The sequence below is a fragment of the Vibrio sp. ER1A genome (assembly GCF_000733315.1).
Taxonomy (GTDB): domain Bacteria; phylum Pseudomonadota; class Gammaproteobacteria; order Enterobacterales; family Vibrionaceae; genus Vibrio; species Vibrio mediterranei.
This window is the reverse complement of sequence record NZ_JPJA01000086.1, coordinates 274,038-331,708: the sequence shown is the minus strand read 5'-3', so window position 1 is coordinate 331,708 and position 57,671 is coordinate 274,038. Positions and strand designations below refer to the sequence as shown.

General features: G+C 42.5%; 47 protein-coding genes. 18 read left to right on the top strand and 29 right to left on the bottom strand.

Going from position 1 to position 57,671, the window contains the following annotated elements; translation table 11 throughout:
• Nucleotides 1-38: 38 nt before the first annotated feature.
• Nucleotides 39-1,514: a putative basic amino acid antiporter YfcC gene (yfcC, locus tag HW45_RS09020; protein WP_235225481.1), complete on the bottom strand. Its 1,476-nt coding sequence runs from the start codon at nucleotides 1,512-1,514 to the stop codon at nucleotides 39-41.
• 248 nt (nucleotides 1,515-1,762) lie between these two features.
• On the opposite strand from yfcC, the gene HW45_RS09015 reads away from it, so the two are divergent.
• Nucleotides 1,763-2,659 (top strand): DMT family transporter, encoded by an 897-nt coding sequence (locus tag HW45_RS09015; RefSeq protein WP_038226467.1) that lies wholly within the window; start codon nucleotides 1,763-1,765, stop codon nucleotides 2,657-2,659.
• A 54-nt stretch (nucleotides 2,660-2,713) separates the two neighbouring features.
• Nucleotides 2,714-3,331, top strand: a complete 618-nt coding sequence (locus tag HW45_RS09010; RefSeq protein WP_038226465.1) for a glutaredoxin domain-containing protein — start codon at nucleotides 2,714-2,716, stop codon at nucleotides 3,329-3,331.
• A 68-nt stretch (nucleotides 3,332-3,399) separates the two neighbouring features.
• Here the strand turns inward: HW45_RS09010 and HW45_RS30180 are convergent, their stop codons facing one another.
• Nucleotides 3,400-3,534 carry a hypothetical protein gene (locus HW45_RS30180; RefSeq protein ID WP_006069063.1) on the bottom strand — a complete coding sequence of 45 codons (135 nt, stop codon included), beginning with the start codon at nucleotides 3,532-3,534 and terminating at the stop codon, nucleotides 3,400-3,402.
• Nucleotides 3,535-4,029: 495 nt separating this feature from the next.
• On the opposite strand from HW45_RS30180, the gene HW45_RS09005 reads away from it, so the two are divergent.
• Nucleotides 4,030-4,659: a response regulator transcription factor gene (locus HW45_RS09005; protein ID WP_006069064.1), complete on the top strand. Its 630-nt coding sequence runs from the start codon at nucleotides 4,030-4,032 to the stop codon at nucleotides 4,657-4,659.
• A 21-nt stretch (nucleotides 4,660-4,680) separates the two neighbouring features.
• Here the strand turns inward: HW45_RS09005 and HW45_RS09000 are convergent, their stop codons facing one another.
• Nucleotides 4,681-5,577 carry a LysR family transcriptional regulator gene (locus tag HW45_RS09000; protein ID WP_038226462.1) on the bottom strand — a complete coding sequence of 299 codons (897 nt, stop codon included), beginning with the start codon at nucleotides 5,575-5,577 and terminating at the stop codon, nucleotides 4,681-4,683.
• A 30-nt stretch (nucleotides 5,578-5,607) separates the two neighbouring features.
• Nucleotides 5,608-6,978 carry a sensor domain-containing diguanylate cyclase gene (locus HW45_RS08995; protein ID WP_038226461.1) on the bottom strand — a complete coding sequence of 457 codons (1,371 nt, stop codon included), beginning with the start codon at nucleotides 6,976-6,978 and terminating at the stop codon, nucleotides 5,608-5,610.
• Nucleotides 6,979-7,375: 397 nt separating this feature from the next.
• Here HW45_RS08995 and HW45_RS08990 point away from each other — a divergent pair, with 397 nt between their 5' ends.
• On the top strand, nucleotides 7,376-7,984 hold the full coding sequence (locus HW45_RS08990; RefSeq protein WP_051867942.1) for an acyl-homoserine-lactone synthase: 609 nt from the start codon (nucleotides 7,376-7,378) through the stop codon (nucleotides 7,982-7,984).
• Here the strand turns inward: HW45_RS08990 and HW45_RS08985 are convergent.
• Together HW45_RS08985 and HW45_RS08980 are read right to left on the bottom strand one after the other, a co-directional pair.
• A complete protein-coding gene (locus HW45_RS08985; RefSeq protein ID WP_006069068.1) occupies nucleotides 7,925-8,704 on the bottom strand; it encodes a helix-turn-helix transcriptional regulator in 780 nt (259 codons plus the stop codon). The two genes, HW45_RS08990 and HW45_RS08985, sit on opposite strands and share 60 nt — an antisense overlap.
• An 83-nt stretch (nucleotides 8,705-8,787) precedes the next feature.
• On the bottom strand, nucleotides 8,788-9,681 hold the full coding sequence (locus tag HW45_RS08980; protein WP_038226459.1) for a LysR family transcriptional regulator: 894 nt from the start codon (nucleotides 9,679-9,681) through the stop codon (nucleotides 8,788-8,790).
• A gap of 443 nt (nucleotides 9,682-10,124) precedes the next feature.
• Between HW45_RS08980 and dcuC the strand changes: the two genes are divergently transcribed.
• Together dcuC and HW45_RS08970 are read left to right on the top strand one after the other, a co-directional pair.
• The gene (gene dcuC, locus HW45_RS08975; RefSeq protein WP_038226457.1) at nucleotides 10,125-11,492 is read left to right on the top strand and encodes an anaerobic C4-dicarboxylate transporter DcuC; all 1,368 of its coding nucleotides are present in this window, start codon (nucleotides 10,125-10,127) and stop codon (nucleotides 11,490-11,492) included.
• 167 nt (nucleotides 11,493-11,659) lie between these two features.
• Nucleotides 11,660-12,403 (top strand): dienelactone hydrolase family protein, encoded by a 744-nt coding sequence (locus HW45_RS08970; RefSeq protein ID WP_051867940.1) that lies wholly within the window; start codon nucleotides 11,660-11,662, stop codon nucleotides 12,401-12,403.
• An 85-nt stretch (nucleotides 12,404-12,488) separates the two neighbouring features.
• Here HW45_RS08970 and HW45_RS08965 read toward each other — a convergent pair whose 3' ends face one another.
• Nucleotides 12,489-15,533, bottom strand: coding sequence for an efflux RND transporter permease subunit (locus tag HW45_RS08965; RefSeq protein WP_038226455.1), 3,045 nt, complete (start codon nucleotides 15,531-15,533; stop codon nucleotides 12,489-12,491).
• Between the two features lie 27 nt (nucleotides 15,534-15,560).
• Nucleotides 15,561-16,652, bottom strand: coding sequence for an efflux RND transporter periplasmic adaptor subunit (locus HW45_RS08960; protein WP_081875782.1), 1,092 nt, complete (start codon nucleotides 16,650-16,652; stop codon nucleotides 15,561-15,563).
• Between the two features lie 297 nt (nucleotides 16,653-16,949).
• Between HW45_RS08960 and HW45_RS08955 the strand changes: the two genes are divergently transcribed.
• From HW45_RS08955 to HW45_RS08945, 3 genes are all read left to right on the top strand, one after another.
• Entirely contained in the window at nucleotides 16,950-17,987 is a 1,038-nt protein-coding gene (locus tag HW45_RS08955) for a cytochrome-c peroxidase (RefSeq protein ID WP_038226449.1), read from the top strand.
• A complete protein-coding gene (locus tag HW45_RS08950; RefSeq protein WP_038226443.1) occupies nucleotides 17,984-20,785 on the top strand; it encodes an ATP-binding protein in 2,802 nt (933 codons plus the stop codon). Before HW45_RS08955 ends, HW45_RS08950 begins: the two co-directional genes overlap by 4 nt.
• Before the next feature lie 69 nt (nucleotides 20,786-20,854).
• Nucleotides 20,855-21,439, top strand: a complete 585-nt coding sequence (locus tag HW45_RS08945; protein ID WP_038226442.1) for an HAD family hydrolase — start codon at nucleotides 20,855-20,857, stop codon at nucleotides 21,437-21,439.
• Nucleotides 21,440-21,451: 12 nt separating this feature from the next.
• Here HW45_RS08945 and HW45_RS08940 read toward each other — a convergent pair whose 3' ends face one another.
• From HW45_RS08940 to HW45_RS08905, 8 genes are all read right to left on the bottom strand, one after another.
• Nucleotides 21,452-22,405: a sensor domain-containing diguanylate cyclase gene (locus HW45_RS08940; protein ID WP_038226440.1), complete on the bottom strand. Its 954-nt coding sequence runs from the start codon at nucleotides 22,403-22,405 to the stop codon at nucleotides 21,452-21,454.
• Nucleotides 22,406-22,803: 398 nt separating this feature from the next.
• Entirely contained in the window at nucleotides 22,804-23,226 is a 423-nt protein-coding gene (locus tag HW45_RS08935) for a glycine zipper domain-containing protein (protein ID WP_038226438.1), read from the bottom strand.
• A 176-nt stretch (nucleotides 23,227-23,402) separates the two neighbouring features.
• Nucleotides 23,403-25,853, bottom strand: a complete 2,451-nt coding sequence (locus HW45_RS08930) for a family 20 glycosylhydrolase (RefSeq protein ID WP_038226435.1) — start codon at nucleotides 25,851-25,853, stop codon at nucleotides 23,403-23,405.
• Between the two features lie 341 nt (nucleotides 25,854-26,194).
• Nucleotides 26,195-26,818: a bifunctional 4-hydroxy-2-oxoglutarate aldolase/2-dehydro-3-deoxy-phosphogluconate aldolase gene (locus tag HW45_RS08925; protein WP_038226432.1), complete on the bottom strand. Its 624-nt coding sequence runs from the start codon at nucleotides 26,816-26,818 to the stop codon at nucleotides 26,195-26,197.
• A gap of 10 nt (nucleotides 26,819-26,828) precedes the next feature.
• Entirely contained in the window at nucleotides 26,829-27,749 is a 921-nt protein-coding gene (locus tag HW45_RS08920) for a sugar kinase (protein WP_038226429.1), read from the bottom strand.
• 66 nt (nucleotides 27,750-27,815) lie between these two features.
• A complete protein-coding gene (locus HW45_RS08915; protein WP_038226427.1) occupies nucleotides 27,816-29,312 on the bottom strand; it encodes a sodium:solute symporter family protein in 1,497 nt (498 codons plus the stop codon).
• 184 nt (nucleotides 29,313-29,496) lie between these two features.
• Complete coding sequence (locus HW45_RS08910) at nucleotides 29,497-29,889, bottom strand: RidA family protein (RefSeq protein WP_006069083.1); 393 nt, start codon at nucleotides 29,887-29,889, stop codon at nucleotides 29,497-29,499.
• 70 nt (nucleotides 29,890-29,959) lie between these two features.
• Nucleotides 29,960-31,399, bottom strand: coding sequence for an N-acyl-D-amino-acid deacylase family protein (locus HW45_RS08905; RefSeq protein ID WP_038226425.1), 1,440 nt, complete (start codon nucleotides 31,397-31,399; stop codon nucleotides 29,960-29,962).
• A gap of 182 nt (nucleotides 31,400-31,581) precedes the next feature.
• On the opposite strand from HW45_RS08905, the gene HW45_RS08900 reads away from it, so the two are divergent.
• The 5 genes from HW45_RS08900 to HW45_RS08880 all read left to right on the top strand — a co-directional run bounded on the left by HW45_RS08900 (nucleotide 31,582) and on the right by HW45_RS08880 (nucleotide 37,343).
• Complete coding sequence (locus tag HW45_RS08900) at nucleotides 31,582-32,850, top strand: amino acid deaminase (RefSeq protein ID WP_038226422.1); 1,269 nt, start codon at nucleotides 31,582-31,584, stop codon at nucleotides 32,848-32,850.
• A gap of 10 nt (nucleotides 32,851-32,860) precedes the next feature.
• Nucleotides 32,861-33,724, top strand: a complete 864-nt coding sequence (locus HW45_RS08895) for a MurR/RpiR family transcriptional regulator (protein ID WP_038226420.1) — start codon at nucleotides 32,861-32,863, stop codon at nucleotides 33,722-33,724.
• Between the two features lie 138 nt (nucleotides 33,725-33,862).
• Nucleotides 33,863-34,072 carry a hypothetical protein gene (locus HW45_RS08890; RefSeq protein ID WP_006069087.1) on the top strand — a complete coding sequence of 70 codons (210 nt, stop codon included), beginning with the start codon at nucleotides 33,863-33,865 and terminating at the stop codon, nucleotides 34,070-34,072.
• Nucleotides 34,050-35,273: an alpha/beta hydrolase gene (locus HW45_RS08885; protein WP_051867935.1), complete on the top strand. Its 1,224-nt coding sequence runs from the start codon at nucleotides 34,050-34,052 to the stop codon at nucleotides 35,271-35,273. Before HW45_RS08890 ends, HW45_RS08885 begins: the two co-directional genes overlap by 23 nt.
• Before the next feature lie 171 nt (nucleotides 35,274-35,444).
• A complete protein-coding gene (locus tag HW45_RS08880; protein WP_152559655.1) occupies nucleotides 35,445-37,343 on the top strand; it encodes a tetratricopeptide repeat-containing diguanylate cyclase in 1,899 nt (632 codons plus the stop codon).
• Nucleotides 37,344-37,374: 31 nt separating this feature from the next.
• On the opposite strand, the gene HW45_RS08875 is transcribed toward HW45_RS08880, so the two are convergent.
• A complete protein-coding gene (locus tag HW45_RS08875) occupies nucleotides 37,375-38,385 on the bottom strand; it encodes an AraC family transcriptional regulator (protein ID WP_038227692.1) in 1,011 nt (336 codons plus the stop codon).
• Between the two features lie 125 nt (nucleotides 38,386-38,510).
• Here HW45_RS08875 and HW45_RS08870 point away from each other — a divergent pair, with 125 nt between their 5' ends.
• The 4 genes from HW45_RS08870 to HW45_RS08855 all read left to right on the top strand — a co-directional run bounded on the left by HW45_RS08870 (nucleotide 38,511) and on the right by HW45_RS08855 (nucleotide 42,889).
• The gene (locus HW45_RS08870) at nucleotides 38,511-38,831 is read left to right on the top strand and encodes a hypothetical protein (protein ID WP_038226416.1); all 321 of its coding nucleotides are present in this window, start codon (nucleotides 38,511-38,513) and stop codon (nucleotides 38,829-38,831) included.
• On the top strand, nucleotides 38,825-40,048 hold the full coding sequence (locus HW45_RS08865) for an HlyD family secretion protein (protein ID WP_006069092.1): 1,224 nt from the start codon (nucleotides 38,825-38,827) through the stop codon (nucleotides 40,046-40,048). The genes HW45_RS08870 and HW45_RS08865 overlap by 7 nt, the downstream gene beginning before the upstream one ends.
• A 169-nt stretch (nucleotides 40,049-40,217) precedes the next feature.
• A complete protein-coding gene (gene elbB, locus HW45_RS08860) occupies nucleotides 40,218-40,868 on the top strand; it encodes an isoprenoid biosynthesis glyoxalase ElbB (protein WP_038226415.1) in 651 nt (216 codons plus the stop codon).
• 179 nt (nucleotides 40,869-41,047) lie between these two features.
• A complete protein-coding gene (locus HW45_RS08855; protein ID WP_038226414.1) occupies nucleotides 41,048-42,889 on the top strand; it encodes a DUF3413 domain-containing protein in 1,842 nt (613 codons plus the stop codon).
• Between the two features lie 39 nt (nucleotides 42,890-42,928).
• Here the strand turns inward: HW45_RS08855 and HW45_RS08850 are convergent, their stop codons facing one another.
• The 12 genes from HW45_RS08850 to HW45_RS08795 all read right to left on the bottom strand — a co-directional run bounded on the left by HW45_RS08850 (nucleotide 42,929) and on the right by HW45_RS08795 (nucleotide 57,599).
• Nucleotides 42,929-44,287, bottom strand: a complete 1,359-nt coding sequence (locus HW45_RS08850; RefSeq protein ID WP_038226413.1) for an alpha-amylase family protein — start codon at nucleotides 44,285-44,287, stop codon at nucleotides 42,929-42,931.
• 339 nt (nucleotides 44,288-44,626) lie between these two features.
• Nucleotides 44,627-46,558: an alpha-amylase family protein gene (locus HW45_RS08845; RefSeq protein WP_038226412.1), complete on the bottom strand. Its 1,932-nt coding sequence runs from the start codon at nucleotides 46,556-46,558 to the stop codon at nucleotides 44,627-44,629.
• 177 nt (nucleotides 46,559-46,735) lie between these two features.
• Nucleotides 46,736-47,092, bottom strand: a complete 357-nt coding sequence (locus HW45_RS08840) for a YibL family ribosome-associated protein (protein WP_006069097.1) — start codon at nucleotides 47,090-47,092, stop codon at nucleotides 46,736-46,738.
• 107 nt (nucleotides 47,093-47,199) lie between these two features.
• Nucleotides 47,200-47,508, bottom strand: coding sequence for a hypothetical protein (locus tag HW45_RS08835; protein WP_038226411.1), 309 nt, complete (start codon nucleotides 47,506-47,508; stop codon nucleotides 47,200-47,202).
• Entirely contained in the window at nucleotides 47,508-47,780 is a 273-nt protein-coding gene (locus HW45_RS08830; protein WP_038226410.1) for a hypothetical protein, read from the bottom strand. The genes HW45_RS08835 and HW45_RS08830 overlap by 1 nt, the downstream gene beginning before the upstream one ends.
• A 50-nt stretch (nucleotides 47,781-47,830) precedes the next feature.
• Entirely contained in the window at nucleotides 47,831-49,411 is a 1,581-nt protein-coding gene (locus tag HW45_RS08825) for a hypothetical protein (protein WP_038226407.1), read from the bottom strand.
• Nucleotides 49,411-51,003 carry a hypothetical protein gene (locus tag HW45_RS08820; protein ID WP_038226404.1) on the bottom strand — a complete coding sequence of 531 codons (1,593 nt, stop codon included), beginning with the start codon at nucleotides 51,001-51,003 and terminating at the stop codon, nucleotides 49,411-49,413. The genes HW45_RS08825 and HW45_RS08820 overlap by 1 nt, the downstream gene beginning before the upstream one ends.
• Nucleotides 51,003-54,761 (bottom strand): hypothetical protein, encoded by a 3,759-nt coding sequence (locus tag HW45_RS28350; protein WP_051867933.1) that lies wholly within the window; start codon nucleotides 54,759-54,761, stop codon nucleotides 51,003-51,005. The genes HW45_RS08820 and HW45_RS28350 overlap by 1 nt, the downstream gene beginning before the upstream one ends.
• A 2-nt stretch (nucleotides 54,762-54,763) precedes the next feature.
• Nucleotides 54,764-55,141: a hypothetical protein gene (locus HW45_RS08810; RefSeq protein WP_038226403.1), complete on the bottom strand. Its 378-nt coding sequence runs from the start codon at nucleotides 55,139-55,141 to the stop codon at nucleotides 54,764-54,766.
• Between the two features lie 49 nt (nucleotides 55,142-55,190).
• Entirely contained in the window at nucleotides 55,191-55,838 is a 648-nt protein-coding gene (locus HW45_RS08805; RefSeq protein ID WP_038226402.1) for a hypothetical protein, read from the bottom strand.
• A complete protein-coding gene (locus HW45_RS08800; protein ID WP_038226401.1) occupies nucleotides 55,831-56,343 on the bottom strand; it encodes a hypothetical protein in 513 nt (170 codons plus the stop codon). Before HW45_RS08800 ends, HW45_RS08805 begins: the two co-directional genes overlap by 8 nt.
• Nucleotides 56,340-57,599, bottom strand: coding sequence for a phage tail tip fiber protein (locus HW45_RS08795; protein ID WP_038226400.1), 1,260 nt, complete (start codon nucleotides 57,597-57,599; stop codon nucleotides 56,340-56,342). Before HW45_RS08795 ends, HW45_RS08800 begins: the two co-directional genes overlap by 4 nt.
• Nucleotides 57,600-57,671 lie beyond the last annotated feature (72 nt).

The following is a 57,671-nucleotide window of genomic DNA, read 5'->3' as shown; positions in this document are numbered from 1 at the left end:
ATGCCCGCTTAATCACTACACTAAATCAATGCTTAAGCCTAAGCAAATCCCATTAAGTGTGCTCCAACGACCACAAAGCTTGCTAAAACAAATAGCAGCAGAATAAAGCGCCAGCAGAACCTTGCCCAATCACCCCAATCAATGCGGCAGACCCCTAAGGTTGCCATCAAAGATGCAGAGGTAGGAACAATAACATTGGTAAAACCATCACCCAATTGGAAAGCAAGTACGGCAACTTGACGAGTGACACCTGCAATATCAGCCAACGGCGCTAACAGTGGCATAGTCAACGCTGCCTGACCCGAACCAGAGGTCACAAAGAAGTTAAAGATGGATTGGAACACATACATTAACCAAGCAGCAGCCACATCAGGCAGGCCGCTAATCATTCCACCAGCGCCATTAAGGATCGAATTCAATACACTAGATTCGTCCGTGGTACCGCCGCCAAGAATTAATAGTACGCCCTTGGCACAGCCTACTAGCAAAGCTGGTGCTAACATAATACCTGCACCTTCTTTAAAAGCGTCCGCCATATCGTTAAGGGTCATACCATTCAAGCGGAATACCACACCAATCAGTCCCGCAACAAAACCCATGGTGAAGAACTGAGAAGCAATTTCTGGGATATACCATGCATGTGCTACCACCCCCCATACAACCCAGACGGTTGTTGCCACAACAGTGGTCAGAATGAGAGTATCACCAAGATTCCAGCGTGACTCTTGCACGGTGTCTGTCTGTTTTCTAAAAAAGATGTCGGTACGGTGACTATATGATAATTCTGGATTTGCTTTAATCCGAGATGCATACACCATAGTGAACACAATACCTATGATGGTAAATGCAACCCACATAGCAATTCTCATCGACATACCCGAGAGAACCGGGATTCCAGCGATACCTTGAGCAACGGCCACTGAAAACGGGTTCATCCATGAGGTAGCAAAGCCAATCTGCGTAGCTACGTACGTCACCATTACAGTAGTAATACCATCATAGCCAAGACGTACCATAAGCGGAGCAATAATAATGGCGAAGGCAACGGCTTCTTCTCCCATACCGAATACCGCGCCACCTAAAGAGAACAAAGCAAAAAGAACAGGGATAAAGAGAGCTTCACTTCCTTTGGTTTTATCAATCAAACGTAGAATACCGTTATCGATCGTACCAGTACGCATCACAATTCCAAATGCACCACCAATCACGAGCATAAACATGATTACGCCGATCGCAGAACCCCACTTGGAACCAGAAACTAGTCCTTCAAAAGCAAAGTTCATTAAACCAATGCCGCCACCCGATGCGAATAACCCGACTGACTGATAGACCAAATCACCATTTTCATCAGTCGCATATTGGAATGAATGAGGATCAATAACGGTACGTGACTTCTCTGCACCATCTACCATATAGGTAACTTGCTGACTGTCGAAGTGTCCCGCAGGGATAAAGTAAGTCAAAATTGTCGCAAGAATGCCGACAATGAAAATTAAGATAAGAGTATCTGGCATCTGCCATGTTTTTGTGCCATCAGCAACATGCGCATGCTCTTTAGTATGAGTGTTCATAATTATGTATTAGCCAAGCATAAAATTTGGCATAAATATCCATTAATTGGCATAAAAAATCAATATAGCATCGAATAACATTTGAACATTCGAACCAATAATTGATCTGTAGCAGAAATAAATCCGCCGTTAACCTATTTGGCGCTTGATAAGATCCGTAGTAACATTGAGAAAAAATAAAGAAGTCAATTATGAGCTTACAACACCACCCTATTCAGGGCGCAGCATGGATGCTAGCAGCTGGCGCTTCCTTTGCTCTCGTCAATAACATTGCCCAAATCGTCAGCATTAACTACGGTATGTCCTCTACTATGGTGGCTTTGATTCAATATGCCATCGCTTTTGTAGTTATCATCCCTTATCTGCGAACACTGGGTTTTCGACAGTCGCTGCAAACCTCTCATTTTCCAGCACACCTATTTCGTGTCTTTCTCTCGGTAATCGGTATACAACTATGGATGTGGGCACTGGCTTATCCTGTTCCAATATGGCAGGGCATTGCGCTGTTGATGACGTCGCCTCTTTTTGCAACTTTAGGTTCAGGTTTAATATTAAAGGAAAATGTCGGTCCTGCGCGATGGTTTGCAACGTTGTGTGGTTTTGTTGGTGCCATGATAATCCTAGAACCCTGGTCTGATAACTTCAGTTGGGCATCCTTGCTTCCAGTTGGCGCAGCGTTTTTTTGGGCGTGTTACTCGCTTATGGTGAAAAAGCTCTCTTCCGATGATTCGCCATCAACTATGGTCGTCTACCTGCTACTATTGATAACGCCATTTAACCTTTTCCTTGCTTTACCTGATTGGTCTCTCCCTTCTTCTGGCATCGTATGGGGCTTCCTGATCGTGGCGGGATCACTAACAGCGCTTGCACAGTGGGCTATTGTAAAGGCATATTCGGTGGCAGATGCGTCATTTGTACAGCCTTTTGATCACGCTAAGTTACCGATGAATGTACTTGCTGGTTGGATTGTTTTTGGTTGGGCGCCCCCAGGCCGACTATGGTTAGGAGCAGCTATAATTATAGCGTCGGTGGCATTTATTACTCAGTGGGAAACTAGAAAACGAAAAAGTGCAGTGACTGTGAAATAAAACCCTGAGTTAGCAGTTCTAATTATTAAACGGATTATTTAAGAGGCTAACACTATGGCGGAACCTATCAAAATCACTCTTTATCGTTGGGCAGGTAGTTGGGGACCATTTAAGGTCAACATTCCATGCGGCGAATGTACGTTGACTAAAGACATCCTCAATGACACTTTCAATAACGAATTGTATGGTATCCCCATTGAGTTAGAAGTGAAAGATTGGTTATCTCATTGGTGGGAGCCCTTAAAATCCGGAGCTTGGCATGCCCCTATTTTGATGGTTGAAGGTAAGATAATCAGTCAAGGTGAAGCCCTGAACAGAGGTGTATTGGTTCAATCCGTTATTCAAGAGTGGACAAAGCGCGATACACTTTCAGGTAACATTGTCTATGGTAAAGCAACCTGCCCTTATTGCGTCAAAGCTAAGCAAATGCTTGATGATGCTGGCATTCCTTACACATACTCTGATGTTGTTAAAGATAGCGCTGCCCTTTATCGAATGATCCCCGAAGTAAAGGCACACATAGGATTAAAAACACCAGTAACTGTGCCACAAATCTGGCTAGAAGATGAGTACATTGGCGGTGCAGACAATTTGGCAAGTTGGCTTAGCAAGCGTAATCTCGATAGCAAACCTGATAACGTTCTAGAGTTTGGTGAGAAAAACGTTTCTTGACCAAAAATTAGAGCTGTAAAATAACAAAAAGCCCGCGATTAAATCGCGGGCTTTTTGCAAGAATTCCGTTACTTAGCTAGCTTTTTCATCATTCGCTTGATGAAAGATACTTTTTTAGGTTGTGGCTTGCCATATAGCATCTCGTCAATCATTTTTTTTGCAGCGATTTGACCAATGTAAGCAGCACCTAGTTCATAACCCATGTTCTTTCTCCAATAGGCATTTTGTAATTTAATTACTTTTCTACGTAATTATATACCTAACCAAAGCAAAAACAAGATGCAAATCACATTTAATTGTAATTTAATTACCATTAGTCATATCGCATAATGAGAGATAGCTAACATTATGATAAATAGGTATAAAATATAGAATCCTTCTAATTACTATACTTCTCTCACAACTTATCTCTTCGATATAATCAGTCAAGGTCAACTCAAATTATACGCCGTAACGATAAATTCTATTTATCCATCATTCGTAACTAACTGTTTTAAATAAATAACTCCAATATTCTGACATTATTCCTATATGGAATTTCCATCATTCCACACTTTCAGTGCATTGTTTTCTATACTTCCGAGCATCGTTAATTCGACACTAAAAATAATTCTTAAGATTTTAGACGTAACCGACAAGTGATCGCGCTCTTTTCCCAATCCTGTTTCGCCAATCATTTGTATAGCAAGGTAAAGTGAATGCTCTATCCAAACACGAAAGACTGCCTCATCATTGATAACTACCCGCTAGTTAGGGAAGCACTAGCTCAGATCGTGTCTAGCATCGATGATTTAGATCTAGTCCATCAAACCGGTAATATTCAGACGGCTTTAAACCTAGTAAAAAACAGTAATATCGAACTTATCATCCTAGATGTAAATCTCGCAGAAGCTGACGGTTTTGAGTTCATGCGCAGAGCCTACGCTTGTGGATACAATGGTAAAGCAATCTTCGTATCCAGTTACGGTTACCCAGTATACTCAGAAACTGCGTATAAACTGGGCGTCAACGGTTACATTAGTAAATCAGAAGACAGTCCGCTTATCCGTGATGCGATTAGTGGTGTGATGCGTGGTTACAACCTATTTAAGACTGACTATAAAGAGCGAAGCCGTAACATTGTGCTCTCTCAAAGAGAAACTGTAGTATTTAACTACCTTAAGAAAGGCTATACCAACAAACAAATCTCAGAATTTTTGTCCTTAAGTGCGAAAACAATCAGTACGTACAAGTCTCGTATTCTAGATAAGTATGAAGCGAACTCAATCGTGGAATTGATCAACTCACACGATGTTCTTGAGAGTAAGAAACCCGCCCTAGCAAGTTAGCTAATTTTGAGCAGGAGAGGTCTACTCCTCTCCTTTCTTATTTACGATACTTTTAATAATGTCATGCAGTTTTCGGTGCAATGGATTTTGTCGATTACTTTGCTTCATACACGTCACAACTGGCGTAAATGTCTGCATGTAATCCGGAAATGGCACAAATCTAAACCCGTTACTCGGCATCAAATGCTTGGATAACACCACCGAATAATTGTCTCTCTGAATCATGGATAGGGCGACACTCAGATTATCCAATTTAACCTGATAATCAAACGATAAGTCGTATTTTGCCATCTGTTTGATCAACCTGTGGTTGGTTTCGTTCCATCCGCGAATTTCAAAGAAAACACACGGATTTTCGAATACCTGCTCCCAACTTTCTACATTACTATTACTCGCTACAACCGCCCCTATTTCGACATTAATTAGACTGGCTTGATAGATAGCTTTGGAGCAATCTTCATTAAAGAACTGAATACCTATGTCTGTTTTCCCGTCAACAATAGATTGGTAAGTATCTGAACGCCAAGTTCTAAGTTCAACCCTCGAACGACAAAATACAGACTTAAGTGCAACGAGCAACTCTGTTCCAAAGCACTCGATCGATAAATTGTCTAACGCAACAACGATTGGTTTTTCATAGTTTTTCTCGTCAAACGCTTCCCCTCGCTTCAAAGCCTGTTCGACCGAACGTAAACCTGTTTCGATACCAGGGATTATTCTTTCTAAATAATGTGTAGGTTCTAGCCCATTGGACGACCTTACAAACAGCGGATCACCCAATTGTTCTCTCAATTTAGACAGATGCTTACTGATCGCACTTTCCGTTTTACCTAACACAGCAGCCACAGTGGTCAAACTGCGATATTGATATATTAAAACTAATACTTTCAATAAGTTGTAGTCATGCTCTTTATGCATTCTTCTGCCTAATTTATTTATAATGTAGGGTTAAGCTTTGTTTCGCTTGACCTGATACAGTAAAGCATCTGCTCGCTTAATGGCTGACGAGAGAGACTCTTTTTCTTGTAACACCGTGACACCAAAACTGATATCAAGCGTCAAATTATTTTCCCCAAACGTTTTCGAGCGTATAGTTCGACTCAATGTATTGGCCAAACGCTCGGCAGTTTGCAGTCCACACCCAGGTAATAAGACTAGAAACTCATCACCGCCACTACGTATAAGATAGTCACTCTCACGAAAACACTGACGCATGCATTGTGCAATATACACAATAGCCTCATCCCCAACATGGTGCCCGTAGTTATCGTTAATTAGCTTTAACTTATCGCCATCTATGACAATGACAGCCAAACCCTTCTTTTCAATCGCATACTTAATGCCACTGTCTCTAAGAATTGCACGGTTATAAAGCCCTGTCAGTTCATCTAGCTTTATTGCCAGTTCTGCCAGTTTTAACTTTTCTCTTTTGACCTTGAGCTCATCTAGCCGAATGACGACATAGAAAAACAGTGCCACCATAGAAAAGTAGATCCAAAGAGAATCTACGACAATTTTGCTGTAGGGTATTTTATAGACAATGCTAAGCCTATCGTCGACTTGAGTTCGTTCCGCGTGCGCTGATTGATGGAAAGGGTAACGAGTGTCTTCAATAATGATTTCCCGCCCTATTTCACTTCTCGTACTAAAATACTGTTTGTTATAGAGAAATGGAAACTTATTGAGATAAACATCAGCATTAACATCTCCGGTCATTCCAAATTCGTCATAGACAGGGCTTGAGATGGTGATAACGGTTTTGCTGGTTACGTTATCTCTATAGATGTCGGAAACAACAATTCGGTTATCCAAATCTTCTTGAGACGCATACTTTGAACACTTAAACGACTCCAAACATATTTTTTTAGAAAAGACTTCGTTCACATTCGTGTTGGTAAGACCAAAAGCATGACTAGCTAGTATTTTCATCCCTTCATAGGAGCGATAATACAAAAGATATTCTTGGCCTAATGCTAATTCGGGCATGCTATTAAACATACGCTGTGCCGTCATGCTAACAACCCGTTCATTATGAGTCAGTGGCTCTCCTGGATTGAGCAAGTAGACTCGCCCTTTGTCGAAAATTGGGTAGCCGACTTCTTCATCTTTATTGGCCGCAATTTGTGCCTCAAAAAGAACACCCAGTATATACAAGGTGGATTTGTAATCTTGTATGGATTTAGTGACTAGATGAAACTGCGCTACTTCGTTTTTTACCAACTTATCAAGGGATTGGAACACAGCGAAGCCGTAAATCAAAGAAGATACAAGCGCTGATTTAAACAAGAGTAGAGTGTATTTCTTCGTCAGCTTTTGCATCTAGGTTTCGCAACACATCGTTAGAATATGAATGGCATGCAATTATCAGTGATGCAGTAAGTATTATCAATACAAATAGATCAAGTCGTGGAAAGCAAAGACAAATTAAGAGATAGACGTGGGGAAATACTGACGAAAAAAGAAAGACCCTGTAAACCCAAAAGTCACCTAGCCATGGTGTAATTCTATATTCTGTTCTGAATCTATCGTTCGGACGTTGTTAGTCAGGTTCACAGGGTCTTAAGACTGTTATACGCTTGTATCGAAAATAAGATACTGCAGAAACTGACAGGTTGACTTTTCCGTAATTGCAATAATTCAAGCTGACTAAACTGTCAGTTATCCTCTCCAAAGCGTGGCGCTAACCTATGCATGAAACTGTATAGGAGGAAACCCCATGGAACCTATTGTCTATATCCGAAAATATGATGAATTGACCGAGAAGCAGAAATACGAAATGCACACGCTAAGATATGATGTTTTTGTGCGTAGACTTCGTTGGTCTTTGAATACTGAAAATCAACTAGACATTGATGAATATGATCGACCGGATGCCAAATTCATTGTTATTGAATACCAGGACAAGGTCGTCGCGTGTTGGAGGCTTATACATGCCGATACACCTTACATGTTAAAGCACACTTTTCCAGAATTACTTCAGGGAGAATCTTTTGACGACCATAATGTTATCGAGCTTTCAAGGTTTGCAGTCGATCGCGAGGTATCCAAACAAGCATCTCACATTAACTTTACTGAACTACTTTTCTATTTGGTTGTGCAATATGGTTTTGAGCAGGGCTTCACTACATTTATTACGCCAACAACCACAGGAATAGAAAGGATAATGCGCCACGTCGGTATCCCGAATCAACGCATAGGGGATGGAAAGATTAGAATGTTAGAGCATACGAAAAGTGTCGCTTTACGTGTCCCTATTAATGAAGCGTTACGAAATTGGTTTACCAACGCTTCCATAAACCAACATAGGCTCGATAGAGCCAGTTAGCAAGGCCTTAGAGACCGCTTGAGTGCGAGAGAATGCATTGAGCTTTTCACTCGCATTCTGAATATGAAAATTTACAGTGCGCTCAGAGCAACCAATAATCTGGGCCACTTCCCACGAACTTTTTCCTTCCGCTACCCAAGCTAAACATATTTGCTCTCTAAGTGTGAGGCTCGATTTAACTTGTCCGAACTGCTTTTCACATACATGGTTTCTGATATCGTTAATGTAATCAGCAACCAGACTCCCCACGTAAGTTGATAGGATCGTTGATTCGTGGTCTATCTTCCGAGTTCCTTTCCTATTAGAAAAACTGATAAGCCCCAAGCACCCATGGTTGGCGCGAAGCGGGATCGTAATACCATCTCCCAAACCAAAGTCAGACGCCAATTTGATCACATTTTTATCATCTGGAATATCATTGGCGAGAAGAGATCGCCATTGGAGAGGAAGCATGCTATTCCGACAATGAAGTACGACTTGATCGAAGTACATGACTTCATTATCTTCATAGAATTGCCGCCAAGCTAAAGGCTGGTTAGTCAACACGACATTTTCAGCTCTCATTACTGTCACCGGCACCGAAACAGCAAAGAGATAATGTTCAAAGCCAATAACTTCAGTTACCTCAGCAAGTTTGCCACTGAGGTCTTCAAAGTCAAACTCATCGTTTGATCCTATATCTCTGATCAAAGTTGCGTTTATTTTATCAACTAACTGCACAATTAGCCCTTCTCTTCAACTACGCCTATGAGACTATGCACTCTATTGAACAAGATAACGAGACTAAAACCAGATTACAAACATTAAGAACTGAAGCACGCCATTAAATGACGTACACACTCCTTAATCTTACGAGGTTGATATCTATCCCTATGATAAATTAGCGAAAGTGGTACCAACTCAATACCCCAATCATCAAATACAGGTTTTAGAACCCCTGCCGCCAATTCGTCTTCGCAATAAAGGGTCGGGACTCGAATTAGCCCTAACCCAGACTTTGCCGCATTAATTAGCACACGCCCGTTCTTGCATTTCAGGTCGCCGTTAATGGAAGTTTCGAAGACTTCTTGATTGATGTTATTTACAAAGCGCCACTTGGTTACTGAGCCTGTAATGCATTTATGCTGCTTTAGCTCTTTAGGGTGAGTTAGTTTAGGGTATCTAGCAAGGTAGTCAGGACTGGCTAGCGTTTGCATTTCAATGTTTGTGAGATGTCTAGCGATATAATTAGAATCGGGTAATACCCCCATACGTATGGCTAAATCAAACTCTTCTTCGAGTAAGTCAACTCGATGGCTCGAGAAATCAAGCTCTATATTGACCTCTGGATATTTCAATAAAAACTGAGATAAGTAGTTTGCAACAAGCTCCTCACCTATATAACCACCTACACAATTGATCTTAATACTTCCACGGACTTCTTCCACATCGTCAATTGCAGCATGTACCGCTTGATCAATCGACTGCAATGCACCATCACAAGAGCTTAAAAATGCTTTACCTGCTTCCGTTAACTTCATTGTTCGAGTGGTTCGAATAAGTAGACTCACTCCCATTTGCTTTTCTAGCGATTGAATCTGCCTCGAAACATGGGACCTCGACACGTTGAGTGCTTCAGCCGCCTTTGTAAAGTTACCTAAGTTAGCGACCAGCACAAAAGCGCGAACATCAAGAAGATTAATAGATGAATGATACATGATGAAGTTCTCAAGCAAGTGATGACATTATTCTGTCGTGCATGGCTAGAATTGCAATAAAAACCAAGAATTAATCTCCCATTGTTAGTTAGTGGCAATAGCAAAACTTAGTCACATCAATTTGGCTATAAACTATGAGAAACACCAGCAACACCTAATGTATTTGGCAAAATCATTCACACAGCAAATTCCTTTCTCAATTGGATAACTATTCTTCACTGTGAGCCAAGTAATACTTTTGTGGTAGTGATTTAATCTGAAATTAACAGCTAGTGAACAAATAAAAAACAGATAAATTACCCACTATTTTCAATTGAATTAATTGTTTGTCTTAGATCATTACATCGGCATGTAGTTGTCGTGCCACAGTGTAATATTTTGTACAGTTTCTGACATATTTTGAAATAGATACTTTAGATATTTAACAGTTTCAAGGGAGAATTATGTTAGAACTATTAATTGGTCTAGTCGTGACGATCGCCGTCGGCTACTTCATTGTAAAAGGCTACCGACCGGCTGGCGTACTACTGACTGCAGGTATTGCACTACTGCTATTAACAGGGATTTTGGGCCATACCGTACTACCGGCAAAAATCACCTCTACGGGTAACATCGTTACTGATTCACTCGAATACGTGAAGTACATGCTGCAATATCGAGGCGGCGGTCTGGGTATGCAAATCATGCTACTTTGTGGTTTTGCCTCTTATATGACTCACATTGGCGCAAACAACGTCGTAGTAAAACAGTTTTCAAAACCCCTCTCTTTCATTAAATCTCCTTACATTCTACTTGTTGCCGCTTATATTGTGGCTTGTTTGATGTCTCTAGCGGTTAGTTCGGCAACGGGCCTTGGTGTGCTACTAATGGCAACCTTGTTCCCTATGATGACGGCCATGGGTATCTCTCGCCCAGCAGCGGTAGCAGTGTGTGCCTCACCAGCAGCCATCATTCTGTCTCCAACTTCCGGTGATGTTGTGATTGCCGCAGAAAAGTCTGGTCTTGCGCTTGATGTATTCGCGGTACAAACCGTCTTACCTGTTTCAATCTGTGCCATTATTGTTATGGCTGCTGCCGCATTTTTTTGGAACAAATATCTAGATAAAAAAGAAAATACGCCAATGGAGCGCGTTGATGTGTCAGAAATGAAGGTAGACGCTCCCGCATTCTATTGCATTCTGCCTTTCTTACCGATCATCGGTGTTTTCCTTTTCAATGGCCGTACGATTCCAGGTCTTACACTTGATATCTACACTATCGTTGTAGGCTCTATCTTCCTAGGTGCCCTCATCGACTTTATTACTAAACGCTTCAACGGCCAAAAAACATTAGAAGACTTAGAATCTTGTTATCAAGGTATGGCCGATGCCTTTAAAGGCGTTGTTATGCTCTTGGTTGCTGCTGGTGTATTTGCACAAGGCTTAATGTCGATTGGCGCTATCGACAATCTTCTTCACCTTGCAGACAAAGCGGGTGCGGGCGGTGTCGCACTAATGTTAATCCTCACCGGTCTGACTGTAGCCGCGGCGATTGCAACAGGTTCAGGTAATGCGCCATTCTATGCATTCGTTGAGCTGGCACCTTCTCTAGCGGCAAAAATGGGATTAAATCCAGCATTCCTAATCATCCCAATGCTACAAGCCTCAAACCTAGGTCGTACAATTTCACCAGTTTCTGGTGTTATCGTCGCCACATCAGGTATGGGTAATATTTCTCCATTTGAGGTTGTGAAGCGTACCTCGGTTCCTGTGCTTGCTGGCCTGATTACCGTAATCATAGGCACCATGGTATTAGTACCGATGAGTGCATAGTCCAATAATCGAATATCCAAGGGAAGCAACTGCTTCCCTTTTTTACGTTCAAATCAAAACCTCGCCTTTCACGCAATAAAAAATTCAATTGGTTACACCTCTATCTGGAATGTACGTACTAAGCTTTGTAGTGCGAGGACAATAAAGCCAGTAAAGAGGAAACAATAATGAATAAGAGACTCATTGGAATGCTTCTTGGTACAGCGTTAGTCAGTAGTTACTCTGTAGCGGGTGAACATGTTATCTATGAGGTAGATGGGCAGCCTTATGAAGGCTACTGGGCCAAAGTGAATAATACAGCGCCACTAGTGTTGTTAGTTCATGACTGGGACGGTCTCACTGAATACGAAGAAGACCGAGCAGAAATGCTCAATGAAATGGGCTATAACGTATTCGCAGTGGATTTATTCGGGCAAGACGTTCGTCCAACAAAAGTTGAAGACAAGAAGCAGCACACAGGTGAGCTCTATAAAGACAGAGCCAAGCTTCAAGCTCTGATGAATGCTGGATTACAAGAAGCCGGCAAACTTGGTGGAAACTTAGATGATACCGTGGTCATGGGATACTGCTTCGGTGGTGCTGCTGTATTAGAATCCGCGCGAGCAGGTATGAATGCGCGAGGCTTCGTAAGCTTCCATGGTGGCCTAACAACGCCCGATGGACAAAACTACGCACAAACTAAAGCACCGATCCTAGTGCTTCACGGCACTGCTGATACTGCAATCCCCATGTCTCAATTTGCGCAACTTGCGGTGGAATTAGAAAAGAACGGTGTAGAGCACGAGATGATCACCTACAGTGGTGCACCACATGCCTTTACTGTGTTTGGTTCTAAAAACTACCGTGAAGACGCCGACAAAAAGTCTTGGAAAGCCTTCTCTGAGTTTTTAGTCGCTAAGACAGGTAAGTAAACCATTGGTTTGGCTTAGATTAGATAACCGGAAAACAAAAAAGGTCAGACGATATGTCTGACCTTCTTGATCATTTCAATGTGATTTAAGCTGGATTCTTAGCTTTGAACAAAATCGCGTACATTACTGGGATGAAGACCAAGGTTAAAATGGTCGCAAATCCTAATCCGAACATGACCGTAATAGACATGTTAACGAAGAATACGTCTCCCAGTAGTGGGATCATACCTAATATCGTTGTACATGCCGCAAGCATTACTGGTCGCATACGAGAGATCGAAGAATCAATAATCGCATCATAAAGCGGTTTTTCTTCCGCTTGCATATCGATTTCTTCCAATAACACTATCGCATTCTTAATCAATAGACCGATTAAACTCAACGCACCCAGCAACGCCATAAAGTCAAAGGCCCCATCAAGCAGCAGAAGACCAGCTGTAATACCAATGATTGCCAGTGGTACAGTAATCCAGATGATCAGTGGCTGACGTACTTTACCAAACAGCAACACAACCACGATAATCATCATGATGAATGAAACCGGAATAGCACTGAACAAGGCTCCTTGCGCTTCAGCTGAATCTTCGTACTCACCACCCCAGTCCATCGAATAACCTGGTGGCAGTTCGATAGCCTCTATCTGTGGCTTTAAGCGTTCAAACAGTGGTGCTGCCAGTTCACCCGTAGGGTTCGCAGAAGCAATAATGGTCGTCAAACGATCGCGTCCACGAATCATTGCATCTTCCCATACCGTTTCAAAGCCAACGACAACTTGTGCAATTGGCACTGTTCTTTGCAGAACAGGGCTGTATACTTGCGCATCCATCAATTGAGCAACGTTTTGTCGCTCACTCGCATCGGAACGGAAGTAAATTGGTAGTAGCCTCACGCCATCACGATAAATACCAACTTGAGAGCCTTCACTCGCTGCCTTTAACGAAGCAGTAAGCTCAGTACGAGTGATCCCGAGTTGTCGAGCCACCTGTTCATTAAAGATTGGTTTAATCAACTTAACCGGTTGACGCCAGTCGTTACGAACTTCCTTCGTCTCAGGGTCAGCATGCATGATCGCTTCAGCTTGAGAAGCTAAATCACGCAAAACTTCTGGATCCGGACCAGCAAATCGAGCTTCGATTTTCGAGTCACGTCCAGGGCCGATACGTAGCCCTTTGATCTTAGGCTCGATATTGTCGATATTTTCTGTCATGAAAGTATCGATTTTCTTTTGTAACGGTGCGATCTGTTCACGTGTCTCAGTACGAACAATGATCTGACCGTACGCTTTGGTAGAGTCTTGTGGTGTATATACCAACGAGAAACGTGATGCACCGCCACCAATGAAGCTCGCTGTCCATTCAACCCCTTCTTGTTCACGAATAAAGTCGGCAATTTTCAGGGTATCATCGCGAGTTTGACGAATATCGGTACCCTCAACTTCCCAAACATCTACGAAGAACATTGGCGTGTTTGCATTTGGGAAGAACGCATTCTTAACGAATCCAAATCCCCATACCGAAGCAACAAACATTGCCAAAATCACACTAATGGTCAGTGCTCGTTGCTTAAGCGCAAACTGAAGAACGCTCTTATAAATTACAAAGCCAGCACCTGCGTATGGGTCTTTCTCTTCTTCCCCTTCTTTCTTGTCGTCTTTTTTGAGCAACAATGCACAAAGCAGTGGTGTCGTCGATACGGCCGTAACCCAGCTTAAAGACAGAGAAATTAGGATTACGTAGAACAGAGAACGGGTAAATTCACCAGTGTTACTCTGAGACATACCAATTGCTGCAAACGCTAGAATACCTACAGCGGTACCACCGAGTAGCGCCCAGCCATTCGCACCAACGACTTCTCCAGCGGCCTTCATCGCTGGAACACCGCGCTTGATCCGTATCATCATTCCTTCGGCGACAACGATGGCATTATCTACCAACATCCCGAGAGCAATGATCAACGCACCTAGAGAGATACGTTGTAGCTCGATACCATACATGTGCATTAGTGCCAAGGTACCTGCCACTGTGATCATCAATACTGCGCCGATAATAAGTCCGACACGTAACCCCATAAAGGCAAGCAGAACAACAACTACGATAATCAACGCTTCGACAGTATTGGTCACAAACCCAGCTACTGACTGATCAACCTCAGATGGCTGATCGTAGATGATATCTAGGTTCATCCCAAGCGGGATTTGGTTCTCTAGACTTTCGATCTTATCTGCGATTAATCCGCCTACTTCCACAACGTTTTTACCAGGAAGCATTGAAATACCAACTGTTAACGAAGGTTTTCCATTGAAGTAGATGAGCTTCGACGGCTCTTCGACATATTCACGCGTTACTTCGGCAATATCGCCTAAACGTATTAGCTTCTTGGTGTCACTTGAGATAAGTAGATCTTCAATTTCACTTACATGTTTAAAGCTACCTGTCGGCTCAATTCGAATAAACTCAGGTCCAACACGGAAACGACCAGAATCGGAAACCAAGTTTTGAGAACTTAACAGGTTCTCTATCGTAGCCATATCAATGCCAAGTTCCGCCATTTTGGCTCTAGACATCTGAACATAAACGACTTCTTTTTGGTCACCATCAATTGCAACTTTACGTACGCCGGGGACAAGTACTAGTTGCTTCTTAAGGTTGTCAGCAACATCTTTTAACTCACGATACGTATAACCTTCGCCATTAAGCGCTAGGAACCCACCATAAACATCGGCAAAATCGTCGACAATTTGCGGCTCGCCTGCACCAGGAGGCAATTTATGCTTATTGTCGGCAATTTTACGGCGAAGTTCATCGTATATACCTGGCATTTCAGCTGAGGTATATTCGTCTTTAAACTCAATCGTAATATCCGACAAACCTTCACGAGTTACTGAGCGTTTGATCCGTTTAACTTGCCCAAGAAGACGTACCGCATCTTCGATGTGATACGTAACCTCGTCGTAGACCTCCTGAGGAGAAGCTCCTGGATAAGCAGTAATGATTTTTGCTTCTTTGATTGTGAATGCTGGGTCCTCAAGTTTGCCCATTTCAAAGTAAGCCAAAACACCGCCAATGGTCATTAGCAGGACTAAAAGCCAGCTATTCACCTTATTCTTTACTGAATACTCACCTAAATTCATAAAACATCTCTTCTTGCTGAGTTACAGTTATTGCGCCTGATCGATTTCAGGCATTAGGCTCACTTCCATACCTTTAATCAAAAATGGAACACCTACAGTGACAATGCGTTCACCCATTTCAAGTCCAGAGAGTACCGTGATTCTGTCACCAGACATCGTGGAGACTTCGATCTGCTTTGGAGAAACCGTGTTGTCGTCTCCAACAACCCACACTGTGGCATTGTGTGCATTGTCGCTAATTACCGCAGTTGCAGGCACTTGGATTGAGCCTTTCGTTTCTTGGAGTTTAGAAAAATCTGCAGTGACATAGCCCGTCATGCCTGGAAGGATATTTTGATCCGATGGTGCCTCAAGTGTCACCGTCACCTCAAAGGTTTGTGTATCAGCATCAGCTTTAGAGGACACTTCCGTCACCGTGACTGGGTATGGTTTCTCTCGAGCTGCATCAAAATAAGCGAAGACCGGAATCTCTACAGGATCTTCAGCTTGCTCATCACGAATTTGCCTTACCAATTTTTCAGGAACGTTAAATTTCAATTCAAGGGTATTTAGGTTTTGGAAAGTAAACACCACCTGTTTAGCTTCAACATTTTCGAAATTTTGAATGTCTCGCTGTGCCACAAAACCATCAAAAGGCGCTAAAAGTTTGGTATAGCCAAGTTCTGTATTTGCTTTATCGTATGCTGCTTTTGCACGTGTCAAATTAGCGCGCAACTGCTCGAAATCTTTTTTGGAGATAAAATTATCTTTGATCAGTTCTTGAGCGCGTTTAAAGTCAGCTTGAGTTCGCTGCAAAGTCGCACGTGTATCACGCACAGCGAGTTTAAAATTAGTGTCATCTAATGTCGCAAGTACCGTGCCTTTCTTAACGTTATCACCCTCTTTTACTGGGATGCTGTTGACCTTACCCGAGACACGGAACGCCATATCAGCACGATTCGACGCGAGAACACGCGCAGGGAATTCACGAATCATACTTTGGTTTTCTAAACCAATGACCATAGTTTTAACAGGACGAACAACTGGCGCTTCTGCCTTTTGTTCTGGTTCAGGACTGCATCCTGATAGAGCAACACCGATTACCGTTGCTAAAGTTAGCGCACGTAAATGAGTTTTCATAACAACCACCCAACAAAAAAATTTATAAAAACCAAGACAATAATAGGTCTAAGAAATCAATTACACGTTATTGGTACACGTTACATTAAGCGTAGCAAAAAGCAACAAACCACAAACAAAAACCCAACCTTTGAAAAATCCCATTAGTTCCCCCAACTAGCTCAGCCTAGACAGGGCAATATCTAAGACCTTAAATTAACTACGAGTTCATTCTTTTTTTGGTTTTTTTAGCTTTAATTGAAACGATAAATAAGTATCCCATACTGATACATATGATCAATATTATGTGAACATTGTATGAACAAAATTCTCATTAGGTGGCTATCCTCACTATTCGCTATTTCGATACTTGGCACCTACCTGCTTTTGAATTTTGACTCCCCTCTGACACTCAAACAACTTGAACACGAAGAACACCACTCCCTCGCCCACAAACAACAATATGGTGTCCTTCACCTTGTTGCTCCAATAAAGCACGTCAAACTACAGGGTAATGACAAAAATAAGGCCCAGCTAGGACTACAACTTTTTCTTGACCCTAGGCTGTCTTCCAATCAACAAGTGAGCTGTGAATCGTGCCATCATATTTTCGATAATGGCGCAGAAAGCATCCGTGTCTCACGAGGTGTAAACGGCACAGGCGTTAGGAATTCTCCTACAGTATTCAACATAGCCTATAACAGTCGTTTCTTCTGGGATGGGCGTGCGTCAAGTCTTGAGAAGCAAATGGACGGTCCCGTCCACAACCCTCTAGAAATGAATACTAACTGGAGAAACATCGTTGAATATGTGCAATCGGTGCATGATTACCGGGTACAATTCAACGAGTATTTTGGTGGCGTCATCACAGAAGAAACGGTCAAAAACGCCTTAGTTACGTTTATGACTGCGCTTAACACGCCAGACTCGCCTTTCGACTTATTTCTCAAAGGACAAACCGACGCAATGGAACCAATTGCCCACTTGGGCTGGGAGAAGTTCCAGTCTTTGGGCTGTGTGGTATGCCATCAGGGAACTAACATAGGCGGTAACCTTTTTCAGAGATTTGGCAATGTCAGCACGACGACTACTAGAGAAAGAGATCTAGGTCGTTACAACGTCACAGGAATTGATTCTGATAAAGGAGTGTTTCGTGTACCTAGTCTTAGAAATGTCGCAAAGACTGCACCTTATTTTCATGATGGTCGTGCTGCGACATTGGAAGAGGCGATTGTCACCATGGCTAAAGTACAGCTAGGAAGAGAGTTAGATGCCACTACAACTCTTGAAATTAGCGCCTTTCTAAATGCACTGTCGGCTCCACCTCCCCCACTCTTGACGGAGCTAGCGCAATGAAAAGGAGATTGTTTAACCGTTCACGGATAGAGTTGCTCTACATGCTTGGTACTTTAATAGCCGCATGTTGGCTTATGATAAGCGCCGTCAATAGCTATGTCAGTGAAGCTTATCAGAAGGCGTACCTATCACTGTCTCAGAATGTCACTCACAACCTCGAAGAGATATACGTCTTTGAATATAGTGACAACAGTACCTACGACCAGTTTTCAAATGAATTGGTATCTATAGAACTGTTATCTGACAAACTGTATGAGAATATTCGACAAAACCATAATGCCTACTTTCCAATCCTGAACCCGGTGCCTGAAGCAGCAGTCACCTCCGCAAAAACCATTCGAGACGCAATGTTGTCATTTACGCAAAGATTAGAACGACTACTCAGCGCAAAAGTATCTCTAGAATATTCCAGTAAAACCATCCAAGCTTTAAAAGACAAGCTCTGGAGAGACTCCCTAAATGAAGCTGACAAGCTTTCCATCTATCAGTACCTTGATGCTAAAAGCAACTTAAGCGATTTATCAAGCACGCTCCGCGACAATACTAGCGTCGTGACTCTAGACAACTATATCCGACTAAACAAGCGTGTGATGCAAGATATTAGCAACGAAAAGAAAGCTCTAATTGACAGTGAAGTTCATCGTTTACTAAATCAAACCAACGATTTCTGGTTACAACGCTCTTCAGACACCAAGGTTCAAATCGCTTTGTCATCAGTAACGCTTTTTTTGTGTTTAGGCGCATATCTATACTGGCGTCAATGGCTACAGCAACATGTAGAAGCCAAACTGAACAAAGAGTTGCTCGACAACGAAAAAGAGCGCTCTCAGCTAGCCATGGTGGTCGAACACGCCAGCGATGCCATTGTGATTACAAATAGAGATGGCCTAACAACATGGGTTAACAGTGCATTCGAGAAACTCTCTGGCTACCAACTCGCAGAGACCATTGGCAAGAAGCCAGGTGACCTTCTACAAGGAATTGACACTTCCAAGGAGGAAATAAAGCGAATTTCAGATGAACTCGGTCAAGGGCATACTGTTCAATCAGAGCTTTTAAACTATCACAAAGATGGGCACCCATATTGGATCGACATTGTTATAACACCGATTAGGAATATTCATAATCAAATCGAACAATTTATTGCAGTAGAACGAGATAGCAGTGATAGAAAGCAGTTGGAGCAAAATCTTCAACAAGCGGTCCAAATAGCTGATGCCTCAAACCGAGCTAAATCAACATTTCTTGCTACCATGAGCCATGAGCTGAGGACACCACTAAACGGCATTTTGGGCATGGCTCAAATTCTCGAGTCCTCGGTGACGCAACCGCAACACAAAGAGCAACTCAGTGTTTTGCTAGAGTCCGGTAATCACTTGTTGTCTTTGTTGAACGACATTCTCGATATATCAAAAATAGAAGAAGGAAAACTCGAACTTGAAGATATTGGCTTCGCGATAGACGAACTTTGCTCTCCAATAATCAGTACATACTCAGCAATTTGCAATGAAAAAGGTATTCAGTTCAAACTGAATAACCAATTGCCACCCGGAAAATCTTTCCGAGGAGATAAATCGCGCCTCAGACAATTAATCTTTAATTTGCTCGGAAATGCGGTCAAGTTTACAGAGCGTGGAGCTGTTGAGTTGGTTTTTTCAAGCTCTCAAAGTTCAATATCGATATATCAGGAACAGTTAAATATTGCTGTCATAGATACTGGTGTAGGCATACCACACGACAGACTAGCTACAATCTTCGATCCTTTTACCCAAGCAGAGGCATCTACAACAAGACAATTTGGGGGAACAGGGCTCGGACTGGCAATTGTAAAGAAATTGTCCAACCTCATGGGAGGTGACGCTTACGTGTCCAGCGAACTAGGCAAAGGAAGCAAGTTCACTGTCACCGCCAACCTAACGCCAATTGCGAACAAAGCAATTCAGCTTAAAGACAAGGTCTCACTCGATGAACAGGCGATCGCTCAGTCTCTTACAATCCTTCTCGTTGAAGATAACAAAGTTAATGCTCTCGTCGCGAAGACATTTTGTATGAAACAAGGACACAATGTAGAAGTAGCGGAAAATGGGAAAATAGCGGTAGAGAAAGTCGGTAAAAAACAGTACGACCTTATCATCATGGACAACCATATGCCCGTAATGGATGGCATAGAAGCAACTCGTATTATTAGACAAGAGCTTAGGTCAAAAACCGTCATATTTGGCTGTACCGCCGATGTTTTTAAGGAAGCTCATGATAATTTTGTGGATGCTGGTGCAAACCATATTCTGACCAAACCCCTGCAAAAAGAGAGTTTTATCGATGCTCTCCAAAGATACCAACACCTATTAGTGAACTCGACGCCACCTGAAAACAGTAATGTTATCCAGTTAGTGCGCCACGATATAATGCAACTAGATTGCACCAATACTGAAGCGGAACTCACACTGTTGGATTCAACAACCGAATCGAAACAAATGCGGTTACACAATATAGAACAATTTCAATCCATCGGCGAAGAAACACTCAACACACTCGTCAAAGTCTATTCTTCACAAGACGTTACCGGGCTCAAAAGCGTTATTTTAACGCTCAGGAAGGTAGCTCAAAATTCCGGGTTGAATAGACTTATCAACAAAATAGATGTGTTACTAAGTGAGTTAGATAACGACACCGTCCCGAATCTTGAAGCGATGCAATCACTGGTTAACCTAGTCGAAGTCAATATCCATGAAGCGATTCGCATACTTGATCATCAGCAAGGTAAGCGGCCGCCAATATCAACAATTTCACCAAATTAACTATCGATACTAACACAAGTTCAGGATACATTATCATTACCGGATGTTGTGAAAGAGAGATGGAATTTAATGCTCAAAGCGGTAGTGTTTGATTTGGATAATACGTTGGTATCTTGCAACCTCGACTTTAAGCTTCTTCGTAAAGAACTAGCCTGTCCTGATGATATAGATTTGCTAGAGCATGTTGCCAGCTCGAGCGAGAGCGCTAAACGCAGGGCACTAAACGACATTATTCTTCGCCATGAAATCGAAGATGCTCGCTCAAGTACGCTTATGAAGGGAGCACATGAGTTGCTAAAGTGGATGGAAGAAAAGCACCTCTATTCAGGCGTCATTACTCGCAATTGTCGTCAGGCTGCAGAGACGAAGCTAAAATCCAACAAAATTAAGGTTTTTGAGCTTATTACTCGAGAAGATTTTCCTGCCAAACCCAACCCTGCTTCGTTACTCTTTTTAATAGAAAAATGGCAACTGGCATCGGAACAAGTTATTTACGTCGGTGACCACGAATACGACATAAAAACCGCAGAAAATGCAGGCTGCTTAAGCTGCTTTATTTCTAATGGTAACGTGACGCCACCTAACATGACGGAAGCAACATATACTTTCGCTTCCCTTGGGGAGTTACACCACTATTTAGTGAAAACCTTATAAATAGAATATCGGTTATTTGGCCTGCTTACTTGCATACATCGCTAGATCAGCTTTAGCCAATAAATCATTGTGTGAGAGATCTTCTAAAGGTGAGAAACAAACCACACCTACGCTATAAGACAACTCAAATTCGCTGTCACTCGAACCATTGAACATCGCTATTTGATCTTTGAAACGCATCAATGGAAATTTGGCATCCACTCCTGTGGTTCCAGACATGAGTACAACAAACTCATCCCCCCCAATTCTCGCTATCACATCGGAATCTCTAAAGTTCTCAACAAGCAATCGAGCAAAGGCCACTAACGCTGCATCTCCCTGACCATGCCCGTATGTATCGTTGATCAGCTTAAACTGGTTGAGATCGAATGAAGCCATAGTGTATGGCTCCATAGCAAAACGGCATCGGTTGATGACCTTGTCAGCCAATATGTTAAAGCCTCGGCGGTTTGAAATTTGAGTCAATTCATCAATCGTGCTATCAAGGCACGCTATTAACTCATCTTCTGCGAGTTTTGCCAAATCAATAAGGTCTTGGACTTCTTGGTCACTAAAATGTCGAGGTTTGCTATCAATGATACACAACGTCCCGACCTTAACATTGTCAGCTAGCTTAATTGGCACACCTGCATAAAATCGAATATTAGGTTTAGATACAACAAGTGGGTTGTCACTAAAGCGTTTGTCAGACAGAGCGTCCGAGATAATAAACGGCTCATCACCAAGAATGGCATGCCCACAAAATGAAATATCCCTTGCCGTTTCAGTTGCATCAAGACCTACACACGATTTGAACCATTGCCGATCCCGTTCAACAATGCTCACCATAGAAATGTCTACGCTAAACATACGCTTAGCTAGACGTGTCACCCGATCGAACCTCTCTTCAGGCGTAGCCAATAGCTTCAAAGTTTGAAGAACACTAAGTCGGTAATCGTCATTTCTAGGTATCGGTGCTGGTTGCATATGTCTCTGAACCATTCTCTATCGATAGCTATAAAATTAGACAAAATACGCGAGTTCTGCCATATCTATGTAACTAAATCGGTACAAAATGATATGAACCTAGAGGAATTAGTGATAGAGCAGTTAATTGCATATTGCAAAGTTAATGCATATTGCAATTGCATAATGAGAAATTCCGCGTTGACTATGCATTAATATTGCCTTAAACCATAACATTAACCAAAAGAAATATTGGCACGCGAAATGCATTATAGAAAATGACTTCAAAATTTGAGGTCACCTAGCCAACTGACGTTGTTAGTGAACCGATTTGTTCACACTGTTTTCGGCCGATTGAGTGATCAATCGGCCTTTTCTTTATCTGATGTTTTAAAACTGGAGTAATGGCCAGCTTTTAACTAGCTAGCATCAATTACTTGATCGTCTTGCTGAGCTTCCATCTCTGCCAATTTCTGCTCTAGCTCTTTAATGCGAATTTGAGCTTCAAGCTCATCAGCACGCATCTCCGCTTCACTACGATTATCCTGTTTTATCCCATCGGCCAAAATTTCAGTACGATTAGTTTCGCGTGAATCCTCAAGGTCTTTCATTGAACCAGCAACACCACCAGCAACACCACCAGCGACCGCACCTTTAACCGCGAGTTCAGGCTCACCAGTTAAAACCCCCATGGTAGCGCCTAATAATGCCCCTCCAGCAGCTCCGCGGTTTCTCGCAGAGTTTTCGTTTTCTGAATCAAACGCGGGCGAAGAGCATCCTGCTAGCAGTGCGAGGGTAGAAATAGCGAAAAGTGATTTAAGTTGAGATTTCGAAAATGTCATAGGATGCTCTCGACGTTATGTGTTTGCTTATGGATAGACTAACGCCTTGAGCCCTATTACTGAATTCACTTGTTGTTATTAAGCTGATAAGCAGTGGTTATCAGTCAATATCACATAAAACGCCCCAGTTTAATTGGGGCGTTTATTGTTATGCCATGCCGAGTGGATTGGCAAGATTACTTTGATAGTGACCAAAGCAACATTTCCGTCGGCTTCACAGTCGCGACAATGCTTTCATCAATGATCTGCGCTGAGTCATTAATCATAGACTGATATTCTCTTGCATCGGCTGAAGACACTTTCTCGCCAGCTTCGGCTTTTGTTACCAGTGTCAAACCTAACTGAGCTATCTTCTGTGATGCCTTAGCTAACGGTACCGTATCTACTGACGCTACGTTGTTAGCAAAGACTGTAGCCGCCTCAGAAGAAGCATTGAGTAATTGCTCGTAGTGATTTTTAAGCGACGTTAAAGCAGACTTATCCCCGTTAACGTATTGTGTCACCAAATCACGCATTTCGTACACTGTGTAGCTCTCTACCGGAAGCGCATCAGCGAAACGATTCAGGCGTTCGTGTTGATTGTATAAATCTCCTGGATTCTCAGTCTGAATCCATTTTTCCCAGTTACGCGCATAGTATTGTGCAGGTTCAGTGTACTTCGCCAGCACCAATAAAGGTGTTATATCACTGCCATTCGCTAACCTTTGCATCATGACTCTTGCGTCAGCATGGTGGCGCATACCCAAAGAAATTTCCGACCAATTATCGATAGCACGCATACGCTTATACATGCTTGCTTCATCGGTCAGGTTTTCACTTGACCAGAATCGCTCCGCAATTGCATAACTGCGAGGCCAAATTCTGTTTTCCATCGTCATCGAATTGATATTTTCACCCCAAACGGTGATTTCTCCACCCAATATCAGCTTTTGTTCTTGTTCGTTCAGTTCAGCAGGATAGCCACCAGTTGGCTCAGGAATTGACGCTCCCTCTTGTGCTGAAGAAGCAACCAGTTTCCCCGTCGTTGGCCACCTTACATTACCAATAAGCTGATAGCTCCCTTCGGCAAACTGCTCTCCCGCTAGCTTAAGATTGAACTCTGTGTATGACATGAAGTTATCAAAGTGGCCGCGGAATATCTTGCCAGGTTCATATTCTAAGATCTCAACTTCAGCTCGAGATTTACCGTTATAATCCGTAAATGCACGAACTTTACCGTCTTTTGCTTGAATAATAGTGAGTAAGCCTTTGCGTGGGCCACCTTTAGTACGCGGTTTTTCCCACTGGTAACTAACAAAGCGCTCCCCTTCGTGAAGCTTATCGTCAACGGTGATGCCACTCGGCATCGGATCATTTCTATAGTGATAACTTGTAGGCTGTGGTTGGTCTAAGTAATAGCCTGTTGATAGCAACCCTTGGTAACCCTCTTGTGCCGCACGGCCAATACTGTCATGGCCTCGCCAGCTCTGAATCACGATCGATTTAGGAAGATCTTTGTGCCAGATTTCGTCCCAGCCGCTCATCTTCTTACCACGCTCCTCAAGCATTTTTTCCACTTTCGCGTTGAGGTACGACTGAAGACCTCGTTCACCATCAAGCTCTTTATCTTTGATAAAAGTTTGAATTTCTGGATTTTCTTGCCATTGTTTGTAGTTAGGCTCATCACCACCGATATGGAAGTATTCATCCGGGAACAATTCAACCACTTCGTCGAATACACTTTCTAACATGACATACAATTCAGGGTTCGTCGGGTCCATCAGAGGCTCAAATACCCCCCATTCTCTCTGCTGCGGATAACTTTGTTCCCCTAACCCAGACATCAGTTCTGGATAAGCATGAGCAACGGCTGACGCATGGCCCGGTAACGAAATTTCAGGAACCACACGAATACCTAGTTTACGTGCATACTCTACGACATAACGAATTTGATCTTTGGTGTAATAGTCACCGTCCGTGGTTTTCTCCCACAGCTTAGTGTAGTTATCTAATTGAATTCGGATTCCTTGGTCATCCCAAATATGCCAATGGAACACGTTCATTTTCGCCGATGCCATCGCATCAAGTTGGCGCAAAATCACCTCCATTTCAATGAAGTGACGAGATGTATCATAAGAAACACCACGCCATCTAAAACGCGGTTCATCGACAATACTGATTGCCGGAACAGAGTAACCATTAGCATCGGTCTGGACCAGTTGAAGAATGGTTTCAATACCACGAATAGCGCCATATGGGCGACTCGACTCTAAAACAATTTTGCCGTCATTGCTCGTTAGCTTGTACGACTCATCAGCATCAATATCTTGCACCTCACTCTTAGCTGGGGACTGAATGTCGATAATAAACGTCGCTTCATCCTCTGAATCAGCTCGCCAGTTAAGCGTCGGTAGACCTGTTTGACGTTCTAAGCGTTCTACAAATCGCTTAGCCGTATATTCGACTCGGTCGGAATTAAATCCTTTGATATAAATACTAAAATCTTTGTCTAACGTTACGCTTCCTTGACCTAATTCCACCGATTGTGGATAAGGCATTAAATTTAGATCAGTATTTGGTGCCATAGCCCATGCTGCCGTTGTTGTTAGTGAACCGGCTATCAATAACGATAAGATACTTTTTTTCATTATTACTTCCTTAGAATACAAAGTTCAGACCAATACGATAGCGCTACTCAGTTTCGCCTTTATTTGGTCCTGGGATATAAATGTTTTTGTCTGCATCGACAATTTCTGCGTATGGCCTCATAAAATCTGAGTGCTTGCAGAGAAATCTAACGGTATGCTCACGCGCGATAAATTCAGGATGAAACCAGCGCTAAAAAGCTTATTGATATGATTTTTTTCATTAATAATTATCTATTTTAGAGTTGTCAAAAGGCTACCCAAATCAATGGGCATGAAAACGAAAATAACTGGACTAAAAAGCAACCAGCTTAGTTACTGGCCGAATAACAACATAAAACTAGTTATCGTGTCGCAGCTACAGCTTCTCGTACTAGCTCACCAATGTGGTCCCACTGCTCGTTTTCGATCAACGATGTTGCAACCATCCACGTACCACCGCAGCAGTGAACTCTGTCGAGAGATAGGTAGTCATTGACATTCACTTTGCTGATACCTCCTGTCGGCATAAATGCAACATCACCGTAAGGCGCCAATAGCGACTTAACCATGTTTACACCGCCAGATGCTTCTGCAGGAAAAAACTTAAGGAAAGACAATCCTAATTCTAGGGCTTGCTCAACTTGGCTTGGGTTATTCACTCCAGGGACAATGGTTATATTGTTTTCTTGACAGTATTTAACCGTGTTGGGATTAAGGCCAGGAGCAACAATAAACTCAGCCCCTGCTTCAATAGCAAGATCTACCTGTTGTGAGTTCAAAATGGTACCCGCACCAATACACAACTCAGGGTAGGCATCTCTCATAGTCTTGATAGAAGCTGCTGCCGCCTCTGTTCTGAATGTGACTTCAGCGACTGGAAGGCCATTCTCGACTAAAGCCTTAGCTAAAGGAATCGCATGGTCCACATTATTAATTTGAATGACAGGAATAACTTTGAATTGTTTTAATTTATTAATTAACGACATGTTGACCTCTTCACAATAAATGATCCATAGCGACGAGCGGAACAATAGCGCCAGGATGTTGAATAACGATAGCAGCAACAGAATGGGCAAACTCGGCAGATAACTCGCACGACTGACCACTCAATCTCGCAGACAAATATCCCGCAGCAAAGGAGTCACCGGCAGCACAGGTATCAATCACATTCGCAACCTTCGATGCTGTGACAAAGTGGGTATTAATCTTATCGTTTTCTCGAGTTATCACCTTACATGGCTCGCTACCACGCTTAATCACCACTTCTGGAATTTCAAATCGCTCACAACGTGATTCAATAGACTCTTGCGTCCCCCATATTTCTTTATCATCATCTTCTGTGAGTAACGCTATATCCACATAAGGCAACAGCTTTTCATACCACTGTCGAGCGTCGGAGCTACTCCAAAGCTGAGGACGGAAGTTATTATCAAATATGACTTTTTTACCACTATCATGGTGGTGTTTAGCCATGGTCAGCGTTCGTTCCCTAGCACTATTGTTCAGTATGGCTAAGCTGATTCCGCTGAGATAAAGCGCATCATGTTGGTTAGCGGCTAATGCGACTTCTAGTTTACTTACCACATTGTCAAAGTAGTATTTTGCGGCACTGTCATTACGCCAGTACAGAAAGGTTCGCTCTCCATTTACATCAGTTTCGACTAAATACAGACCAGGCTGTTTGTCTGACACGGTTTCAATCAAACTCGTGTCGATATATTCATCGTTCCAAGCTCGTTTCATCTCAACCGACAATTTATCTTCACCCAGCCCCGTCGCGTAGGAAACATCAATACCTCGATTACGTCCAAGCCTTGCTAGATAAAGCGCAGTGTTAAGAGTATCGCCTCCGAATGTTCTTCGAAGTGGCTCCCCACTCAGTTCCACCATACATTCACCGAAGAAAGCTACTTTCATCAGAGCCTCTTAAAATATTAGGATTAGAAGAAGGAGTGCCGCACGCACTCCTAGATAAGACCATAATTACTCAGTAACTGGTGTCGGTTTTACTGAAGTTTCTTGAGGAGCTGAGCCCAACTCCATTTGAGCGCGTTCAGCATCAAGAATCGCTTGAGCTTGCTCAGGAGAGACCTTATTTTCAGGCGTCACTAGGCTAACCACAACACCTGCAATTGTTGCTACCGTCACTGATGGGATAACTGGATTGCCCCAAAAAGCTGTTAGGTCTGCGCTAAACATTACTGTGAATGACGCTGCCGATGCACCAACAAGTGTCGCAATCGCCCCCTGCCAAGTGTAACGTTTCCAAAAACGACCCAACATACCGCATACAAACATGCCTGACATGACCGTTGAGATCATCTTCGTGATATAGCCAATGATGTCATTCGAAGTGAGCGCGAACAGCAGTGCAAAGCCGATAACCACAACCAATGCTAGACGGGAGTAGTTCAGCATTGACTCTTTATTTGGCACTCGGCCGGTGAACATTACATATACATCGCGAAGAAGAATTGATACGCCCGCTATAGCATCTGAGCTTGCACTAGACATTGTTGCCGACAAGCCCGCGATAAGAACGATCATACCAACGCCTACCGGTAGCACAGTCGCTGCAATATAAGGGAATGCGAAATTAGCATTGTCTAGGCCTGGTTCAATCGCATGAGCAGCCATACCGATAATTGCTGGGATAATCGAGAAGAACAGATACAAAACACCAGACAATACAAATGAACGGCGAATAGTTGAGACATTCTTACCGGAGTAGATTCTTTGACGGAAAGATGGCGTCGCCAACACACCAACACCAATGACCACGGCTAGAGAGACAGCAGGAATAAGACCAAGTTTTTCAATCGCAAGGAAGCTTGTTGCCGCAGGGTCCATCGCTTCGTAAAGATTGTCCATACCACCGATGTGTTGCACAGATGAAACCGCCATCAAAATAAAGCCGACAAATAGGATAATTGCTTGGATAGTGTCGGTCCAAACAACCGCTGTGTATCCGCCAATGACAACATATATTGTGAACGCCGCTGCGATGATGACTTTTGCTACGTTGAGGTCAATATCGGCAATCCACGCCAAATACATACCGCCACCAAGAATATGAGCACCAAGCCAACCAATAGAGGCAATAAAGATAAGCACACCAACGACATTTTTAACGACACGGTTGGCACCGACGTAATACGCGAGTTCTTCGCTCATTGTCATGAAATTAAGCTTTCGAACTGGTGCAAACCAAAGGGCTAATAGCAGAATACCTAGCGCACCGCCGATACCATAAAGTGCTCCAGCCCATCCATTGGCGTAGCCAAAGCCAACCGCTCCCATACTTGATCCAGTACCAACCATGGTTGCGACTGTCGTACCTAGCACAAGAAACAGAGGTAAACCACGTCCACCTAACAAAAAGTCTTCACCAGACTTTTGGTTTCGTGACACAAACCATCCTAGCCAAATAAGAAAACACACATATATTCCGAAGCCGGATAAAAATAGTGTACTGTTCATTGAACACCTCCAGAGATATAAGTGACTCATTTAAGCCACTTACCGTTTTACGTTATTTTAAACTCAGAAGTAAGAGGCACTTCTGAATTAAGTCCATTTAGATTGTAAATAATTATATTTTTGTGAAGAGCATTCAGTAGAATGCCCTTAATATTAATTTAAGTAATATATGACAAGTATTTAATTAACGACGGTCTTCGCGATAGCACGTTACATCAACTTCAACTTTTACGTCGACAACAAGATCGCATACCATACAAATACGAGCAGGTGGGTTTGCACCAAAAAACTCTTTAAATACTTTATTAAATGACTGGAAATAGCGTGAGTCTGTCAGAACGACTTTGACATGTACCACATCTTCAAGGCCGTAACCTGCTTCCTCCATAATGTCTACACAGTTCTGGATTGCAAGACGGGATTGATCAACAATCCCTCCTTCAACGACTTCGCCGTCAGTCATTGGCGTTTGACCTGAAACGTAAAGAAAGCCTCCCGCTTCAGTTGCGCGAGCGAACGGTAAATGTTGACCACCTGTACCTACACCACCTTCAACACCATAGCGCTTAATCGTCATTTTAATTCTCCAATTATCTATTTTTTAACTAATTTTATATTTCTGAGAGCAAATAATGCTCATTTAAATATTACTTCTCTTGACGATATATAAATCGCCCAAATCTATTTTCAGCAACGGTTTTATTTGAGTAACTAATATTTCCGTTAACCAATACACACTCAATTCCATCAGCGACTGAAATGGGGTTTTCAAATGTTGCGGTATCTTTTATTTTCTGTTTGTCGAATATCACGATATCAGCGAACGCACCTTCGCGAATGACACCTCGATTCGATAGGTTGTATCGTGTCGCAGACATACCCGTCATCTTGTGTACTGCTTCTTCCAAAGGAAATAATTCGCGATCTTGACAGTAATGGCTCAACACTTTGGGGAATGTTCCCCATAGACGTGGATGAGGATGAGGATCATTGGGTAAACCATCTGAACCCACCATCGTCAAACGGTATTTCAAGACTCTTTCAACGTCTGCTTCATCCATGCAGTGATAAACAGCGCCAGCAGGTTGCAAAGCTCTTGCCGCTTCAATAAGAGGCAATTCCATTTGCTTTGCGATGTCAGCGAGCATTTGTCCTGCGCATTCTGGCTTTGTTTCAGACCACGTAATGAAAATATCAAAATCTTCAGTGACTTGTTTTAAATCTAATGTTGACGAGCTAGCAGAATATGGGTAGCAGTCGCAAGAGACATCTTGATGAGCTGATGTCTTCTCCATCAAATCAAGAACTTCAACTGTACGCCCCCAATTACCAGCACCTGCACATTTTAGATGTGAGATGACAACAGGCACTTTTGCATGCTTTCCAGTCTCAAAAGCCTCTTCCATCGCATGCAAGATTTCTTCAAACTCAGTACGCATGTGTGTGGTATAAATACCATCATGCTCAGCAAGAACCTCAGCTAACCGCATAACTTCACTGGCCGTCGCCTGTTTGGCACTGGCATAGGCCAAGCCGGAACTTAAACCAAGTGCTCCTTGTTGCATTGCTAAATCAAGCGTTGTCCTCATCGAAGCTAACTCTTGCTCGCTGGCTTCTCTGAATAGGTCATTCATCACGTTATTACGTAACGTGGTGTGGCCGACTAGAGCGGCGACGTTCACGGCTGGTTCTGCTGAAGACACCGCCTCGGCATATTGAGCAAACGTCGGATACTTAAAATCTTCCTGTTTGCCTAACAAGTTCATTGGATCCGGCGGTGCGCACTCCAATACGGCAGGCGATGCACTGATACCACAGTTACCGACGATCACCGTAGTAACACCCTGACTGATTTTTGGTAAGCAATCGGGATAGCGAATAACATTAGTGTCGTCATGAGTATGTACATCAATAAAACCAGGGCTGACTATCAAACCTTCAGCATCAATAACAGACGTCGCTTTCTCGTTTGTTAATTCACCAATTTTGACTATTCGATCTTCTACTAACCCCACATCCGCTTTGTACGCTGGAGTATTGGTACCATCGACGATTTCTGCATTTCTAATAATTATGTCGAACAACATTACCTTCTCTCTCAGTTCGTGCATTTCACACAAACAATCATAAATATTTACCCACACAAACACAGTGACTAATTACACATTTTCACCCATAAAGTTTGATAGTTTCTAACATGTTAATTATCATAGTTATTATCATACATTAAATATCAATAACTTAAGTTATGTTAGAAAGAGATTTATCAATGATAGATTTAAAAGAAAATGATAGAAACAAACAGAAAAATACCACGATACCATTTGGCAGAGGAATGAAAGGAGTACCAGTGACGGCTGAACTTAAGGCAAAATACAGCCTTATTGATGAAGAAATTAGCCTACCCGTAGCAGTTATTAACAAACAAGCATTGCTGAATAACATGGACTGGATGCAAGCTTTTGCTAACTACCATGGTGTTTTGCTTTGTCCCCATGGAAAAACCACCATGACACCAGACTTTTTCGCCATGCAAAAGCAAAAAGGTGCATGGGGGATAACAGTAGCGACAGCACCACAAGCAGAAACAGCGGCTAGCGCAGGGTTAAGAAATATCATGATAGCTAACCAACTGGTTGGTAAAGCCAATATGGCAATGGTGGCTCGTATTAAGAAAGAGACTCAAGCTAGAGTCATCGTATGCGTAGATTCAGCCATTAATGCTGACCAATTGGAGCATTTCTTTTCAAGCATGGATGCAAACATTGAAGTGTTAATTGAATACGGTGTTGCTGGAGGTCGCTGCGGTTGCAGAACAAGACGAGAGGTAGTCGAACTTGCTAAACATATTAGTACGTTGCCTCATGTTTCTTTGGTCGGAATCGAGGTCTACGAGGGGGTCATTCATGGTGGAGATGAAGAGTCTCTCGTTAGGGCTTTCTTAACAGACACTATTGAACTTGGACGCGACCTCATCAGTCAGGAGTTACTGCCTAACAAGCCTATTATCACCGGAGCCGGATCCGCATGGTATGACGTTGTGGCAGAAACCTTCGCTCATTTGAATGACTTTCAGGCCGTGATTCGACCGGGTTGTTATGTTATTCATGACACAGGGATCTATCTTGACGCCCAAGAAAAAGTCATGGCCAGAGCCGTTAAAAATGGCGGTTATGCTTGTGAGTTGGGTGGTGACCTAACCTCTTCGCTCGAAGTATGGGCATATGTAATTTCTAGACCAGAACCGACCAAAGCAATCGTAGGACTCGGTAAGAGGGACGTCGCCTTCGATGCGGGACTGCCGATCCCAGAACGTATCTACCGTGCAGGTGCTCAAATCAAAGAAAGCAAGATCATCGCTACTGATGTTATGGACCAACACACATTTTTGGCCATTCCACCGGAGTCGTCACTTCAAGTTGGTGATATGATTGCGTTCTCAACGTCACACCCATGTCTTACGTTTGATAAATGGCGTCTTCTCGCGATCAGCGACGATGAACATAACATTGAGCAATGGGTAGAAACGGCTTTTTAGAGGGAAAGTTTTGACCGTAGAAGTAGACATCATATCTCAGATCACGGAGCGCTACAGCGCGCTTCGTGATGCTGAAAAGAAAGTGGCAGATTTAATTACCGACGACATACATTCTGCCGCCAACGCGAGTATTACTGAACTTGCACAGCAAGCAAGCGTTAGTGAAGCGACTATTACGCGATTTGCTAAGGCTGTCGGTTGTCTTAATGTTAGAGATCTTAAGATCAAACTGGCGCAATCACTCGCCGTTGGGCAGCGCTTTATCATTGAACCGCCCGACCAAACAAGCCACCAAGGCATTTACGAATCGATCAAACAGGCGTTGGATATCAACCGTGCCCTCATCAATGAAGCCGATATTAGCCAAGCTGTTACCATGCTACACTCAGCTAGACAAATTATCGCAGTGGGTGTGGGTGGCGGTTCGACTATTACCTCGCAAGAGCTTCAACATCGTTTATTTAGACTAGGTTACCCTGTAGTCTCATACAACGATGGTCTGCTTACTAGAATGGTAGCTGCTACTGCAGACGCTAACGATGTCATGGTGGTCATCTCCGCAACGGGGCATACCCCTGTTATCGTCGAAACCGCAGAAATTGCTCAGCAATACGGGATTAGAGTGATAGCCATAACCCCTGCTGACTCACCTTTAGCAAAGCTCAGTGATATTGTTCTTCCCATTATTCACAAAGAAACCGACTTCATCTACAAACCGTCGGCGTCTCGTTACGCTATGCTAGCTCTGGTTGATGTATTGTCGATGGAGCTTGCCGTCAATCACAAGCGTCGCTCTCGTGACCGCTTACGTCGCCTCAAACTCGCTCTAGATACTCACCGCACAGGCAGCGATCGCCAACCTTTAGGTGATTAAAAGTATTCAAACATGAACGCAATTGTGAACTAGCGTTCATGTTTGGTTCATATTGATTGCTCTATTATCTAACCATCAAGGAGCGATGCACATAAAGACTCATCCATTTTCCGACGCTGTTTATCAAGAGAGGTCATTATGAAAAAAGCACTCCTAACCGTTAGCGCCGTATTTATTGGCTTTGTTGCGATGATGTTCAGTTTGATCATGGCAATTCCACTTACCATTGCTGCATATGTCACAGGTAATCGTATTAAGAAAGAACTCGACAAAGAGTTAGCTCAACAGCGCCAAAATATGCAAGGCAATACAATAGAAGGTGAATATGAAGAAGTCTCGTCCAAGTAGTTCTGCTATTCGCGAAATACGTTCGCGACATAAAAGAAAACTGGTCGCGCTTGTCTTCTATATTTCTGTATTCATCACAGCAGGTGTATTTGGTTGTTCTGCCAAGAACACTAACCCTGCATACCAAAAAGCAAAGGCACTCCCTGCCTATCAGCAAGCTTCGTTTGAGCAATACATCCAAGATACTCAACGATGGCTTGCTGAAAACCGTGCATTCAAATCTGACGATCATCAACAAGAGATCGTGCTCAATAGTCCCTTTGAGCTAGTGCCTGACTTCCCCAATGGTCAAGCCATATTGTTAGTACACGGACTTGGTGACTCACCCTACTCATTTCACGACATTGCGGAACATTTGGTTAAGCAAGGCTATTTAGTTAGAGCAATTTTACTTCCCGGGCATGGCAGTAAGGCCGGTGATTTGCTGCTGCCTAGCTACTCTGACTGGGAAAATATCGTTTCGCACCATACTCAGCTACTGCTTAAAGAATACGCTAACGTTTGGCTAGGTGGATACTCTACCGGTGCTAATCTTGTGACTTCCTATGCACTGAATGATGATCGAGTCTCTGGGCTGTTGCTCTTCTCTCCAGCATTCCAACCCAAATCGGAAGCAGTCAAATACGCGCGCTTTGCAAGTTACTTCATAGACTGGGCTGACCAAGACCCAGAGAACAATGTACTACGCTACAATTCGCTGCCTATGAATGGCGCAGCCGTCTACTACCAAACGGCAAAAGTCGTACAAGATAACCTAGCGACTCATTCTTTCGTCAAGCCAACGTTAATGGTGTTGAGTGAAGCCGATAGTGTTGTCGATACCACCGCGGCCTCCCAAGCATTCCAAAACCAGTTTATCCATGCTGAAAGCAGACTTATTTGGCAAGGAGAACACCCTCCTCACGGTCAGAGAATTGTGAGTCAAACGATGGTTTTGCCTGAATATCGCGTTTCCAACGGCTCTCATATGGGTATGCTATTCAGCCCTAACAATCCTTATTATGGGCAGAATGGTACGATCACCATTTGTGATAACGGTCAACGTGACATTGACTATGCAAACTGCCAGTCAGGCCATCAGGTATGGTATTCCGCTTATGGTTATCAAGAACCAAACAAAATCCATGCACGGTTAACCTTCAACCCTCATTTCCAAGAGCTTGTGAAATCTATTGATTTAGTAATGAAACCTGACTCCTAGCTACAAATCAACTGTTTCTTTTATAATCACATAGCTCTCCAAAATAGACATTTTTGTTGATATCAGTTCCAAAAATGATAATTTGACGATGATAATTTAAACATTTACAATACGACATACCAATTATTTCTTGTTAACCTATCAGTGCTAATAGCTACCCGACTGTGTTTCTTGTTCACCATTATTCTGTTTGCGTTAAGCTCTAGGGCCGTTTATGCCCAATTTTCCCCTCTCGCGCTCATAGAAGACAAACCCTACAAAGAAACGGTACTTGCCTTGAATGCAGTACGTTACTCAAGTTTTAGTCATGGAGTCGAGCTCTTAGCGCAGCTTCAACGAAGCGCGAAGATTGGACACGATCCGATTGCAAGCTATTACTATTACCTTGGCAAATTCAAACATCATCGGGCACACAAACGTCCCTTGGAAGCACGTAAAGCATTAGATGCCATGCTACAAGTCGGCATCGAAAGAAATGTGCCTTGGATAGTGGCAGAGAGTGATATGTGGTTAGCGACCTTTGATATTACCGATGGTCGCTATGATGTCGCTTTACAACGAGCAAACCGCGCACTGCTGGCCGCCAAAAAGCTGCATTACTTGCACCTTGAAGCAAGGACACACAATCTCATCGCTGTCATCCACTCCAGTCAAAATAGACAGTTACAAGCCAAAAAAAGCTATACAGCAGCGTTGGAGATTTTCCGTAGTATTGGTGACGCCGCGTATGTCGTTAAAGTTATTTCCAACATCTCTTTAATCTATGCCGACTTAGAAGAATGGGATAAAGCGCTTGAATACAATCAAGAGGGCTATTTTTGGCTCCAGAAGAGTCATCAACCGCAATTAGAACAAGAGGCGATACTCGCCCTCAATCGATCTATCATCGCTGGTAATATTGGTAGCCTGAGTGAACAGTCAGAGTATCTTGACTTAGCAGAACTAAAGGCAGATCAGCTCGGTGATGTTAGCCTTATCGCCAATGTTAAAAGCAATAAGGCATATAACTCACTTGAAAAAGGACACTACCGACAAGCTGAATGGCTCGCTCAAGAGTGCCTATCTTTAGCAGAAAAATATCAGATTAAAACCCAGGTCCCTCATTGCATTACACACCTTGGACGAGCACTGAGTTTTCTTGGTAACAGCAGTACAGCAGAGTCGTTATTGATTAGTGCCAAAGATCAATTCATTGCTCTAAAAGATCCTCTTAATACGGCAAAAGCATACAACCACCTTGCTAATTTTTATGCCGGACAGCAGCACTTTGATACTGCATATAGGTATGCTCGGCTTTATCAAGAAGAAAACGAGATCCTACTTTTCGATAGACGCCAAAAAGCTCTATTTGAACTAGAGCAAGTACATGCTGATTCCGAACAGCAGCATAAAATCACCCAACTTCATACGGAGAACAAACTCAAGCAAACTCGCATCGATTACCAAGAGTCTAAGGAAAAAATGTGGGCGGCCATTTTTGTGGCAGGTATGTTTGGCTTTTTGCTGCTGTTTAAAAGCAAGAATACACTTCAACAACAAAACATTTCCTTGTTGTCGACCAATCATTCGTTGCGCGAGCAAAGCATGCTGGACTCACTAACGCGCATACCAAACCGCCGGTTTGCCGAGCATTATCTTAGTGGTGATAGAGCTCTACCTGGCAAAGGGCATATTGCTATCGGTTTAATTGACATAGACCATTTTAAAGATATCAACGACAAATTAGGCCACGCGGCTGGGGATATTGTCCTACAAGAAGTTGCTCAAACGCTCAACAGCGTCTTGTTAAATGACGACCTATTAGCACGTTGGGGTGGTGAAGAGTTTCTTATCATTGTCCGTGCAGATACTCTTGCTCAACTGCAAGAGCGTCTAACTAGGCTTCGAACCACCGTTGAAACGACCAACCTATATTTTGACGAAGGTCGATTAACGGTGACGGCATCTATTGGCGCAACCTTGTTAAGTCCTGCAAACTACCAAAGGCACTGGCGTAACAAGCTCGATATTGCTGATAAGCACCTTTATCAAGCCAAATCTGAAGGACGCAATAAAGTCGTTTTCGCCTGAGTATTCACTAGATGAAACTTAAAAACTCAGATTAGTAAGCAGAAAGATAGTTGTTTAGGTACTGTTTTGGAGTAATACCTCGGTATTTCTTAAACATACGGCTAAAACTGGTCATGTTGGTATAACCTAGGCTCTCAGCAATTTGTTCCATAGGTGTGCCTAGCACAATTTGCTTCACCGCCTCCCCGGATAGAACGAATCCTACCACTGAGGTAAAGTTTAACCCCGACGCTTGTAACCGTCTTTGTAACTGCTGCTCCGACAGGCCCAACAATTCCGACACCTTTGCTAATGTTGGAATCCCAAAATGTCGCGAATAATTCACCACCTCATACAACACTTTCATATGATCTTGAGAGTCTGGCATGTTCAAATAGTTATCGAGATCGGCAAAACTCATAGAAAGCTTTTCTGCGGCTAATGACGGTATCTTGTTACCTTGTAATCGCAGCTTGTTAGGTAACCAAACCTCTGTTTGATTATGCCCCCATTCGATTGGACAGCCAAAATAGGCCTCGTATTTACTTCGGTTTGCCTTGGTACCTGATATACAAACACGATCAGGAACAAACTCTTCCCCCAGATAGCGCTTCAATACATTACACATGAAGTTTGCAACTCTGACACCATCATCGGCTTTTGCGGCTGCAGAAATTGAGCTGTTGTAATACGTCCACTTAACAATTGGACCCACTACTTCGCCACTGAGAAAAGCCCCAGATTGAATACAAGTAATACCAAAATTAATTCGACGAATAGTCGAGGCAAGATCATGACCTGAGAAAAACCAGCGACTCATAGAACCTAGTCTATCAATCGACATTTGGCTGACGAGATTAAGTACGGCATCCTGATCTCCTGTTATCAGCTCAATGTTCTCGTAGAACTGATTGAGAACTGAAACTGGGATCAGTGTCATTGGAAACTCGAGGGCTTTAGCTGGGATCCCCAACTCTTCTGGTCTTACACCATAGGTTTTGTGCAGGTTTCCGACCAGCCCCGCAATACCCATAGCTCTTACAAAGTGTACATTCTCAAACATATCGTCACCAGATGATACTAATTGCCTCAAAACATGTTGATTCTTGATGAAATCTATCATTTTGTAAATGATTATTTCTATGTCGAATAGACTCTCGTTTCTTCTAAATCTTATAAGGTAAATCAATGAGCCTACTGAGTGTCCCATTTGTCGGAACGAGCGCAGACACCGCATTACACGTCGTATCAGGAATCGTATTAGTCGCAAGTGTCGTTGCCGCGGTATATGGGTTTTGGCGTATTCACGAGCTTCCTATTAATAAAGCACACAGCAAAGGTCACCATCAGCTAGGACTAATCACCGCTCTCACATGGATAGGCTTTATCTGGCATTGGGTTTGGGTATTGGCCGTCATCATTGCATTTGTAGACATGGAAAAAGCGATTGTTCGACTTAGAGATATTTGGCACGGAAAAGAAGATAATACGGAGAACACAACATGTTAGAGGGTTTAGCAGTTTGGGCTCTGTTTATATACCTACTGCGGTTAATAGGTATGCCATGGAACAAGTTTTCTAAAGGCTTCGCGTATATTGGTGGCGTTGGCTGGCTAATGTTCGTTTGGGTGGGGTTGATTAACTATACCCCGATGGATCTCTCCGGTGGCTCTCTAGTTCAGGCTCCGCATATTCAGCTTCGTCCAGATTCCTCTAATGTAACGGGGAAAGTCGTTAAGTTGCACATCAAGCCCAACCAACAGATTGAGAAAGGTCAACTCATCTATGAGATTGACCCAAAACCTTATCAAATCGCACTAGATCAAGCGGTAATACAACACGACGCAGCACAAGTAGCGTTAGATAGCGCGATCCAAGATGTCGAAATATCAAAATCTAGCTATCTTTCTGCACAAAAGAGTGTTGAAACATCGGCAAGTCAGCTTCGCTCTGCGCAGGTCGATTACACCTTACAACGAAAAATGCTGAAACGCTTCCAAGAGCAGAACGCCGTGGTTAGTAACACAATCACCGAAAGTGATATAGACAAGCAAATTAGCATTGTTGAAGTGGCAAAACACAAAGTAAAGACTACCGAAGCACAACTTGATAAACGCCGTGTAGATGCAAATAAAGCACTACTTTCTATCAGTAAATATGAATTTGCTGTAGACAGCAGAAGGAATGATTTGCGAAACGCTACGGAATCTGTCGAACGCGCACAGTGGGACCTCGACAGCACCAAAGTTTATGCACCGACTGATGGCTTTGTTACCAACTTCATTCTTCGTGAAGGGCAACTGTTATCGCGAGTACCACGATTGCAAATGTACACCAACGAAAAGTATGTACTGATGCGTGTTAATCACCAAGCTATTCGAAACATTAAAGCTGGACAACCCGCTGAATTCTCTACATCCGTTTATCCGGGACATGTTTTTGCCGCAGAAGTGGAAGGTATTGTTGAAGCGACGGGTGAATCGCAAGGCACATTGCTTGCTATTGATCAGTCAGTACGTACCACTACTGGTAAGAATCTTAATAACAAGCATCACTTTGTGCGCTTGAAAATCCAAGAGACTGAAGGTTATGACATTCCGGTCGGTGCCGTTGGACTAGCTTGGGTGAGCGGAGAAAAACCAATAGGTTTTCTTGCTTTCTTAGACGTCATTCGAGGCATCATCTTGAGAATGAAGTCACAGCTCTACTTCTTCTACTCAATTTAAACAGGTCCACTTACGATAACAAATTTTAGTTATCGGTTCCCTTTGCCACCCTTAACGGGTGGCTTTTTTGTGTTTGAAGCAACTAGCATTCTGTGGCATGGCAAGCAGACAAAGAGCCTGACTTTGTCCTAAAGTCATAGTGTCTTAATAATAAGGAGAAATGATCAGCATGAAAAAAATAGCCGTCATTCTTAGTGGCTCAGGCGTATTTGATGGCGCCGAGATTCATGAGTCTGTGCTTGCCCTGCACGCAATAGAGAAAGCAAACGCAACATGGCACTGTTTTGCCCCCAACGTTGAGCAACTGCACGTCATTAACCATCTAACCGGGGAAGTGACGGAAGAGAGTCGCAATGTACTTGTTGAATCTGCCCGTATTGCGAGAGGAAACATTGAAGATGTCGAAAAGTTGAATGTGAATGATTTTGATGCGCTGCTGCTTCCGGGGGGCTTTGGCGCTGCCAAAAATCTTACTGACTTTGCCATTAAGGGCGCAGAATGCTCCATTAACACACACGTAGCAAGTGCATGCCGTGCCTTTGCCGAAGCTGGGAAGCCAGCAGGTTATTTGTGTATTGCCCCAACTATTATTCCATTGATTTATCCAAATGCTGTCAAAGGAACAATAGGTAACGACTCCGACGCTGCCGCTGGATTTGCAGCCCTAGGAGGTCAACACGTTGACTGCGCTGTAGATGAGATTATTTACGACGCACAACACAACGTGATTTCTACACCAGCCTATATGCTGGCGACAACCATTTCAGAAGCCAATAGTGGTATAGAAAAACTGGTTAATAAGCTGATTTCTCTTGCTTAAACGACCTCAAGCAGGGCCTCACCTATCAAAATACGTGGGGCTTTGTAACGATGTGCAATCATTATGTCGTTTTCATTTCAAATTTGTAGTCACTCGAATACAATACGCGCTTCTTTGACAACGCACTTATTAGCGTTATCACGATTTTAAATGCCATCGATTTTATTGGTTTATTGAACATGTTTACTTACTTAAAAGCTAAGTTAAGTCCTTACTATGAGTTTTGGATTCTTAATGCACTGCTGGCAACCCTTATAGGCGCTCGCTACTTCCTGTACTTTCCTGATGTCCCTTTTGATGGGGTTCAATTCTCATTCGCTGTAACAAGCTTGTTCAGCCATATGAGCCTACTCGCCCTTGTGTTTTGGCTGGTTGGCCTCGTTTTATGCTTCCTGCCGTTAAAAGCTAAACGCCCGTTACTAGCGCTTATTGCAACCATTGCCTTGGTATTTTTGTTTGTAGACACCATGGTATTTGGGTTTTATCGATTTCATTTGAACTACCCTGTCCTGTCATTAGTCATGTCGGGGCAAATAGTTGAATTCCCACTATCTGCGTGGGCAATGCTTGTTGCAGGAATTGCCGCTTTATTTTGCTTCCAATGGTGGGCATTAGGCAAAATGGAAGTTGGTCAATTCAGCCTTACAAAGAAGCTTCGTAAGCTATTTCTTCCTCTGTTTTTTGTAACCACATTAGCGAGCCATGGCATTCACATTTGGGCGGCAGCCACTGCATACCAGCCGGTTTCTTTCGTTAATCAATATTTGCCACTATTCTATCCAACCATCGCCAACTCATTTTTGATTAAGCATGGTTATATTGATCGAGAAGAGCTTGCTAAGAAGCAAGCAAAGGCTCCCAAAATGCAAGGCGGATTAAACTATCCTCTTCATTCAATCACTGGTGATACACCTGAAAAGCCCAAGAACATCATGCTAATTCTGATTGATTCTTGGCGTCCAGATACTGTTACTCCGAAATATATGCCTACAGTCTATGGTATGTCTCAAGAGGGACTTTCATTCGACAAGCACTACTCTTCTGGTAATGCGACGCGTATGGGTACGTTTGGACTGTTTTACGGTTTGCCCGGTCCTTATTGGCATCCGATGCTTGCCAACCAACGACCAACGGTGCTGATGGACCGACTGCAAGAGCTCAACTATGAGATTGGTGTGTTTACTTCGGCACACATTGAATCGCCAGAATTCAACAGAACCATATTTGCTCATATTCCAAATTTGCGAATTAGGGGCAAGAGTAAAGGCACCGCGGCAGATCGTGACATCGAACTGGTCGATGATTGGATGAAGTGGTATGACGTTAACAGTAATAAACCAACTTTCTCATTCCTGTTCTTTGATGCGCCGCATGGTTTCATTTTCCCTGACGATTATGAGCCAAAATTTGAGCCAATGTCGGGACCAAACAATCCGTTTGTTCGCAGTAACGACTCTGATCCGGAACCGATTTTTAACCGCTACAGAACCAGCACACACTTTGTAGATAGCAAAATCAAAGAAGTGGTCGAAAAACTCAAACAAGCTGGCACATATGAAGACACACTAATTATCGTTACAGGTGATCACGGTGAAGAGCTGAACGACAATGGCCAGAACTTTTGGGGACACAACGGTAACTTCACTGAAGCTCAGGTAAAAGTACCATTCATCATGTTAGGTGCCGGAGTAGACAAAGCAGCAAATCAGTGGCCAAAGGGCAAACTGACTACGCATTTCGACCTTGTTCCAACGCTAATGAAGAACTACCTAGGTGTCACCAATGATCTTGAAGATTACACTGTGGGCGAAGATCTTTATGGTCAGTTTGTTGATCGACCATATACAATTATCGCAGACTATGGTGACTATGCCGTGGTCTCCGAAGATAAGATCTTCTCACTAAAAGGTAATGGTCTTTACGAAGTGAAAGATGGCAGAAATAGACTACTTCCTAAACAAGAAATTGATCAAGAGAGAATGCAATACGCCATCGAATTGCTGACTCGATACACCAAATAAAACAGTCACCCCAAAGCCCTCTGCACAGAGGGCTTTGTTTTATTCACCGCTTATCAATAACTCTGCCGATCCAGCCGCTACGTGGATTTTTCCTGTTATTCCATCAACCGCTTGTCGAGTTAGAATCGAGTTATACTGTCCATCAAGGTCGACGTTGATTGATTTCGCGCGCGTCGATTTGTTGATTAGCACGATCCCCTTTCTACCGCGCTTAAACGCTAATAGATCGTCATTCGCTTCCAGCAACTCAAACGGTTCACCATGAACTGCGTGGCAAAAACGTATCACATGAGACAACTTCTGATCCCTCCAGCCTTCAACCCATCTCGGCTCCTTGTTGGTATTTTTGATACCACTAGGGTCGAGATCAGAATAGATAAGAGGTACCCCACCATCACGAGTCAAGATGTATACTGTCGCAAGCCATTCGTTAGTTTCACTCATGACAAGGTTGCTAAATACTTCATTGTTAGGAATGTCGTGTGTCACAGCAAAGGTTATTGAGCGCTCGTTAGTGAGCGCTTGCCCGAAACAGTATGGGTCAATTAATGCCGTCAAACTTCCGCTTTTAGATTCGAGCGCCTCATACACCGTTTTGAACAAAGGGAAATCATAAGCAGCTAAGCGAGTTTCTTTCAAATAAGGTTGCAAGAAAAGTTCATACTCTTCTTCCGTCGCTCCGCCATCGGTAATTATCTCACCAAAGACGTGCATGTCTTGAGTTATCTCCTTAGTAAATACCTGCTTTATATGCTCGATGGTCAAATGCTTAGCCGCATCTATACGAAAGCCACGAACCCCGAGATTTTTCATTGCTAAAAGATAAGCCTGTTGCTGCTTGATAACATGAGAACTGGTTCGCAGAGTAGGTAAACCGGGATCTTGAGGGCCTCCTGTTAGTCGACCATTTTGCACTTCCCAACGGTCTTTCCAATTCTCTATCCCAAACGCCTCAACAAAATCATGCTCATCAAACAGTGCTTCATCCAAATCGCCAAATAGCTTTTGCTGTTCGAAATAGGCACGATGCTCGGTATAACTTTGCATGTCATTATTGCTTGGATACTGTAAGTCCAGTCTAGCCGCCGATTCGTTGGCCATATGGTTGAAAACCACATCGATATAGACCCATACACCCACATCATTCAATTCCAACATCATTGCTTTGAAGTCTTCGGTATTTCCAAGCTTGTTATCGATAACTCGATAATCCTGAGGTTGATAAAGTTGCCACCACTTCACTTCATTACTGTCACGAAATGACTTCATTGGCGGTGAAACTAATACGGTCTGATACCCAAGTTCCTTTATTTCTTTTGCTCGCTGAGCCACCAGCGCATAAGGCCAATCAAACGCATGTAAAATCACATTGCTTTGGTTGTTCGTTGTCTTTGACATTGGTCCATCCCCTTTAACCGGGTTCACTACTAATGAACGAAATTATAAGGTTCATACCAGTTAGCAACTCATCCTCAAGCCACTTTCTGTTGGTTGAGGGGTTGGGCGTAGCTAAAAAAGGCAACGGAATCTTGGGAAAAGCCGATACTCTCACACGACAAAGAAAACATATAAGTGACTGAAAATTATAATATAAAAATCGTAATGGTTCACTTGTCCGCATTCTTAGAAGCTAGAGTCGGTATTTGTAACAAAATGATAGCGTGTGTATAAGCCAACTATAAAGCCGTGAGCTTGCTCACAGCTTGTAGTCATTTTGATTAATGAGCATAGTACGAGTTAGTTTTCTACTACTTTCAACCATTTAATATCATACGCATCAAAAATGATGTTTTGGTGATAGGGCTTTCGCTCTTGGTTAAGCACGTCTTGCACCTCTCTTGAACCCAAAACATCACATATGGATGTTGGAATGGTTTGCCGATGTTCACTGAAGTTACATATAGCCAATAATCGGTCACCATTGGCTGCTTTTCTGATATAAGCAAAAAGATGAGGCCGATACGTCTCTAGAATTTCCGTTTCCGCTACACCTAACACTGGCAGAGATTGACGAAGCTGAATCATATCTATTAGCTGTTGATGAATACGACCTCGCGGATCACATTGGTCTTGAGCGATTGCAATGTCTTTTTCCGAAATAGCTGGACGATTAACCCAACGAGTATCGTCAACTTTGTGTGGGTCGTTAAGGTATTGATAGTCATTGAACATCCCGAGTTCATCACCTTGATAAATCAACGGCACACCGCCAATGCTCAAATTGACGCTATTTAGCAATCTAACTCGCTTCACAGCAAGCTCAATTTCTTGCTGATGTCCAGATTGCATCGCTGCCTCCAAACCGCATAGCGATGCTAAAGATCCACAAACTCGACAATCCCCTGTCTCTGGGTTTTCTTGGAATGGGACACCATTGGCAAACGCCCCCTCAAACTTGCCTGTATAGAACTGATTGAGGAACTGACGATGGTCATGCCCCTTGATACCTACCTGATCTGCTACAGCATCATCGAAAGTCCAGCCAATGTCGTCATGACAACGTATATAGTTCACCCAACTGCAGTCCGGCGAGATAGCAAAACTTTTCTTTAAAGACGCTGTGAGTAACTTGGTTTCTCTAGTTGCCAAACTTTCCCACATCAAAGCCATCATCAATGGGTTATAGGACAATTGGCATTCATTTTTATCTATGTATTGAGCGACTTCATCTGGATGAACGATGGCTTCACTCTTAAATAAAACTGATGGAGCTGTGATCTGTAAGCAGAGGTTGAATGCTTGAATCAAAGTATGCGCTTTTGGCAAACTTTCACATTGAGTCCCCTTCTCCTTCCAGATAAACGCTAATGCATCGAGACGTAGGCCATCACAACCTAAGTTGGCCAAAAATAGCATTTCATCAGTGATTGCGTTAAATACAGCTGGGTTACTGTAGTTTAAATCCCATTGAAAGCTATTAAAGGTCGTCCATACCCATTTTTCTACATCTTCCAACCAAGTAAAACTGCCGCGCCTAACTGAAGGGAAGATCTCTCGACACGTAGCGTTGTATTCATCAACGTCCCGTTTGTCGTCGAAAAAATAGTAAAACTCTTGATATTGCTCATCACCAGACCGAGCATGCTTCGCCCATGCATGTTCATCTGAGGTGTGGTTAAAGACAAAGTCTAAAACCAGGGCAATTCCAGCTTCGTTAAAGGCATTGGCTAGGGACTTCAGATCCTTCTCTGTACCTAGCTTAGGATCCACTTTACGGTAATCCGATACAGCATAACCACCGTCGCTATTCCCCTCTGGAGCTAAATACAAAGGCATCAAGTGAACATAATTAATGCCAAGTTGCTCAAAATACGGGACCTTCTCTTTCAGCTTTTTAAAATCACCCGCAAACAAATCGACATAAACTGCCATACCTAGGACGTTTTCATCTCGAAACCAATTAGGTGTTTTAAGTCGAATCGCATCTTTGTTTTTTAGCTTACGAGAACGCGATGCGAATCCTGCGCAGAGCATTTCTACCAGTTTCTGTAGATAAAGGAAAAAATCATAACGAGTGCCATACAAAGCGTAATAGTGCTCAAATAAGGCCGGAAAGTGCTGCTCTAATCTTCCATAAAGCTCTTTCTCATCTTTTTTAGTCAATTTAGGTAAGGTGATGGAGTCCATTACCTGCTTAAGTGCTCTCTGGCTTGTCGTGATTCCTTGCATTACCTCACCTTAATCGATTAAGTCTGAACTTAACCAATTATAGAATAAGTTAATTTTCGGTATTCGAGTTTTTGTGTGACCAACTTCTTAATCGATTAAGTTCATTGAATAGAATCCAAAAAAAAGCGCATCAAAAGATGCGCTTTCCATTGGTGTTAGTTAATTCTAGATCGAGACTTAGAATTTTTTTGGAGCAAAACCTGTCATCACTTTCAGCTTTAGCTCTTTACCAATCTTCGTCATTGGATGCACTACGACCAAGCCTTTTACCGACTTTTTCAGTTTACCCATATCCGCCTGTTCTGCTTTGGTGATCTCACGAGAAAACGGCATATCAAGCAAGCTTTTACGCTCTTTGTTCATATCGTAGCTCTGCTTGTGCTTAAGCTGAGCAATCTTCTTTGTCAGTTTGTCGATTTCATCAGTAAAGCGAGAAATCAGTTCGTTGTCGCCACGCGATTTGGCACCAGCCAATTTATGATTACACTTATCGAGGCGGTTATTCAGTTTTTGTAGTTCTTGTTTCATGCTCATGGCCGGAACGTTTCCTGTTAATTATTAGCGAATAGCGGTGTTGCGAACTAAGTGCGGTACAAGACCTTTAATATATTTTTAATGATAAAACATAGAACAAAGGAGGGTTACCCCTCCTTCTTAATACTCTCTATTGTAGCCTTTAGAGAAGCCAATGTCGTGTTAACTTCTTGTAATGTTCCATTTACAGTTTCTAAGGTCTTATCGAACTTGCTTTGCTCTCTATCAATCGTATTAAATCGAAGCTCGTCCAAACCTTGTTCCTTTTCCAGTCTATTCAATACAGTTTCATGTTTATCAATCGCAGTAGTAGCTTGGTTGATTTGAAACTGTCCAATCGACATAGAAGCCACTAGCCCGCATATAACAACCCAGTTTCCTAGGTTGCTCTTTTCAACTAACTGGGAAATACTCATTACATCACCTCAAGTATCCCATACTGAAGCACTTGTACGCCTTTATCATTTTCAACTACGATTTCATATTTGTAGTGTCCACTTAAAGACATTGTTACTTCTGGGTTTAGTGTACAAACGAGTTTATCTTCATTAATCTGTGTCATAAATCTTGCGATTGGAACACCATTTCCATTTGTTACATTGCAGCGAATGCAACGTCTAATATCATTATTTGGCAATTCAACAAGTGTAGTTGTGCCTTTGTACGTACGTAAACGTTTAAACTTCATAAGAATACCTCAAAATATGGGTAGCACAACTACTACCCATTTTTATTTAATTACACCAGCCGCATTGGCATTTCATAACGACCGTCTGAAACTTGACCACGGTGATACCAACCTTTTAAGACACCGACACCGTTGTATCCAGCGCCATATAAACGACCATCTTTGGTAATCATGAACGTCAAACCGTTATCATTACCAGTAGCACCATTAACAGGTATCATTTCACGAATATTATCAGTACCAACCCAACCGAATAATGAAGGGCTCTTACTGGTTGCATAATTGTAGTGTGCACGCTCTGGCGCAATACAACCTGTATCATTTGCACCATGACCGATTAATGTTCCAGCTTGTATGTAAAATACATGGCTGAAATGGCTTGCTACATGACCACCTTTTGTTGTCCAAACGTCGGTAGCAGTCGTTGATAATGTGTACACTAGTTTAGGGTCATTCGTGGTGTTTCCATTGCCAGCTTGACCAGTGCCGTTGTAGCCAGCATAACGAAGTGTTCCATTTTCACTTAAGACGTAAATGCCACCATAACGACCAGAACCGTAAGTGACCATCTTCTTAACATTGCCAGAATGCATATTAGACGCTAGAGCGAATGAACTTCTATTTGTATTATTTTTACTACCCAACTGTCCAAACTCATTAATGCCAGTTGAATACAAACGGCCATCAGTTAATGCAATATAAGTAAACCCTTGAGCGTGGCTCTGCCAAACATTGTTAGAATGATTGCGTGAACCGTATGCGCCAGCAACGTCTTTAATTTTATAACCTGTTGGAAGACCTTTTACTTCTGTCCAAGTAGTTATCCAAGTAGTGGTATTACCTACGCCCAATTGCCCTTGACCGTTATACCCAATTGCCCATAATTTACCGTCGAATGTTTGAGCGAACGTAGCACCATAACGGCAACCAAAGTTCCATATCTTTTCAATACGAGAAGAACCTGCACCCGGAATTGGGACGATATAAGTTTGTGCTTCGATGACTGCTGCTTGACCTGATTTACCACAGCGTGCACTACCCTCGTTATGACCACTCATATGCCAGTGATGTCTGTCATTTTTCCAGTAAACCGTAGGGTAATTTCCTTCATTGCCACAGTTAAGAGGCGGTGCAACTTCAACAATACCAGTACGTATTAATGTAGGTTTACGAACGTTTTCATTTACAGGAGAGCGACCGAATAATTCACCAGAGTCATTCTGACCCCATCCATATAAATGACCACTTTCAAAAAGAACATACATTGAATGATTTCCGATAACACCGAAATCTTTAATTGCACCATGGATATGATATGGTAGACATACTTCGATAATGCCTAAGTTAGTAGCGTCATTCCAATGAGAACCAGGATATTGACACGTTCCATGATTGCTTGAACCGAAATACAATTTGCCGTTGGTTCCTTCAAAAAAGATACCACCGCCATAGTTAGACATTCCTGAATGCCAGCGTTTAACACGTGGATAATCTGTGTCTAATTGAATAACTTCTTCACCATCGTGTGTGAATATCAAACCATCTTTTAGATTTAATGCAATTTCACCTTCAGCAACAGAGGTAGGCACTCGGCCTACCGTCTTACTTCTTTTATGTTTAAGAGAACCCATTACACTAATCTCCTCGGCATTTCATTTCTGGAAGTATTGCTTTGCTCCCAGTGCCACCAGCCTTGACCAGAACCACCATCAGAACGTCCAGCAGAATATAAACGACCGTCAGTTGTAATTGCATATGACGTACCGCAATGTTCGCCTTGAGAGTTCATAGGGTGCATTTCTTTTACTTCGCCAATCCAGCCCCACATGGTCTTTGCCCAAGAAGAATGTATTTCTTTCCATACGGCTTCGGTACATAAACTACCTGTTGCATTATCGCCTGTGCCCCAGATACTTCCGTCTGTCTTCTTGATATAGAAGTGACTGTCATAACCGTAGTTGTGGCCACCTTTACCACCCCAAACATCAGCAACACTAGTAGCAGTTCGTTTAGGAGCAGCAATATCAGCAGAACCACCATCACCCATTTGACCATAACCAGCATAACCCCAAGACCACAATTCACCATTTGTCTTTAGAGCATGCACAGGAGTTGGACCACCATTGCCGTTGGTCACGATTTTCTTAACAGACGTCATACCTGAAATTGCTACGAAGCGGTCATCGTCAGCGCCTTTAGCGCCACGACCTAATTGAGACCAGTCGTTATTACCAGTTGAGTAAATAGTGCCATTGCACCTTACCCATGTAGATGGACGAACGTAAGTAGTAGAATTGCGATAACCCCAACCGTGCACTAATTCGAAATAGTTATCGAAAGTAGCTGAATAAGGGTCGTTGTAGTAAGTTGAACTTAACGTTGGTAAACCAACGCATACTTTCCATGCGCGATATAATTTGTCAGATAATGCAATGTGACCATCGTCAACACCACCAAGACCACCATACGAAGTGCCTTTGAAGTACAGTTTACCGTCACTCATTAATGCCCATACGCCATGAGTATTACCGCCGCCATTCCAAATACGTTTAATTGTCTTACCAGATGGTCCAACTACTGCAATTGGTTTCGTTGTATTAACAGTGCCACCAGTAGTAGCATTACCAGCAATACAAGTATTCCAGTTATATCCCCAACCAATCCAACTGCCATTTTTCTTTTGTGCGTAGCAGTGAGGAGTGTTGCCTTCATAACCAACGTATTTAGGGCTTTCTACTCTAGCAATATCAGACGCTACAAAGGTAGGTTTGCGAATTGGAGTTGTAGTATTACCAACTCCACATTCACCTTGTGCATTTTCACCCCATGTGTATAACTTACCGCTAGCAGTCAAGAAATAACACGTATGGTTTCCAATCGTTCCACAGTCAATAATTGGTTCGTTTGGTGTCATTACTTGCACAATACCAAGGTGAGTTGCATCGTTTGTATGGTTTCCCGGATATTGACCATGGGTATTTTGTGCTGACATATACAACTTGTCGTCAGTTCCAATAAACATGAAACCATTTTCGTAAACATACTGTCCAGAGCTCCATTTCTTAACACGAGGCATTCCACCACCCAATGTAATTACTTTGCTACCGTCATTTGTGTAAATTAATCTGTCTGCAAGGTTTAATGCAATTTCACCTTCAGCTACTTGAGAGGTAGTAGGCACTCGGCCTACTACTTTAGTTCTTTTATGCTTAACACTACCCATTAAAATGTTCCTAAATCCATAACACCACCCAAATTGAAATTGCCGGTGTTTGTAATACTTCCGTCTGTTAGGAAATCTATGTATTTGCTAGATTTGCCAACCCAGAAACGGGTTTGTCCACTTTGGTCTAAAGTATCAATTGCAAATAAACGAGCATTTGCTGCGTCAGTGTATCGAATTAGATAAGTTGCAGTTGAACCAGAAGTTTGTGCGCCGCCAATATCGATTGCAGCATTTTTATCAGCACCCCATGAAGTAGAATCTGGTTTACGAATAATAACGCTGTCAGTTGATTTGTTATATCGACCTACTTGGAAATAACCTTCGGTTGTGGTTGCGTTTGAAGACCAAATACCATCGTCACCAAGTGCTGCTTGAGGAACACCGTTAGTACACCATACAGCTTGATGGCCACCAGCCATTGTTCCACCAGTAGTGTTATTCGTATGTTTATATGCGAAACCATATAACGTACCAAAGTTTGCACCGTCAGCAGGAATCTTATATGCGGTTCCCATTGACCAAATATGACCAATGCGTTTGCTGTCATAAACACCATACATACCAGCAGCACGTTTATCAGTATTAACAGGATTTACAGTACCATCATTGTTTACAGCAAGATTATCGCCGAAATGCACGTGCTTAATCTTAACGTGACCATCACTTGGACGAACAGTAAACCCTTGGTTCTCTGACGCATAAACAGTATCGCCTGAATGCCACACAACACCATAATAACTGGCTGACGTAGAAGTATTTATGTCAACTGTATCAGCCCATTTCGCTTTATCGATTGTGTCATTCTGACGCATAACACGAATGCCTTGAGAGAAGATATCGCCTTCAACGTCAAGATATGCTTTGTCAGCGGTAGACGAATTACCATCACCTTTTTCGATATGAAGACCAAATGGTGCTCTAGTGTTATCGTGTCCATTATTACGAAGACGAACATTCTGGTTTGAAGGTGTCTTGAACTCAATCTTAGACATTTTTCCTTCAACATCAGTTGTGCTATTTAGAACTAACGACGCAGTAGTTGCATTACTTCTTAATGCACCTTGCATTACAAACTCGGTAGAGGACATATTAGCAAGATATGCACCACCAGAACCGTCTGTCATTCCACCCATAAAGTAGATATTGTTATTATCATGGAAACCAATACCTGTCTTTTTGCCAGCAATATAAGTATGACCCGGAGCGTTTAGATAAATCTGACGGTTGAATCCAGATGGACCTGTTACTTTATAACGGTCAATTGTTAAACCATCATGGTTAGCTGAGAATATATTACTTGGTGCAGTAGCTTTAGATGCATAATACATCCATTTGTGGGTAGATGCACCAGCGTCATTTCTATTATCTAAAACGTATTCAACATGGCTATCATCTACTTTAATATCTAGCACATCATCGCCAGTACCCGCACCGGAACTGCGTTTAACACGTAAACCAGTAGAAGATAATCTACCTGAAACTTCACCACCAGTAGTTGGAATTGCACCTACTTCAGCAGCAGTTGGTTTATGGCCTTCGTGGTAAACTTCACGAATTGTACCGTCATTGAAACGTAATTTCTTACCTTCAAGGGTAATGTTATTCCATGCTGATGGATTGCCAATTACCAAGTTGTCAGCAGCCTGAGCAAGAATTGCAGTACGCCAACCTTCGGTTCCATAACGAACTTTAATTGCGCCTCTACCACCATCAGTAGTAATTGCTGCCCTTGATTGCACTTCTAAAGGAACACTTGAAGTTAACAACGTCTTGGTTAATGTTAATTTGGAATTGCCACTAGCATTATGGACACCACCGACACCTAATTGAATACCAGCGTCAGCAGCAGTTGAACCATTTGTTAGATAAACAAGACCACGATTACCGATAAGACCATATGCGTCCAGTTTAATTTGCTCAGCAGCAGGGACGGTGTTTCCAGCAGTTGTACCAGTAACTCTTAATGCAGAGGTCATGGTATCGCCAGCTTTAGATACACGTTTGTTATCTTCAGCGTCTACGTAATCTTTACGAGTTGCGTGAGAAGAACCAGTTGGTGCATGGTCAAGAGAAAGTGGTCTATGAGAACGTACTGTAGTAGCGTCTAATGAGAAACCAGTACCTTTACCGCCCGGTCTTAAATGCAAACTATTTGCAGGAATACTTCCTTCAGCAGTATTCTTCCATGCTACATGGCAAGACTCTGCACCAGTAGTTGTTGCACCACCAGAACCGAAGTTAATCCAAGACCAACCATCACCGCCAGTTTCAATGCTCAAACCGTTGAATGAAGTAGAAGAAGGGTGACGAATAATTAACTTGTCAGTCATTACATCGCCAGATTTTCTAACGTACTTACTTTCTAAATTAACTACGCCTTGCATTCCATCAACAGATGTTACGCTCTCAGTGTTATCAATCTTGTAGTAGTCTTCTAAAGTCACTGAGTAAACAAGACTATCGCCTACTCCATAAGGAATGCCATTAACAGTGCCACCTTTGATTACTTTCCAGAAACAAGAACGTTTGTTTCCATTGACGTCTTCAAACGGTGCTGGGTATTTCCCACTAGAAAGGTCACAGTTGCCCATTTCCGTCATTGCACCTGTCATAGCAGCCGCAGCAGTTTCAGCACGAGTAGCACTTTCACTTGCATTTTCTTCAGATGCTTTAGCATTTCTTTCTGATGCTAGAGCCTTAGATGCACTTGACGCTGCATTCGTTTCAGACGTCTTAGAATTGGTTTCACTAACTTTTGCAGCATTTTTACTTGCCAATGCATTCGTTTCAGACGTCTTGGTTTCATTTTTAGCAGCAATAACTTCATTTTTATTCGCAATAACAGTAGCTTTATCAGCAGCAACTGTAGAAGTATTAGCTTCTACTTCAGCTCGGTCTTTTTCAACTTCTGTGTGTTTGGTTGTGATATCTGTATGACGAGAAGTAATGTTTCCATGACGATTAACTACGTCGTCGTGACGGTTAACTACTACGTCATGTTTAGCATTTACATTATCAGACCAATCACTTACGTCTGTATGTTTAGCAACAATGTCAGAATGCTTAGCAACAGTATCAGCATGTTTGGTGTTAACATTGCTGTTCCATGTATTTACTTGTGAATGTTTAGTAGTGGTGTCGGAGTGTTTAGAAACTACGTCTGCGTGTTTCGAATCCACCACTTCTTTGTTTGATTGAACATTAGCCTTATCAGCATGGATATGCTCATGTGTTTCACGAACTTCAACCGTCAGAGTGTTTACTTCATTCTTTAAAGTTTGAGTAGCATTCTTGTTGGATTGAACATTAGCCTTATCAGCAGCAACTATTGCCTTATCAGCATGGATATGGGTATGTGCTGCACGTACTTCTACTGTTAAAGTATTAGTTTCATTCTTTAAAGTTTGTGTCTGTGATTTAATTGCGTTGGTTTCATTTTTAATTGTGTTGGTTTGGTCTTTTAACGTAATAACGTCTTGTTTAAGAACACCAACTTCAGCCTTATCAGCATGAATATGAGTATGGGCTTCACGAACCTCTTGAGTTAGCTGTTGTACTTCAATTTTATCAGCATTAACTTGGGCGTCGTAAATACCAACCGCAGGAAGTACATATACATTATTTGAAGAGGTCTCAACAGAAACCGTTTCGTCATTAGCAGCAACGATTGTATTACCCAATGGTAATTCTTTTTCAACCATTACTTTTAATGAATGTGAAACTGGCATTTCTCTTTCAATATTAACTTTTATCATTATTATGCTCTCGTAATATCGCGAGTAACTTTGAATGCACCGTACATGAATGTGAAGACAGAACCATCACGTTCAATTTGCATATCATAAACTGCGGTGTCAGGCTCGAATGAACCAACTGGTAAGATTTCTTCTGATAGTTCTTTGGTCATAGACCATTTGAATACGCCGTTAGCAGCGTCTACTTTAACGATTGGGAATGTAAACCATACTTCGGTGCTGTCAGGAGAATATCTAACCTGTGCTGTAATTGTATGGTCTGTAATATCTACTGGAGTTTCTTCTCCGGTTTGGTCATCTACGTCGATTAACTGATACTTGAATGTAGGTGTATCACCACGGTAGATTGAAACGTCGTATTGCGCGCGTTGAATAGACATAAAAATACCTCATGAGTTTATTATCATGAGGTATTTATGTGGTATAAAATTAGCTAAGACGGGTGCTATTAAATGGTAGATTGTGTCTTGTATATTCAGAACACGGTTCGCACGTACCGCAATGTGTTATTACACCAGATTTTAATCGTTGAGGATTTCTACAAGACCAAACTACTTTCTTTAATTCTTCTGGAAGTAGATTGTATTCGTCAGCCTTGCTTAACCCTGCAACTGGGCTAATTATTTTGTATGGCTTGATTTTATCAGGGTCTTCATTAACCAAATCGCCTTTACACGAAAGAGGCAATGCCTTTTCTAATACGCCATTGCACAGGTCTTCAGCAGTTTGTAGCCATTGCTTGTAATATACGTCAGCAGCTTGGTGTTCAAACCCAAAGTAAATGTTATCTACATTCTCGTATGCAGTATATACTGCACCGATAATGCTAAACCAAATAACGTCTCTACTTTGTTTAAGTAGCGGTGCACCCATCAAACTAATGCTACTACTTTCCCATTTAAACCTGTCACCAAAATATTTCTGTATCTTTTCAACAGCTTGCATTTCCAACTTGTCACGCTCGGTGTCAGTTTCAAAATACACGTGGTGTGCAATAATTTCTTCGTCAGTTTGGCTTAACAAATATAACATTGCTGTGCTATCTAATCCGCCCGAATAAAATGCAATACTAGCCATGATTAAGTTCCTCGTCTACACGGGCACGCAATACTTCCCGTTTCAAATGAAGTGGATGGTCTGAAAGAAACATTCTTTCTAATTCACGAATAATTTCCCAATCAGTAGATTGCAATTGCATTTGGCTAAGTGTTAATCTATGTACATCTTTAGCACGTAATTGCGTAATCACTAAACCTGTTTCTAACAGCCACTCTGGTATTTCTTCGTCAAATACAAATACGTCAGCGTCTTCAGGAAATATATCGTCTTTATTCAAATCGAATCTATGTTCGATATAAACGCCCATATCTTCTTTATAATTATCAACCCAAATAACTTTAGGGTGCATGTATATTTTATCAGAAGAAATTGCAACAAATACTTCGTTATCTGAATGGCGCGTATGTGCCTTGCATAACTTGGCAATATACACGCTAGCAGTATCAAGGTCACCAACGACTATGGTGACCTTTTTAGAAATATTATCAAGCAAAATCTCTTTCGAGTTCTGCGTAATTATCATAAGTAATCCTCAATTCTATCTACATACGATTGGCTAATTTTAAACACAGTGACCGTGCCGCCTTTCCAGAAACTATCGTTAGAGTTAATTCTCATACGTAGCAATTTGCCTTGGCTAAATGGAACTGTGCCACCAGTTAATCTAACGGTCATTTTCATACTTCCCAAATAAGACACACCAGAAGATTTACCGTTATCCCAGCTACTACCCCAGTTTCGTTGCTCCATTGCTACGTGATATGTTCGACCATTAACAGTGCGGTTAACAGTAGGTCTAGTGACGTATTCGTCTTTACTGTTTCGCCATGTCATAGTAGGTGAAGCAATGTTATCAGTGACGATATTCGTCCACGTACCATCTTTATTTTGACGGTCAATTCGGACGGTAAACGTTGCGGTAGTAGCACTCCTATTAGCCCAACCACCAGAAACCGAAGCATTAATTGCAGGGTGTAAGTTTGTCTTATGCCAACGTTTGAAGTTCTTATAAACAGTTTCACCGTTATACGATTGAGTACCCTCACCTGTCCAGTTAGCAGATACTGCACCGTAATTACCAGTGGTAAGTGTAAGGTTCATATAAGAAGTGTCGTTATGGTTAACTGTACGCGATTTGTTAATATGAATACCCGTAGCATAACCAAGATAACGAGTACCAGTACCTTTATCAGCGTCAGTTGGAAGTGTCATATCACTATCACCGATAATCAGTGCACCCTCAATTACAGAACCAGTAATCATACTACCCGTAATTGTGCCTTCGAATGTACCCGAAGTTGCTTCAATATGACCAGTAAATCGACCGGAAGTAGCATTAATATGACCAGTAATATCAGCGTTATCAGCATACAATTTACCTGTCTTATCAACTCTAAATGGCGAGTCTTCAGCCATTGCATTACCTGCACTAAATCTCCATAACGGGTCTTCACCTGACATAATTGCAATATTATTACCACTGCCCGCACTAATAGAAGTAGCAGAAGAAATATGATGGCCTTGAATTGCACCAGCAGAAATATTACTTGCTGTTAGCCCTTCGATTAATGCAGTCTTGATAATTGTCTTACCAGTAGCAGAATCTACTTGGAATACAGCTTGGTCACCAGCTTTAGAGCTAATTCTAAACTTATCAGCAATAACGTCGAAAGTAGAAGTTTCACCATCATTACCCATAATAAGACCAGAAACCTTACCATTAACGTCGTGTTTGATTTGTGTTAGCGCCTCAACCTTGCCATCAGTAGTAGCAGTCACTTGGTTTAGGGTATTAATGCTTGCCTTGTTCTTACCAATTTCAGCAGTTAATTGGCTTTGTTGCCGAATTCA

Bases quoted from the DNA above. Each gene is read 5' to 3' on its own strand.
- yfcC (WP_235225481.1), bottom strand. From the start codon at position 1,514: ATGCCAGATACTCTTATCTTAATTTTCATTGTCGGCATTCTTGCGACA.
- HW45_RS09015 (WP_038226467.1), top strand. From the start codon at position 1,763: ATGAGCTTACAACACCACCCTATTCAGGGCGCAGCATGGATGCTAGCA.
- HW45_RS09010 (WP_038226465.1), top strand. From the start codon at position 2,714: ATGGCGGAACCTATCAAAATCACTCTTTATCGTTGGGCAGGTAGTTGG.
- HW45_RS30180 (WP_006069063.1), bottom strand. From the start codon at position 3,534: ATGGGTTATGAACTAGGTGCTGCTTACATTGGTCAAATCGCTGCAAAA.
- HW45_RS09005 (WP_006069064.1), top strand. From the start codon at position 4,030: ATGCTCTATCCAAACACGAAAGACTGCCTCATCATTGATAACTACCCG.
- HW45_RS09000 (WP_038226462.1), bottom strand. From the start codon at position 5,577: ATGCATAAAGAGCATGACTACAACTTATTGAAAGTATTAGTTTTAATA.
- HW45_RS08995 (WP_038226461.1), bottom strand. From the start codon at position 6,978: ATGCAAAAGCTGACGAAGAAATACACTCTACTCTTGTTTAAATCAGCG.
- HW45_RS08990 (WP_051867942.1), top strand. From the start codon at position 7,376: ATGGAACCTATTGTCTATATCCGAAAATATGATGAATTGACCGAGAAG.
- HW45_RS08980 (WP_038226459.1), bottom strand. From the start codon at position 9,681: ATGTATCATTCATCTATTAATCTTCTTGATGTTCGCGCTTTTGTGCTG.
- dcuC (WP_038226457.1), top strand. From the start codon at position 10,125: ATGTTAGAACTATTAATTGGTCTAGTCGTGACGATCGCCGTCGGCTAC.
- HW45_RS08970 (WP_051867940.1), top strand. From the start codon at position 11,660: ATGAATAAGAGACTCATTGGAATGCTTCTTGGTACAGCGTTAGTCAGT.
- HW45_RS08965 (WP_038226455.1), bottom strand. From the start codon at position 15,533: ATGAATTTAGGTGAGTATTCAGTAAAGAATAAGGTGAATAGCTGGCTT.
- HW45_RS08960 (WP_081875782.1), bottom strand. From the start codon at position 16,652: ATGAAAACTCATTTACGTGCGCTAACTTTAGCAACGGTAATCGGTGTT.
- HW45_RS08955 (WP_038226449.1), top strand. From the start codon at position 16,950: ATGAACAAAATTCTCATTAGGTGGCTATCCTCACTATTCGCTATTTCG.
- HW45_RS08950 (WP_038226443.1), top strand. From the start codon at position 17,984: ATGAAAAGGAGATTGTTTAACCGTTCACGGATAGAGTTGCTCTACATG.
- HW45_RS08945 (WP_038226442.1), top strand. From the start codon at position 20,855: ATGCTCAAAGCGGTAGTGTTTGATTTGGATAATACGTTGGTATCTTGC.
- HW45_RS08940 (WP_038226440.1), bottom strand. From the start codon at position 22,405: ATGCAACCAGCACCGATACCTAGAAATGACGATTACCGACTTAGTGTT.
- HW45_RS08935 (WP_038226438.1), bottom strand. From the start codon at position 23,226: ATGACATTTTCGAAATCTCAACTTAAATCACTTTTCGCTATTTCTACC.
- HW45_RS08930 (WP_038226435.1), bottom strand. From the start codon at position 25,853: ATGAAAAAAAGTATCTTATCGTTATTGATAGCCGGTTCACTAACAACA.
- HW45_RS08925 (WP_038226432.1), bottom strand. From the start codon at position 26,818: ATGTCGTTAATTAATAAATTAAAACAATTCAAAGTTATTCCTGTCATT.
- HW45_RS08920 (WP_038226429.1), bottom strand. From the start codon at position 27,749: ATGAAAGTAGCTTTCTTCGGTGAATGTATGGTGGAACTGAGTGGGGAG.
- HW45_RS08915 (WP_038226427.1), bottom strand. From the start codon at position 29,312: ATGAACAGTACACTATTTTTATCCGGCTTCGGAATATATGTGTGTTTT.
- HW45_RS08910 (WP_006069083.1), bottom strand. From the start codon at position 29,889: ATGACGATTAAGCGCTATGGTGTTGAAGGTGGTGTAGGTACAGGTGGT.
- HW45_RS08905 (WP_038226425.1), bottom strand. From the start codon at position 31,399: ATGTTGTTCGACATAATTATTAGAAATGCAGAAATCGTCGATGGTACC.
- HW45_RS08900 (WP_038226422.1), top strand. From the start codon at position 31,582: ATGATAGATTTAAAAGAAAATGATAGAAACAAACAGAAAAATACCACG.
- HW45_RS08890 (WP_006069087.1), top strand. From the start codon at position 33,863: ATGAAAAAAGCACTCCTAACCGTTAGCGCCGTATTTATTGGCTTTGTT.
- HW45_RS08885 (WP_051867935.1), top strand. From the start codon at position 34,050: ATGAAGAAGTCTCGTCCAAGTAGTTCTGCTATTCGCGAAATACGTTCG.
- HW45_RS08875 (WP_038227692.1), bottom strand. From the start codon at position 38,385: ATGTTTGAGAATGTACACTTTGTAAGAGCTATGGGTATTGCGGGGCTG.
- HW45_RS08870 (WP_038226416.1), top strand. From the start codon at position 38,511: ATGAGCCTACTGAGTGTCCCATTTGTCGGAACGAGCGCAGACACCGCA.
- HW45_RS08865 (WP_006069092.1), top strand. From the start codon at position 38,825: ATGTTAGAGGGTTTAGCAGTTTGGGCTCTGTTTATATACCTACTGCGG.
- elbB (WP_038226415.1), top strand. From the start codon at position 40,218: ATGAAAAAAATAGCCGTCATTCTTAGTGGCTCAGGCGTATTTGATGGC.
- HW45_RS08855 (WP_038226414.1), top strand. From the start codon at position 41,048: ATGTTTACTTACTTAAAAGCTAAGTTAAGTCCTTACTATGAGTTTTGG.
- HW45_RS08850 (WP_038226413.1), bottom strand. From the start codon at position 44,287: ATGTCAAAGACAACGAACAACCAAAGCAATGTGATTTTACATGCGTTT.
- HW45_RS08845 (WP_038226412.1), bottom strand. From the start codon at position 46,558: ATGCAAGGAATCACGACAAGCCAGAGAGCACTTAAGCAGGTAATGGAC.
- HW45_RS08840 (WP_006069097.1), bottom strand. From the start codon at position 47,092: ATGAGCATGAAACAAGAACTACAAAAACTGAATAACCGCCTCGATAAG.
- HW45_RS08835 (WP_038226411.1), bottom strand. From the start codon at position 47,508: ATGAGTATTTCCCAGTTAGTTGAAAAGAGCAACCTAGGAAACTGGGTT.
- HW45_RS08830 (WP_038226410.1), bottom strand. From the start codon at position 47,780: ATGAAGTTTAAACGTTTACGTACGTACAAAGGCACAACTACACTTGTT.
- HW45_RS08825 (WP_038226407.1), bottom strand. From the start codon at position 49,411: ATGGGTTCTCTTAAACATAAAAGAAGTAAGACGGTAGGCCGAGTGCCT.
- HW45_RS08820 (WP_038226404.1), bottom strand. From the start codon at position 51,003: ATGGGTAGTGTTAAGCATAAAAGAACTAAAGTAGTAGGCCGAGTGCCT.
- HW45_RS28350 (WP_051867933.1), bottom strand. From the start codon at position 54,761: ATGATAAAAGTTAATATTGAAAGAGAAATGCCAGTTTCACATTCATTA.
- HW45_RS08810 (WP_038226403.1), bottom strand. From the start codon at position 55,141: ATGTCTATTCAACGCGCGCAATACGACGTTTCAATCTACCGTGGTGAT.
- HW45_RS08805 (WP_038226402.1), bottom strand. From the start codon at position 55,838: ATGGCTAGTATTGCATTTTATTCGGGCGGATTAGATAGCACAGCAATG.
- HW45_RS08800 (WP_038226401.1), bottom strand. From the start codon at position 56,343: ATGATAATTACGCAGAACTCGAAAGAGATTTTGCTTGATAATATTTCT.